At 39.4% G+C, this 57,671-nt stretch carries 54 protein-coding genes, 1 tRNA gene, 1 pseudogene and 1 CRISPR repeat array (2 of these 57 cut by a window edge); of the genes and pseudogenes, 47 read left to right on the top strand and 9 right to left on the bottom strand.

Annotated elements, in window-relative coordinates:
* Window positions 1-851, top strand: partial view of a hypothetical protein gene (locus tag QRD39_RS01740; RefSeq protein WP_285955442.1) — the 3' portion only. It extends 778 nt beyond the left edge of the window; 851 of the gene's 1,629 nt are visible here — the last part of the coding sequence; its start codon lies off the left edge, out of view; it ends in the stop codon at window positions 849-851.
* Between the two features lie 36 nt (window positions 852-887).
* Here the strand turns inward: QRD39_RS01740 and QRD39_RS01745 are convergent, their stop codons facing one another.
* Both QRD39_RS01745 and QRD39_RS01750 read right to left on the bottom strand, forming a co-directional pair.
* Complete coding sequence (locus tag QRD39_RS01745; RefSeq protein ID WP_285955443.1) at window positions 888-1,367, bottom strand: QueT transporter family protein; 480 nt, start codon at window positions 1,365-1,367, stop codon at window positions 888-890.
* A 73-nt stretch (window positions 1,368-1,440) separates the two neighbouring features.
* Window positions 1,441-2,268, bottom strand: a complete 828-nt coding sequence (locus tag QRD39_RS01750; protein ID WP_285955444.1) for an exodeoxyribonuclease III — start codon at window positions 2,266-2,268, stop codon at window positions 1,441-1,443.
* A gap of 560 nt (window positions 2,269-2,828) precedes the next feature.
* Here QRD39_RS01750 and QRD39_RS01755 point away from each other — a divergent pair.
* On the top strand, window positions 2,829-3,497 hold the full coding sequence (locus tag QRD39_RS01755) for a DUF4767 domain-containing protein (RefSeq protein WP_285955445.1): 669 nt from the start codon (window positions 2,829-2,831) through the stop codon (window positions 3,495-3,497).
* A 125-nt stretch (window positions 3,498-3,622) separates the two neighbouring features.
* Here the strand turns inward: QRD39_RS01755 and tehB are convergent, their stop codons facing one another.
* Complete coding sequence (gene tehB / locus QRD39_RS01760; RefSeq protein ID WP_285955446.1) at window positions 3,623-4,501, bottom strand: SAM-dependent methyltransferase TehB; 879 nt, start codon at window positions 4,499-4,501, stop codon at window positions 3,623-3,625.
* Between the two features lie 773 nt (window positions 4,502-5,274).
* Entirely contained in the window at window positions 5,275-6,543 is a 1,269-nt protein-coding gene (locus tag QRD39_RS01765) for a matrixin family metalloprotease (protein ID WP_285955447.1), read from the bottom strand.
* A 212-nt stretch (window positions 6,544-6,755) separates the two neighbouring features.
* Between QRD39_RS01765 and QRD39_RS01770 the strand changes: the two genes are divergently transcribed.
* From QRD39_RS01770 to folP, 9 genes are all read left to right on the top strand, one after another.
* A complete protein-coding gene (locus QRD39_RS01770) occupies window positions 6,756-7,493 on the top strand; it encodes a LytR/AlgR family response regulator transcription factor (protein ID WP_285955448.1) in 738 nt (245 codons plus the stop codon).
* 162 nt (window positions 7,494-7,655) lie between these two features.
* On the top strand, window positions 7,656-8,981 hold the full coding sequence (locus QRD39_RS01775) for a sensor histidine kinase (RefSeq protein WP_285955449.1): 1,326 nt from the start codon (window positions 7,656-7,658) through the stop codon (window positions 8,979-8,981).
* A gap of 112 nt (window positions 8,982-9,093) precedes the next feature.
* The gene (locus QRD39_RS01780) at window positions 9,094-10,488 is read left to right on the top strand and encodes a hypothetical protein (protein ID WP_285955450.1); all 1,395 of its coding nucleotides are present in this window, start codon (window positions 9,094-9,096) and stop codon (window positions 10,486-10,488) included.
* 162 nt (window positions 10,489-10,650) lie between these two features.
* Window positions 10,651-10,923 carry a 30S ribosomal protein S16 gene (gene rpsP, locus QRD39_RS01785; RefSeq protein WP_002887709.1) on the top strand — a complete coding sequence of 91 codons (273 nt, stop codon included), beginning with the start codon at window positions 10,651-10,653 and terminating at the stop codon, window positions 10,921-10,923.
* Window positions 10,924-10,934: 11 nt separating this feature from the next.
* Entirely contained in the window at window positions 10,935-11,183 is a 249-nt protein-coding gene (locus tag QRD39_RS01790) for a KH domain-containing protein (protein WP_285955451.1), read from the top strand.
* A gap of 168 nt (window positions 11,184-11,351) precedes the next feature.
* A complete protein-coding gene (locus tag QRD39_RS01795) occupies window positions 11,352-12,614 on the top strand; it encodes a bifunctional folylpolyglutamate synthase/dihydrofolate synthase (protein ID WP_285955452.1) in 1,263 nt (420 codons plus the stop codon).
* 63 nt (window positions 12,615-12,677) lie between these two features.
* The gene (locus QRD39_RS01800; RefSeq protein WP_285955453.1) at window positions 12,678-14,522 is read left to right on the top strand and encodes an APC family permease; all 1,845 of its coding nucleotides are present in this window, start codon (window positions 12,678-12,680) and stop codon (window positions 14,520-14,522) included.
* Between the two features lie 146 nt (window positions 14,523-14,668).
* Entirely contained in the window at window positions 14,669-15,232 is a 564-nt protein-coding gene (gene folE / locus QRD39_RS01805; protein WP_002884345.1) for a GTP cyclohydrolase I FolE, read from the top strand.
* Between the two features lie 8 nt (window positions 15,233-15,240).
* A complete protein-coding gene (folP, locus tag QRD39_RS01810) occupies window positions 15,241-16,041 on the top strand; it encodes a dihydropteroate synthase (RefSeq protein ID WP_285955454.1) in 801 nt (266 codons plus the stop codon).
* Window positions 16,042-16,073: 32 nt separating this feature from the next.
* On the opposite strand, the gene QRD39_RS01815 is transcribed toward folP, so the two are convergent.
* A complete protein-coding gene (locus QRD39_RS01815) occupies window positions 16,074-17,525 on the bottom strand; it encodes an alpha-amylase (RefSeq protein ID WP_285955455.1) in 1,452 nt (483 codons plus the stop codon).
* A gap of 221 nt (window positions 17,526-17,746) precedes the next feature.
* Between QRD39_RS01815 and folB the strand changes: the two genes are divergently transcribed.
* From folB to QRD39_RS01855, 8 genes are all read left to right on the top strand, one after another.
* Entirely contained in the window at window positions 17,747-18,106 is a 360-nt protein-coding gene (gene folB / locus QRD39_RS01820; protein WP_285955456.1) for a dihydroneopterin aldolase, read from the top strand.
* Window positions 18,103-18,594: a 2-amino-4-hydroxy-6-hydroxymethyldihydropteridine diphosphokinase gene (folK, locus tag QRD39_RS01825; protein WP_285955457.1), complete on the top strand. Its 492-nt coding sequence runs from the start codon at window positions 18,103-18,105 to the stop codon at window positions 18,592-18,594. The genes folB and folK overlap by 4 nt, the downstream gene beginning before the upstream one ends.
* 188 nt (window positions 18,595-18,782) lie before the next feature.
* Window positions 18,783-19,685: a UDP-N-acetylmuramate dehydrogenase gene (gene murB / locus QRD39_RS01830; protein WP_285955458.1), complete on the top strand. Its 903-nt coding sequence runs from the start codon at window positions 18,783-18,785 to the stop codon at window positions 19,683-19,685.
* Window positions 19,686-19,731: 46 nt separating this feature from the next.
* The gene (locus QRD39_RS01835) at window positions 19,732-20,886 is read left to right on the top strand and encodes an ABC transporter ATP-binding protein (protein ID WP_002887695.1); all 1,155 of its coding nucleotides are present in this window, start codon (window positions 19,732-19,734) and stop codon (window positions 20,884-20,886) included.
* The gene (locus tag QRD39_RS01840; RefSeq protein WP_021146283.1) at window positions 20,870-21,664 is read left to right on the top strand and encodes an ABC transporter permease; all 795 of its coding nucleotides are present in this window, start codon (window positions 20,870-20,872) and stop codon (window positions 21,662-21,664) included. The genes QRD39_RS01835 and QRD39_RS01840 overlap by 17 nt, the downstream gene beginning before the upstream one ends.
* Window positions 21,661-22,440 carry an ABC transporter permease gene (locus QRD39_RS01845; RefSeq protein WP_143567715.1) on the top strand — a complete coding sequence of 260 codons (780 nt, stop codon included), beginning with the start codon at window positions 21,661-21,663 and terminating at the stop codon, window positions 22,438-22,440. Before QRD39_RS01840 ends, QRD39_RS01845 begins: the two co-directional genes overlap by 4 nt.
* Window positions 22,433-23,500: an ABC transporter substrate-binding protein gene (locus tag QRD39_RS01850; protein WP_285955459.1), complete on the top strand. Its 1,068-nt coding sequence runs from the start codon at window positions 22,433-22,435 to the stop codon at window positions 23,498-23,500. Before QRD39_RS01845 ends, QRD39_RS01850 begins: the two co-directional genes overlap by 8 nt.
* 270 nt (window positions 23,501-23,770) lie before the next feature.
* Window positions 23,771-24,664: an SPFH domain-containing protein gene (locus QRD39_RS01855; RefSeq protein ID WP_285955460.1), complete on the top strand. Its 894-nt coding sequence runs from the start codon at window positions 23,771-23,773 to the stop codon at window positions 24,662-24,664.
* A 47-nt stretch (window positions 24,665-24,711) separates the two neighbouring features.
* Here the strand turns inward: QRD39_RS01855 and gloA are convergent, their stop codons facing one another.
* Complete coding sequence (gene gloA, locus QRD39_RS01860; protein ID WP_008535248.1) at window positions 24,712-25,107, bottom strand: lactoylglutathione lyase; 396 nt, start codon at window positions 25,105-25,107, stop codon at window positions 24,712-24,714.
* Between the two features lie 113 nt (window positions 25,108-25,220).
* On the opposite strand from gloA, the gene QRD39_RS01865 reads away from it, so the two are divergent.
* From QRD39_RS01865 to csn2, 17 genes and pseudogenes are all read left to right on the top strand, one after another.
* Window positions 25,221-26,114 carry an ROK family protein gene (locus QRD39_RS01865; RefSeq protein WP_021146278.1) on the top strand — a complete coding sequence of 298 codons (894 nt, stop codon included), beginning with the start codon at window positions 25,221-25,223 and terminating at the stop codon, window positions 26,112-26,114.
* A gap of 153 nt (window positions 26,115-26,267) precedes the next feature.
* Entirely contained in the window at window positions 26,268-27,362 is a 1,095-nt protein-coding gene (gene serC / locus QRD39_RS01870) for a 3-phosphoserine/phosphohydroxythreonine transaminase (RefSeq protein ID WP_002887682.1), read from the top strand.
* A 12-nt stretch (window positions 27,363-27,374) separates the two neighbouring features.
* A complete protein-coding gene (locus QRD39_RS01875; RefSeq protein ID WP_008535244.1) occupies window positions 27,375-27,932 on the top strand; it encodes a GNAT family acetyltransferase in 558 nt (185 codons plus the stop codon).
* Window positions 27,933-27,950: 18 nt separating this feature from the next.
* Entirely contained in the window at window positions 27,951-29,129 is a 1,179-nt protein-coding gene (locus tag QRD39_RS01880) for a 3-phosphoglycerate dehydrogenase family protein (RefSeq protein WP_002887785.1), read from the top strand.
* Between the two features lie 56 nt (window positions 29,130-29,185).
* On the top strand, window positions 29,186-29,680 hold the full coding sequence (locus QRD39_RS01885; protein WP_285955461.1) for a methylated-DNA--[protein]-cysteine S-methyltransferase: 495 nt from the start codon (window positions 29,186-29,188) through the stop codon (window positions 29,678-29,680).
* A gap of 33 nt (window positions 29,681-29,713) precedes the next feature.
* Window positions 29,714-30,067, top strand: coding sequence for an arsenate reductase family protein (locus QRD39_RS01890; protein WP_285955462.1), 354 nt, complete (start codon window positions 29,714-29,716; stop codon window positions 30,065-30,067).
* A gap of 57 nt (window positions 30,068-30,124) precedes the next feature.
* Window positions 30,125-30,195 (top strand) — tRNA-Thr (locus QRD39_RS01895).
* Between the two features lie 152 nt (window positions 30,196-30,347).
* Window positions 30,348-30,722, top strand: coding sequence for a CidA/LrgA family protein (locus QRD39_RS01900; RefSeq protein ID WP_285955463.1), 375 nt, complete (start codon window positions 30,348-30,350; stop codon window positions 30,720-30,722).
* Window positions 30,715-31,410: an LrgB family protein gene (locus QRD39_RS01905; RefSeq protein ID WP_021146273.1), complete on the top strand. Its 696-nt coding sequence runs from the start codon at window positions 30,715-30,717 to the stop codon at window positions 31,408-31,410. The genes QRD39_RS01900 and QRD39_RS01905 overlap by 8 nt, the downstream gene beginning before the upstream one ends.
* An 85-nt stretch (window positions 31,411-31,495) precedes the next feature.
* Complete coding sequence (locus tag QRD39_RS01910) at window positions 31,496-32,056, top strand: HAD-IA family hydrolase (RefSeq protein ID WP_285955464.1); 561 nt, start codon at window positions 31,496-31,498, stop codon at window positions 32,054-32,056.
* Window positions 32,057-34,009 carry a DNA topoisomerase (ATP-hydrolyzing) subunit B gene (gyrB, locus tag QRD39_RS01915; RefSeq protein ID WP_285955465.1) on the top strand — a complete coding sequence of 651 codons (1,953 nt, stop codon included), beginning with the start codon at window positions 32,057-32,059 and terminating at the stop codon, window positions 34,007-34,009.
* Window positions 34,010-34,105: 96 nt separating this feature from the next.
* Entirely contained in the window at window positions 34,106-35,830 is a 1,725-nt protein-coding gene (gene ezrA / locus QRD39_RS01920; RefSeq protein ID WP_143567706.1) for a septation ring formation regulator EzrA, read from the top strand.
* A gap of 110 nt (window positions 35,831-35,940) precedes the next feature.
* Window positions 35,941-36,588, top strand: coding sequence for a phosphoserine phosphatase SerB (gene serB, locus QRD39_RS01925; protein WP_285955466.1), 648 nt, complete (start codon window positions 35,941-35,943; stop codon window positions 36,586-36,588).
* 331 nt (window positions 36,589-36,919) lie between these two features.
* Window positions 36,920-41,012 (top strand): annotated as a pseudogene (gene cas9 / locus QRD39_RS01930) (type II CRISPR RNA-guided endonuclease Cas9).
* Window positions 41,012-41,881, top strand: a complete 870-nt coding sequence (gene cas1, locus QRD39_RS01935) for a type II CRISPR-associated endonuclease Cas1 (RefSeq protein WP_285955467.1) — start codon at window positions 41,012-41,014, stop codon at window positions 41,879-41,881. Before cas9 ends, cas1 begins: the two are co-directional and overlap by 1 nt.
* Window positions 41,878-42,222: a CRISPR-associated endonuclease Cas2 gene (gene cas2, locus QRD39_RS01940; protein WP_285955468.1), complete on the top strand. Its 345-nt coding sequence runs from the start codon at window positions 41,878-41,880 to the stop codon at window positions 42,220-42,222. Before cas1 ends, cas2 begins: the two co-directional genes overlap by 4 nt.
* Entirely contained in the window at window positions 42,212-42,871 is a 660-nt protein-coding gene (gene csn2 / locus QRD39_RS01945) for a type II-A CRISPR-associated protein Csn2 (RefSeq protein ID WP_285955556.1), read from the top strand. The genes cas2 and csn2 overlap by 11 nt, the downstream gene beginning before the upstream one ends.
* 312 nt (window positions 42,872-43,183) lie before the next feature.
* Window positions 43,184-45,266: direct repeats of the CRISPR family, unit length 36 nt; unit sequence GTTTTAGAGCTGTGTTGTTTCGAATGGTTCCAAAAC.
* Window positions 45,267-45,341: 75 nt separating this feature from the next.
* Here the strand turns inward: csn2 and QRD39_RS01950 are convergent.
* Window positions 45,342-45,707: a histidine kinase gene (locus tag QRD39_RS01950; protein WP_285955469.1), complete on the bottom strand. Its 366-nt coding sequence runs from the start codon at window positions 45,705-45,707 to the stop codon at window positions 45,342-45,344.
* A gap of 248 nt (window positions 45,708-45,955) precedes the next feature.
* Here QRD39_RS01950 and QRD39_RS01955 point away from each other — a divergent pair, with 248 nt between their 5' ends.
* The 7 genes from QRD39_RS01955 to QRD39_RS01985 all read left to right on the top strand — a co-directional run bounded on the left by QRD39_RS01955 (window position 45,956) and on the right by QRD39_RS01985 (window position 50,763).
* Entirely contained in the window at window positions 45,956-46,321 is a 366-nt protein-coding gene (locus QRD39_RS01955; RefSeq protein ID WP_285955470.1) for an OsmC family protein, read from the top strand.
* Between the two features lie 93 nt (window positions 46,322-46,414).
* The gene (locus tag QRD39_RS01960) at window positions 46,415-46,798 is read left to right on the top strand and encodes a PaaI family thioesterase (RefSeq protein WP_285955471.1); all 384 of its coding nucleotides are present in this window, start codon (window positions 46,415-46,417) and stop codon (window positions 46,796-46,798) included.
* Window positions 46,799-46,811: 13 nt separating this feature from the next.
* A complete protein-coding gene (locus tag QRD39_RS01965) occupies window positions 46,812-47,786 on the top strand; it encodes a GyrI-like domain-containing protein (RefSeq protein ID WP_285955472.1) in 975 nt (324 codons plus the stop codon).
* The gene (locus tag QRD39_RS01970; RefSeq protein WP_285955473.1) at window positions 47,787-48,518 is read left to right on the top strand and encodes a pseudouridine synthase; all 732 of its coding nucleotides are present in this window, start codon (window positions 47,787-47,789) and stop codon (window positions 48,516-48,518) included.
* An 80-nt stretch (window positions 48,519-48,598) separates the two neighbouring features.
* Entirely contained in the window at window positions 48,599-48,727 is a 129-nt protein-coding gene (locus tag QRD39_RS01975) for a DUF4044 domain-containing protein (RefSeq protein ID WP_021146256.1), read from the top strand.
* A 96-nt stretch (window positions 48,728-48,823) separates the two neighbouring features.
* Window positions 48,824-50,137, top strand: coding sequence for a GTPase ObgE (gene obgE / locus QRD39_RS01980; protein ID WP_285955474.1), 1,314 nt, complete (start codon window positions 48,824-48,826; stop codon window positions 50,135-50,137).
* A gap of 428 nt (window positions 50,138-50,565) precedes the next feature.
* On the top strand, window positions 50,566-50,763 hold the full coding sequence (locus QRD39_RS01985) for a GTPase (RefSeq protein WP_143568026.1): 198 nt from the start codon (window positions 50,566-50,568) through the stop codon (window positions 50,761-50,763).
* A 76-nt stretch (window positions 50,764-50,839) separates the two neighbouring features.
* Here QRD39_RS01985 and QRD39_RS01990 read toward each other — a convergent pair whose 3' ends face one another.
* Window positions 50,840-51,580 (bottom strand): amino acid ABC transporter ATP-binding protein, encoded by a 741-nt coding sequence (locus QRD39_RS01990; RefSeq protein WP_002889453.1) that lies wholly within the window; start codon window positions 51,578-51,580, stop codon window positions 50,840-50,842.
* The gene (locus tag QRD39_RS01995; protein WP_285955475.1) at window positions 51,580-53,775 is read right to left on the bottom strand and encodes an ABC transporter substrate-binding protein/permease; all 2,196 of its coding nucleotides are present in this window, start codon (window positions 53,773-53,775) and stop codon (window positions 51,580-51,582) included. The genes QRD39_RS01990 and QRD39_RS01995 overlap by 1 nt, the downstream gene beginning before the upstream one ends.
* 200 nt (window positions 53,776-53,975) lie before the next feature.
* Between QRD39_RS01995 and QRD39_RS02000 the strand changes: the two genes are divergently transcribed.
* The 4 genes from QRD39_RS02000 to QRD39_RS02015 form a co-directional block, all read left to right on the top strand.
* On the top strand, window positions 53,976-54,911 hold the full coding sequence (locus QRD39_RS02000; RefSeq protein ID WP_285955476.1) for a CPBP family intramembrane glutamic endopeptidase: 936 nt from the start codon (window positions 53,976-53,978) through the stop codon (window positions 54,909-54,911).
* Window positions 54,912-54,980: 69 nt separating this feature from the next.
* The gene (locus QRD39_RS02005) at window positions 54,981-55,607 is read left to right on the top strand and encodes a hypothetical protein (RefSeq protein ID WP_285955477.1); all 627 of its coding nucleotides are present in this window, start codon (window positions 54,981-54,983) and stop codon (window positions 55,605-55,607) included.
* Window positions 55,597-57,588, top strand: a complete 1,992-nt coding sequence (gene uvrB, locus QRD39_RS02010; RefSeq protein ID WP_285955478.1) for an excinuclease ABC subunit UvrB — start codon at window positions 55,597-55,599, stop codon at window positions 57,586-57,588. Before QRD39_RS02005 ends, uvrB begins: the two co-directional genes overlap by 11 nt.
* Window positions 57,589-57,651: 63 nt before the next feature.
* Window positions 57,652-57,671 carry the beginning of an 8-oxo-dGTP diphosphatase gene (locus tag QRD39_RS02015; protein WP_285955479.1) on the top strand. Its footprint extends 445 nt past the window's final position, so 20 of the gene's 465 nt are visible here — the first part of the coding sequence; its start codon is at window positions 57,652-57,654; its stop codon lies off the right edge, out of view.

The following is a 57,671-nucleotide window of genomic DNA, read 5'->3' on the forward strand; positions in this document are numbered from 1 at the left end:
TCTTTGTTCTCTTGACCATTGTCTTGTCTTTGATTTTCAAATCGGAGGAAGACAAGGAGGATGTTTTCTCTATCATCTACCACAAGATTCGTCCTATCCAACCTATTTTCTTCATTCTGCTCTTGATTGCTCACGCCCATAAGTTTAGCTACGGTGCTGCTTACGCTCTCTTGTTCTCAGCTGCTTATTTCTTCTGGGCAGTCAATAAGATTAATATGAAGACCCTCTTGACCTTTACGGTTGTCATTTATTTTTTCCCAGTCTTTGGTTACCTTTCTAACCCTTACCGACTCGGTGCTGAAAACCTTAAGATGGTGGGTGAATTGGTGACAGATCGTAATAAGTCCAATACCTTTTATGTTGGCTATTATTGGTCACTTCTAGGATTGCAGGATGATGGTGAGTATGAAGGTGTGCCTCTGTCTTGGCAGGCTGCTAAGTTTGTAAATACTGAGATTTTATCTGGTAATGAGAGTAAAACCTCAGGTTTTTTCTATGAAAATAATCATGGCGACTATATCTATGATTTACACCTAGCCAATAACAAGGGGACAATTAAGGTAACAACGGGTTCTGGAAAGGCTAAAAAAGAATTCCAATTCATGGACTTTGGCAGAACCTATTATAAGTATGAAAAATTGAAAAAATCGGATAACCAAAAGCGTTACAAAAATTTTTATGAGGTAGGCACTGTTACAACTGACTTGGGAACCTATAATCTTTATCTCGAAATGGACCAAGATTGGGTTGATGACTATCAAAAAGACCCAACTAATGTTAACTACCGTTTACTTATCTTTGGCGACAAACTCACACCAAAAGAAGCTTACGAAAGAGCATATCATTACTAAACAAAAATATCTCTGCACATTGCAGAGATATTTTTGTTAGTCTTTGTATCCACGTTTGGATAACTCTCTTACAAGGACAGCTCCCAAGATTGACGGTACTAATTGTCCTAGGAGGAGATTGAAAACGAGAGCAAGATAAGGAAGTTTGAGCAAGGCACTAAGCCAGATTGGCACCACTAAGGATGGAATGAGTAGGATTGGGAGAATGATAAACCAGCTAGACAGCTTAGCTTTACGGATGAGATAGATGCTACCAGTTGCTAGAAAGCTGGCAAAGAATCCCCCGACAACATCAATCAATCCTAGACCACCAAATGAGTTAGCAATAGCATTAGCGAGACTGAGGGGAACAACCAAAAATGGGAAAATATAGGTTAATCCATATAGAGCAGTGGCCAGACGCATTTGGACAGCACCAAAGGAAATGGCTTGTGACACAAAGAGAATAGCGATGTAAAGAGCCATGATAATAGCTGACAGAACGAGTTTTTGAGTGGTATTCAGTTTAGTTTTCATTAGTTCTCCTTAATTGGGCATAGTAAAAGAGTAGTAGTTCTACTCTTTTTAGGGATTTAGGTCTAGAGTTATTTTATAAGTCAATCTCTAAGACAATAGGTGTGTGGTCTTGGCGATCACCAGAGTCAATCATGTCTGATTTTGTGACCTTATTGGCAATACGGTTTGAAGTTAACCAGTAGTCGATTCTCCAGCCTGTATTGTTGATTTTAGATGTTTTGCTACGTTGGGCCCACCATGTATAGGCTCCTGTAACGTCGCCATTGAGGTGACGGTAGGTATCTGTGAAACCTTTGGCAAGGAGGTTGGTGAAGCCAGCACGTTCTTCATCTGTAAATCCTGGTGAACGACGATTACTTGAAGGATTGGCCAAGTCGATTTCCTTGTGGGCAACATTATAGTCGCCAGTCGCAAGGACTGGTTTCTGGGCGTCCAATTCAGCTAGGTAATCCGCATATTTTTCATCCCAGATTTGACGTTCAAGCAGACGTTTGAGGCCATCGCCAGCGTTTGGTGTGTAGACCTGTGTCACAAAGAAATTGTCAAATTCGAGAGTGATGATGCGCCCTTCACAGTCCATAGTTGAAGGCGCCCCAATTTCAGGATAAGTAATGACTGGTGTCAATTCTTTTTTATACAAGAACATGGTTCCAGCATAACCTTTACGGGCGGGTTCAACAGATGAACGCCAAGTATTGTCATAGTCAGGAAAGTAGTCTTCCAAGATTTGCAGATGCTTTTTGGTAGGACCTTTAGCAGATAATTTTGTCTCTTGAATAGCAATGATGTCTGCATTTTCAGCGACCAAGGTATCGATGACTGCGCGTGATAATTGAGCGCGTGCAGAATCACTAGTAAGAGCGGCATTTAGGGAATCAATATTCCAAGAAATTAATTTCATGTGTACAGTTTCCTTCTTTGGATTTTTCTTATCTATTGTAGCAGAAAATAAGATGTCAGGCGAGTTATGGGATTGTTAAGAACAACTTGGAGGAGTATAATTATCTTAGATTGAGAGGTGATAATCAATGAAAAAACAAACACGCATTTATGGTTTCTTTTGGGTTCTCTTTTTGTTACAAATCATTCTTACAATCATGATTTGGTGGTCACAGGGGCTAGTGCTTCCTCTGGTCGTTTTTCCGGGGCTGAGTTTCTGCTTCCTGCTTTATTTAAGGTACCTCTTAGGCTACAGCCTTAATCAGTCTCCTTCAGAACCCTTATTTGTCCTCCGTAGGATTGGCCTTGGGACCGGTTTAAATCCTAGGAATCCACTAGGCTATAAGATTAGTATCCTACTAGTCATGGGTGTTTTGATTTTCCTCTTTTGTCTGAATCTGTTCGCTCTTCTAAATCCTTAATCGTCTTGTTAACAGCAAGTTTCATATCCTTAACACTATTGTCATCAAAGGCATTCTATGATAGGATGAAAGGTGAAATGATAAAGAGAAGAGGAAAATCATGCGAAAGCTGTCAGAAGCAGAATGGATAAGCCGTTTTGAGCAAGTTCAGGGACGTAAGCCAAAACCTGATGAGATCCAATTAGCCTATCAATCTGGACTTATTGAAGTCTCGAAAAATTACAATTATATCTATATTCTTCTGGGCTCTCTATTAGCAATTGTCGTTGCCATAGGAATTAGTCTGATTTCAGGGACAACACATCAACAGTCTGAGGGACCTTCTACAATGGCTAGCACGCTTTTCGCATCAACGGGAATATCAAGTGACAATTCTAGTGCTTCGGCGAGTGAAAATCCACGTTGGACCAATGATAAAGGAAGTCGTCTTGCTAATTTAATGGTTTCTTGGGGTAACCAGATGAATCAACCTGGTTATCAGGAAATTACCAAAGAAGCCTCCACTATTCCTATCCATTGGGGGTCAGACCGTGATCAGGTTGTGGACGCAACCTATGCTGCAAATGGGAATAGCAGTTCTGAGTACACTATTGTTTCAGTATATGAGCGTTGGCAGGGGACGACCGTTCACCGTTATTTCTTCTCCATAAAAAGAGATGGAACACCAGTTGTTCTGTATTCATCAACTACTAATGGTAGCATTTACTACGTCAAAGAAACAGGAAATGAAAATCTCAAATCAGCATACGCCGATATTGTCAGCAACTAAAAAACTAGATTTCCAATTGGAAACCTAGTTTTTTAGTGTGAAGAAAGTCAAGATGAGAAAACTCTAAGTACCACCTGCCTAGTTAGAGTTACATATCTTTGATATTCACTTTTCTAAGTAGTGTGTTATTTAACCTTTTTAGCCAACATAGTCGCAAATTGAAGGGCAATTGGATTACCATATTCATCTAAGCGGTGAAGGTGACCAATATTTTCATTGTATTTGACAAGCTCCCAGTCGCTATAGTAGTTTTTCAATTCGCCTTCTTCAAAGGTAAATGGGAAAGGCATGGTACAAGGGTGCTCCTCAGTATTCATGGCACAGACAATCAAATTGTAACCGCCAAGAACAGTTCGCTCTTGCATGTTTTTGATGATAGCTGGAATTTGGTCAGGATCAAGGAACATGAAGACCACTGTTGAGAGAATAAAGTCAAAGGTTTCTGATTCTGGAAGAGCAGCGAGGTTGATATCGTAGTAACCAGCTCTAACATTGTAATTTTCCTCATCCGCAATCATCTGGATACGTTGGGTAGCTTCATTGTTAATGTCAACAGCAGTAACATCATGTCCAAGTGATGCTAAGTAAAGAGCGTTACGACCATGACCACAACCGAGGTCTAGAGTACGACCAGGTTTGATATAGCCAGATTGAACTGCCTCAAGAACCTCAGAGTGAGCCTTGCTGTCATACTTTTTAGCCATATAATCCTCAGGTTTGCAATAAAAAGACAGATAGCATTCTAAATCCTCTGAAGCAGCAGCGATGCGGTGCCAAGCCTGAGGTTCTACAAAAGGAATATCTGTTTCAGGTGTGAAGAGATGTTCCGCAGTAACCTGTCCTTCTTCATCTAATTCGTAAAAATGAAGAGCCCCAGACAGGATGGTCAGTTTAGCCCATGTTCCTACCTTTGTATTATGTTTTTGAGTCACCATTTCTGGAAGAGTAGTGGCTGTCCAGTTTGGGAGACGTTTATAGCAAAGAAGTTGCTGATCTATAGTCATTTTGTGAGTTCCTTTCAATAGGTATGATTCTATTATAGCAAAAGTTTGGAAAAGAAAAAAAGTCTAGCTGGGGGGCTAGACGCTTTTATTGTGAGAGAACTGATAATCTAGGAATGGGGGAAAAGTGTTTGGGGAAGATAGGTATAAATGTTAAGAAGGGTTCCTAGACTATCAAAAACGTTCATGAGAACAATAAGTTTCAAATGATAAAATATTTATCTTGAACTCATTCGTTCCCTCTTTACACTATCTATTCTACCAAAAAAATCAGCAAAATGCTTACATAATCTTTAAAAATGTAAAAAAATATCACGAACAGTCAATTAATGGTCTTGAACGGTATCTTTGTACAATCTATTTTGAGTGATTACTATTACAGTATCCTAAGAAATGTATTTATGGAAAGTAGATAAAAGAAAAAACGTCTAACTAAAGCAGCTAGACGTTAATTTAGGAGAGATCTGGAAATCTAGGAATGGGGGAAAAGTGTTTGGGGAAGATAGGTATAAATGTTAAGAAGGGTTCCTAGACTATATTTTATTCTGTTTATGAGAATAGTGAGTAAAAACTTATAAAAATAACTTTTTGCCTCATCCAGTCTCTCTTTACATTTTCTATTTTACCAGAAATATGGAATACAACTTTACATATTCTTAAAAAGTGTAAGAAAAAATCATGAACAGTCAATTAATAGTCTTGAATGGTCATCTCACTTTATTAAAAAAGCAGATCCCTCAGGTTCTGCTTGTAAATGATAGTAATGGTTTGATACCTTAAACAATCTTACCATAGAGCTTCTTAACATTGTTAATATCAATAGGTTGGATACTTGTTTTTCCACCCTTAGGTTCCATAACAGAGGCAACTGCACTATTATGGTCAAGTCCAATCGCATGTCCCAGTTCGTGTTGGGCAGTGTTAAGGAGTTTACCACCATTTTTTTGGTAGTAGTTGTTTTTAACATGGAAGCTATTCAGGTAAACGGTAGCATTGTTATATTGCTTGGTTGGGACATAATAAGTAGAGTAGGTAACTCCAAGAGGAGATGCTACATTTTCTTCATAACGTTCATCAGCAATAATGTTAGCTTTTAGTTTATCGTCGGTAAGTAGGAAGTTAAAGGCTCCAGTATTGTTCCAAGAGGTAATAGCTTCCTTGTAAGCAGTCACAATCTCTGGTGTTTTAGCTTTGATGAAGATGGTTGCTTCATTACTTGACCAATGAGGTGTGTTGTAATTTTCTTTGACGAGAACGTTGTTCTTTTGCCATACTTGCGCCACTCGGTCAACTGGTTTAGTAGCTTGGCCTGAAGCTGTGGGCTTATTTTCGGTAGTCACAGGCTTCTTAGGCTGAATAGTTGCAGTTGTTGAAGGCTTGTTTGCAACTGTAGCTGGTTTCTTGGGTTGGTTAGCCGTAGAACTTGATGTTTTAGGTTTAGAAGTTCCAGTAGTCGCTGGTTTTGTCGTGTCTGTTAATGGTTTTGGAAAATAGGTAGACAAAATTTTATGAACATTGCCATTGTCAATTGTCGTTGAAACCCATGTAGCACCATCTTTTGACCAGGTTTGTGCTTGTGCGACAGTTTCGGTCTTTGATGTTGCTTTATTTTCTTGAGATTGAGAATGACTTTCTGAACTTGTCGGAATCTTAGTCTCATAGGTTATGACTCCGGTCTGACGATTAACAGTGCTACTTGCTGTTTGACTATTTTGAGCTAATTCGTCAAAAGTTGGAGTAGTTGAGGTAGATTGATTAAAATCATTTTCATGTGTATGTTGGTCATCCACAGAGGTGTGTGAGATTGTGGTGACGGTAGCAGGTGCTTCAGAAGCAATAGCAGCCTGTGTTTGAGTGCTAGTACCAGGATTTGTACCTGTCTCAAGTTCAGCAAAAGTCAGTGCCTGAGTGGAATCTGAGACATAAGTCTGATCAGCAGAAGCTGTCTGAGAATGTCCCAAAAGAAAAACACTCATGATACCAACAGTTGCAAGGGTTAACAAGGTCCTTGAATGGAATCCTTGCCTTTCAGTAAAACGTAACATAACTTTCTCCTTTTTAATATAAAACAAAAACAGTTCTAATGATACCATCTGAAAATGAATATAAAGTGACAACAATATAACAATTGTTATATAAATAGAAACTTGGTCGTTAAAAAAGACTTTATACAGAAAAAAAGAATAATATCCGCTTAAATATGATAAAATGACAAGTAGGTATGCTAAAGTACATTAGAAAGAAAGAGGGAAATAAGATGCTTTCTATTATCATCCTGGAAGATGATGCCTTACAGCGTCACCGTGTTGGTCGCTTATTGGACGAAGCGGTTGAGGAGTCTAAGGCTGTTGTTAATGACATCACGTTCTTTGAGAATGGTCAGGAATTGTTAGATGCTGACAGAGGTTCAGGTAAATCCATGATTTACCTTCTGGATATTGACCTCAAAAATCAGACCAAGCAGGGACTAGATATTGGTTTGGAGATTCGAAAAGAAGACTTGAAGGCACAAATTGCTTTTGTAACAGCCTACTCGGAGTTTATGCCTTTGACTTTTCGTTATAAGATTCAAGCCCTTGATTTTGTGGATAAATCCATGGAAGATGTGGATCTCAAGAGAGCTTTGGTAGAGCTTTTGGATTTTGCCCAGTCGCAAGTTGAGCAAGAAACGAAGACACAGAGTCTCACTGTTAAAACGGATAAAAATGATGTCAGTATTCCTTATAATGACATTTTGTATATTGAGACAGCTCCTGTTCCACATAAGTTGATTGCCCATACCAAGACAAGCTTGGTTGAATTTTATGGGAAAATTGCAGAGGTGGCAAAACTGGATGATATCTTCTTCCAAACCCATCGCTCTTTTGTCGTTAATGTCAACAATGTGACAAGTGTGGATCGTACTGCCAATATGGTTTTCTTTGATGAAAATGAGTCTTGCCTCCTTTCGCGAACACGTAAAAAGGAACTTTTGGAACGATTGAAAAACCGTTAAAGTATCTAGCCTATCCTTCTTCTCTAATAGTTATTAAAAATTTTCTGAAATCCGAGACGATTATTCAGTTTTATCTCATCTATTGACGGAAATTGTGATAAAATAGTAGCGTGGCTTTTGCCGTTTACATATTATGACTAGAAGGAGGTGGCTAACTATCAGATGATGATTGATTTTCAAATTGCATTAGAATATCTTTTGCATTTTATCGTCATACAATGGATTTATGAACAGACCAGTTTAGTTAGGGTTCCCCGTCTGGTTCTCCCCTTGGCTTTCTTAGTAGAATTCCTAGGAGGATTACTCGGTTCTTCTTTTGGGGTCGGCTTGTCCTTTATGACGCCTTTCTATCTTCTTTTCTATGCCTATTTCTTTGGCAAGGAAAGAACGGCCAATATGTTGGCCTTCTACGCCTTCTATCCTCTAGTCATTTATCTGTTGATATTTAATGGTTATTCTTATTTCTTAATGCCAGCCTTTAATATCACTTCAGATTTTCTCAACAAGAGTTATCTTTATTTTATTTTCTTTGACCTTTTAATTGTTCCAACCTTTGTTGCTCTTTCCAAGCTTCTTAATATTGACTTTAAATCTTTAAGGGTCTTGGAGCGAGACCGTAAGTTTAGTCGAATTATGTTTTTCACTAACTTTATCTTGATTAGTTATGTGATTCTTAACTATGCTGTGGTTGTAGCTTCGCAATTCTTTTCACTCTACTATGCTGGTCCTATCGTAACCTTAGTTGGTTTTGCATCTATCCTTTTTGCTGTATATAGTGTCAATAAGTATGCAGATGAGTACTTTGAAAATCAGCGTCGAAAAGAAAATCGTCGTCACTTGGATGATTTAGAAAAGTATTCTGAGCAAGTTGAGAGCCTTTATGAAACACTACGTTGTTTTCGTCATGATTATACCAATGTTCTGATTTCGCTTAGTGAGGCGATACAGATGAGAGATATTGACCAGATTAAGATGATTTATGACACTGTCCTTAAAGATTCAGCATCAGATTTGAAGCAACAGAAATTTGATTTGGCGAAACTAACACATGTTACCAATATGCCACTCAAGAGCCTTTTGTCTTCTAAACTGGCTGAGGCGTTTGATAAAGGAATTCATTGCCATGTAGAGGTTGAAGAAGGTGTTTTCTTCACAGATATGCGTGCCTTGGATTTGATTACTATTACATCAATCCTCTGCGATAATGCTATTGAGGCAGCTGTTCTGTCAGAGACACCAAAGTTGTCTATTGCTATCTTCAAGATGGAGGGACAATCGGTGATTGCTGTTGAAAATTCAACTAAGGAAGATTCTATTGACATAACTCCTTTGAAGAAAAGAGGCTTTTCGACCAAGGGAACAGGTCGTGGTTTAGGTTTAGCAAATATCGAAGAAATTCTCTTCAGATATGACAATGTTTCCTTAGAAACGGAGTCAGCACAGCACCGTTTTGTGCAGTTATTATCCGTTACACCAAAACAAGATTAATTGGGGATTTAATAAGAGTTTTTAGAATTCTTGTTAGTCCCTATTTTTATGTTTTGAAATATGTTAAAATAGTAACGTTAATCATGTGTTTTTTAATTTAGGGGGATTTATTATGTTGAAAGACGAATGGTTAGAATACTTTGAGGCTGTCAATGGGCGAAAGCCGAGGCCTATTGATTTTAAAGAGGCTCTAGAAAGAGGAGAGTTTATCCTCTCTGAGGAGTCAGACTCAAGCCAAGTAACTAATCAAGTACCGTCTGATCAAGGACAAGCATCGCCTGATCAATCATTAGATGGAGAAACTGCAACCGCAAAAGCACTAGCCCAGTCTCAAAAAGAGCGTAACGACGCACAAGAGGCCCTAGCTAATGCTGCTCAAGAAAAGAGAAAAGCGCTATCCCAAGAAACTGTTTTCCAAGTGAAGACGCTTCAATCAGGTCGTGAAGCTGAGGTTCTTCAAAAGGAAGAAGAACAGCGTCAACGTGTCGCTGAAGCTAAAGAACGGTTGGCTAGTTATGCGCCAACACGTCCGGATTCAGTAAGCCATTCAGCAGGTGCTGCGAGTGCAACTATTCAGGATATTCCAGTGTTTAGCAATGAATCACAATATCATGACAGTTCTGAGGACTTGAAAAAAGCCAACCGAAAAGAAGAAAAAGAGGCCAAGAAAATTGCTCGTCAGGCTGCTCGTGATAAGAAAAAGGCCGAAAAGCTTGCTGATAAAGTCAAGTCCAAAGAAGATCAGACTGTAGACAAACTAGAAAAGAGATTGGAAAGTCAGATTCGTCTTCTAGAAAGTGTTCAGAACATTGATAAAAAATCACAGAAGGCAAAAAATTGGGGTAAAGGGGCCTTGATTTCTAGCCTTATTGCCGTTGTTTTGATGCTGTTGATTGGTGGTGTTTATGGCTTTTGGCGTAACGCTTCAGGTAACATTGAGGGGACTTGGGAATTAAAAACGTCAAAAGTCTTGGATGAGAATTCTGGCAAGTTAACCAACGCTCTTAAGGAGCATGAAAACAATAATGAAATTTATGTTTCTTTCCTTAAGGTTGACCATTCCAATAACCTACAGACACATTCTTACTTCTATACTAAGGGTAAGGAGGACCAGCCTACTTTTACGGCTTCAGATTATCTGAAGGAGTATCAAGTTGTTGATCAGTGGAATAAGTCTATTACCTATACCAAGGAAGTCTCAGAATTTAAGCGTGAGTTGACTCGGGTGGTCTCAGAACTTTATCCAAATGCCGATAAGAACTTAGTGGATTACTATATTTCGGATAATGTCGATAACTATAGACTTTATCGCAAAGGAAAACGAACCAAGTCGTATACTGTTAATAAGGATACCTTGGTTGTTTCTACATATAATGAAGATGGTAAACTGACTAGCCGTGATACTTATGAGAAGGTCTCAAAAGCGACAGCTAAAGGCTTAGAAGCTGAATATGCTGAAGCAAAAGTGGCTTACGAAAAAAATCATAAGACTACAAGCAAAAAATAGGTAAAAAGTGAGTTAGAGGTTGTCTCTAACTTTTTTTGTTGAAAATTTGAGTCTGTCAAGTTTTTTTCTTGACACATAAAAATGTTATGGTATACTAGATAAGGTCGAGAGGTAGTCAATGCCTCCACCATAATAAAAAACTAAAGAAAAGAGATATTAAAAATGGCAGTAAAAATCCGTTTGACTCGTATGGGTTCTAAGAAAAAACCTTTCTACCGTATTAACGTTGCAGACTCACGTGCTCCACGTGATGGACGTTTCATCGAAACAGTTGGTACTTACAACCCACTCGTTGAAGAAAACCAAGTATCAATCAAAGAAGATCGTATTCTTGAATGGTTGTCTAAAGGTGCACAACCTTCAGATACAGTTCGTAACATCCTTTCAAAAGAAGGCGTTATGAAGAAATTCCACGAATCAAAATTCTCAAAATAATTTTTTAGCCTATGGATACCATTGAAAATCTTATTATCGCTATCGTTAAACCTTTAATTGCTTCACCAGACCAGTTGACCATTAAAATTATTGATGGCGCTGAGTTTTTGGAGTACCATCTTGACCTCGACCCAACAGACATTGGGCGTGTTATCGGGAAAAAAGGACGTACTATTACGGCGATAAGAGCGATTGTCTATTCGGTACCTACTCAAGGTAAGAAGGTTCGTCTTGTTATTGACGAAAAAGAGAATGCTTAAGAGACGACCTTAGGGTTGTCTTTTTTGCATTTTTTGGTTAACCTTCTAAGTCTTTGATATAATATGAAGGTTAAAGAGGTATTACAATTTTTGTCTAAAAGCAACTATGATTGGGTAAAAACAAGTATATACCTCAATCAAAGAATAAATCTGAAAGAAGGAGTAAGGATGACTTATCAAGAAGCGTTAGAGTGGATTCACGGTCAGTTGAAGTTTGGCATTAAGCCAGGTTTGGAACGTATGGCCTGGATGCTTGAAGAACTAGGAAACCCACAAGACAATTTGAAGGCTGTGCATATCGTTGGGACTAATGGAAAAGGGTCTACGGTAAATGCCCTACAAACGATTTTTAGTCAAGCAGGTTATGAAGTTGGAACCTTTACCTCGCCCTACATTATTGATTTTAAGGAACGAATTTCTGTCAATGGTCAGATGATTTCAGAAGAGGATTTGCTCGGCTTGGTTGAACGTGTTAAGCCTGTAGTTGAGCGTCTACCAAAAGAGACAGAGCATGAAAATGCGACAGAGTTTGAGATTATCACAGTCTTGATGTTTCTCTACTTTGGACAAGTCCATCCTGTGGATATTGCATTTATAGAGGCTGGAATGGGCGGCTTGCATGATTCGACTAATCTATTTAGTCCTCTAGCGGTCATCTGTCCATCTATTGGTCTGGATCATCAGGCGGTTTTGGGAAATACTCATACTGAAATTGCGGCAGAAAAGGCTGGTGTTTTGAAAAATGGAGCTCCCTTTATTTTTGCGACTGAGCGAGATGATGTTCGAGCAGTCTTTGAAAAGAAAGCACATGAAGAAGGGGCTAAGACCTACGAGTTAGGAAAAGATTTCACAGCTAAAGGGACAAGTCATTCCTTTGATTTTGCTTACGAGGAACAAAAGCTAGAAAATATCTCATTGGCTATGGCTGGTCAGCATCAGGTGGCTAATGCTAGTTTGGCCATTATGGCTTCTTTGCTGCTTCAAAAAGATTATCCAGAAGTGACCCCTGACCTCATTAAGGCTGCCTTAGCTCATGCTAGTTGGCTAGGTCGAACAGAGTTTTTGATGCCTAATCTCATGATAGATGGTGCTCATAATAACGAGAGTGTTAAGGTCTTGATTGATTTGTTAAAATCAGAATATGCGGATAAGGATATTGAATTGCTTTTTGCAGCTATTGATACCAAGCCTATTGATAGTATGTTGGCTCAGTTAGAGTCGGTCGGTGATTTGACAGTAACCAGCTTTGAGTATCCAAATAGTGTCAAATTGGACAAGTATCCAGCTGCTTACAAAAAGGTCTCAGACTTCCAAACTTGGATCAAGAATCATGTATCAGCTGATAAGGACAAATTATATGTTATTACAGGATCTCTTTACTTTATTTCCCAAGTTCGAAAATGGCTTTTAGAGCGAAAAAATAACGTTTAGACTTGAAAGATAAGTCTTATGGGCGTATAATACCCCATATGTTTTAAATGTAAGGAGAAAAAAATGCTTCAACGTCTGAAAAACATTTTAATAGGTGAACCCTTGACCCAGGATAATAGCAGTGATGATCACTTATTATCTAAGGTTCAAGCATTAGCCATGTTGTCGAGTGATGCTCTATCATCTATCGCATACGGTCCTGAGCAGGTTGTATTGGTGTTGATGGCGGTATCAAGCGCTGCTATTTGGTGGTCTATCCCTATTGGGGTTTTGGTTTTAGTCCTTTTGGCTAGCCTTACTATTTCTTACAGACAGGTAATTAAGGCCTATCCACAGGGTGGTGGCGCCTACATGGTAACTTCGGAAAATCTGTCACCTAAGTTTGGTTTGATAGCTGGAGGTAGTCTCTTAGTCGACTATATGTTGACAGTAGCCGTTTCAGTTGCCTCAGGTGCGGATGCCATTACCTCAGCTATTCCTTTACTTCATCCCTATAATCTGGAAATCTCAATGATTTTGGTTCTTGTTTTGATGGTGATGAACCTCAGGGGAATGCGTGAATCGGCAAAATCTCTGATGATTCCTGTTTATCTCTTTATTGTCTCAACGATATTCTTATTAGGATTTGGTTTCTTACAGATCTTAACGGGGCATATGCCTTATGCGGCTACGGCCCATTTAGGTCAACCGATTACAGGTGTGTCAGTGATTCTTATTTTAAGGGCCTTTACATCAGGTTCGGCTTCATTGACAGGGGTGGAAGCTATTTCTAATGCAGTGCCTTTCTTTAAGAAACCTAAGCCTAAAAACGCTGCATCAACCCTCTTTATCATGTCAAGCATCTTGGGGATTATGTTTGCTGGAATTACCTTCCTAAACTGGTGGACTGGCATTACACCTCATTCAGGTGTGACAATTTTGGCACAGATGGCTAGAGAAATTCTTGGCTATTCATGGATTGGTAGTATCTTATTTTATATCTTCCAATTCTCAACTGCTATGATTCTTGCAGTAGCAGCAAATACTGGTTTTTCAGCCTTTCCGATGTTGTCCTTTAATATGGCTAAGAATAAATACATGCCTCATATGTATCTTGAAAAAGGTGCACGTATGGGATACTCTAACGGTATCTTGACGCTGGCTATTGGGGCCATTACTCTCTTATTCATTTTCCGAGGAAATACGGAACGTTTGATTCCGCTTTATACAATAGGGGTGTTCATTCCGTTTGCACTTTCTCAAACAGGTATGGTTGTCCATTGGATTCGTGAATACGGCAAGGGCTTCTGGAAACACTCTTTAGCTAATATTTTAGGTGCCCTAATTTGTTATGCTATCGTCCTCATTCTCTTCCTTTTCCGTCTAGGAGATATTTGGCCATTCTTCCCAATTATTGCTATTTTGATGTGGATGTTCCTTAAGATTAAGAAACATTACAATGGGGTTGCTCAACAATTGCGTATTGATGGTCAAGTCAAAGAACATCATTATCAAGGCAATATCGTCCTTATCTTGGTGGGGAATGTTACAAAGGCTAATATTGGTGCTATTTCTTATGCACGTTCTATTGGTGATAAGGTTATCGCTATGCATGTGTCTACTAAAGATACAGAGAACAAGGATAAGGAAACCGAACAAGAGTTTAAAAAATATTTCCCAGAAATCGAGATGGTTCATATCCAATCACCTTACAGTTCAATTACGCAGTCAACTATTCAATATGTAGACGAAGTAGCTACTCAGGCTGAAAAGGAGAATGCGACTCTGACTGTTATGATTCCACAGTTTGTTCCGAAAAAATCATGGCAAACCATGCTTCACAACCAGATGAGTTTACGATTGAAATATTATCTCAAATGGCGTGAGAATATTGTCATTTCATCATATTCTTACCACTTAAAAGATTAAATAAAGACAAGCGAAGATAGTCCCCATGTGACGGGGAGTCTTCGCTTTTTTTAGTTAGAATTCAGCTAGGCAATTTTATTTTTTGCTAGAAAAATCGAGCAAAATGAGTTATAATAGATAGTACTATAACGTTTCAAGAGGAAATTATGGCAAATCAAGAAAAAGTAGAACAAGCAGTCTATCAATTATTGGAAGCTTTGGGTGAGAATCCTGAGCGTGAAGGTCTTTTGGATACGCCAAAACGTGTGGCTAAGATGTATGCTGAGATGTTTTCAGGTTTAAATGAAGACCCTAAAGATCAGTTTACAGCAGTCTTCTCAGAGGTACATGACGAAGTTGTCCTTGTCAAGGATATTCCTTTTTACTCTATGTGTGAGCATCACTTGGTTCCCTTCTATGGAAAGGCTCATGTAGCTTATCTGCCAAGTGGGGATAAGGTGACTGGACTCTCAAAATTGGCACGTGCTGTTGAAGTCGCGGCCCGTCGTCCACAATTGCAAGAACGTCTGACAGATCAAGTCGCTACAGCGCTTGAAGAAGCTCTTAATCCTCGAGGTGTTTTTGTCATGGTGGAAGCAGAACACATGTGTATGACCATGCGTGGTATTAAGAAACCAGGAAGTAAGACCATCACAACAGTTGCTAAAGGCCTCTATAAAGAAGACCGTGAAGAACGTAAGGAAATTCTTTCTTTGATGCGTGATTTTTAGGAGTTAAAATGTTTATTGGTAAACATGAAATTGCAGGTAAGGCCTGCATTATGGGAATCTTGAATGTCACCCCAGATTCTTTTTCAGACGGTGGTGATTTTGACACAATAGAAGATGCACTAGCTCAGGTTGAGCGTATGATTGCTCAAGGGGCTAGTATTATTGATGTGGGTGGTGAATCTACAGGACCCGGAGCAGAATTTGTTACCGAGGAAGAAGAGATTGCTCGTATTGTGCCAATTATACAAGCTATTAAGGCAAATTATGACGTTCTCGTCAGTATTGATACCTACAAGACAGCTACTGCTAGAGTTGCTCTTGAAGCAGGTGCGGATATTCTTAATGATGTTTGGGCAGGGCTTTATGATGGTCAGATGTTAGCTTTAGCTGCTGAGAAAGACGTGCCAATCATCCTAATGCACAATCAAAAAGAAGAGGTTTACAATGATATCACTGAAGATGTCTGTGCCTTTCTCAATCAACGTGCGCAAGCTGCTCTTAAAGCAGGTGTGGCCAAGGAAAATATTTGGATTGATCCTGGCTTTGGTTTTGCTAAAAATGTCCAACACAATATAGATCTGCTTAAAGGCTTGGACAAGGTTGTTGGACTTGGGTATCCTGTTCTTTTTGGGATTTCTCGGAAGCGTGTTATGGATTATCTCCTAGGTGGAAATATTCCTGCCAAGGATCGTGATCAAGGGACAGCTGCTCTATCTGGTTATGCTGTTAGCAAGGGATGTCAAATTGTTCGTGTCCATAATGTTGAAGTCAATCGTGATATAGTCAAAACTATCGCAGGAATTTTATGAAACGAAAAAAAGCTCAAATCGAGCTTTTTTTCTTAGTCTTGAATTGTCCAAACGCTGACAGATTTTTCAGAAACTGGGAAGTCCCCCCATCCGTCTTCATCAATGGTTACAGTATCAGAGCAGTTTCCAAGGATGTCATGGAAGGTTTGTCCAGCCCAATCACTGCCAATTTCCATAGTTTTGCTGTTAGCAACATCATTAGAAATGGTTACGGCTAATGGAGTACCGCCTTCGTTGCCAGAGCGTGTCCATCCGATACAGTTAGGGTCGTCAAAGTAGTCTGTTTGCTCTCCGTAAGCTAATTCTTTACGAGCGTAAAGTAGGGTGTCTAAGACCTCTTGGAAACTTTCCTGAGCAAACTCCCCTTTGATACCATAGTAGTCCCCATAAAACAGGCAAGGAAGACCATCTTCACGAAGTAGAATAAGAGCGTAAGCAGCTGGCTTAAACCATTCTTCAACAGTTGATTCTAGAGCCTGTCCACGTTGGGTATCGTGGTTCTCTACGAAGGTTACCGCATGCTCTGGGTGATTTTTGACCAAGGTTTGATCGAAAATAGTCGTCAAATCGTAATCGGATCCTTCCAGGCTGGCATCGTATAAATTGTTATGAAGGCGAACATCCACAAGGTCAAAGCGGTTTTCAGTTTTCTCGAGATAGGTATTATTATCTTCTTCCTTGGCATTCCAAAACTCACCAAAGACATAGAAGTCCTGCCCCTGTTTTTCTTTGACATCACGGATGAAGTTACGCATAAAGAAAGAATCAATGTGCTTGATGGCATCCATTCGGAAACCTTGGACCCCAGTTGTTTGAACGAACCAGTCAGCCCATTCGTAAATATTTTTGATAACCTCAGGATGTTTATAGTCTAGGTTGGCATACATAAGGTAGTCAAAGTTACCATTTTCATTGTCAACTAAGTCGTTGTTTGCCCAGCCTTTGTTGTCACCTTGGATGAGATAGATACCACTTTTATTTCGTTTGGCATCGAAGTCAGTCCCATTAAAGTGGTACCAGTGCCATTCAAAATCGTTGTAGGCCTTTTGACGACCATCAAATGTGAAATGTGTCCACCCTTCAATTTCAAAAGGCTTGCTGATTTCTTTTGTACGATCCTCTGGGTCAACTTCGACCACTTCGAAGGTCTCGAGTTTATCCGCTGCTGCCTTGTGATTAAGGACGACGTCAGCCATGGGTACAATACCAACGTCTTTGAGGCGATTAATAGCATTGAGATATTCATCTTTGAAACCGTACTTAGTGCGAATAGTACCCTTTTGATCGAATTCGCCTAGGTCAAAGAGGTCATAGACTCCGTAACCGACATCATCCTTATTAGTGCCTTTAAAAGCAGGTGGCATCCAAACATGGCTAATACCAAGGTCTGAGAGATGTTGGGCATCTTCAGCCAAGTGATTCCAATGTTGTCCATCGCTTGGAAGATACCATTCAAAATATTGCATTACAGTTTGATTTGTCATAGTTAATTCCTTGTTCATTGAGAAAGTCTATATGTTATAGCAGGAAGTTTTTCAACCTCTGCCCCTTTATTGTACCAAATAAGAATAATTGTGCAAGCGTTTGCATTAAATAAAGTGACAAAAGTCTCTGTTTTGTCTAAAAAATCATACGAATTAGAGCGTAACTTTTTAGCTGTTTTATGCTAGAATAAGGGTAAGTTTAGTCGTCTAAAGGAGAGTAAATGGATAAAATAGTTTTGAATGGTTGCCGTTTCTATGGCTATCATGGTGCTTTTGCTGAAGAACAAACCCTAGGACAGATTTTTGTGGTGGATTTGGAATTGGCAGTTGATTTGGTCAAGGCCTCACGAAGTGATGAACTAGCAGATACGGTTCATTATGGCTTGGTTTTTGAGGCTATGAAGAGACAGGTGGAAGAAGTAAAGTATAGCTTAATTGAGCGTTTAGCTGGTGCTATTTGCGAAGATTTATTTGCTCAATTTGACCCTATCCAAGCCATTAAGATTCGTATTTCTAAGGAGAATCCACCTATTAACGGACATTACAAGAGTGTGGGAATTGAGTTGGAGCGTAGCCGATGACAAAAGTTTATTTGAGTTTGGGGTCTAACATGGGTGACCGCCAAGGCTATCTCCAAAGAGCTGTGGAAGCCTTGAAGCAGTTGACTGATACTGAGGTTGAAGCCGTGTCCTCTTATTACGAGACAGCCGCTTGGGGGCTAACAGATCAGGCTGATTTTTTAAACCTCACCTTGGCATTAGAAACGCAGTTGCCAGCTGAAAGCCTACTCAGTGCTTGTCAGGCCATTGAGAAGGACTTGGATCGCGTTCGCCATGAGCATTGGGGACCCCGGACCGTGGATATTGATATTCTTCTCTATGGACAGGAAATTTGGGAGACTGAGCATCTGATAGTACCACATCCTTTCATGACTCAGAGAGCCTTTGTTTTGGTTCCTCTGCTAGAAATTGCAAAGGACTTAGTTGAGCCTCAAACTGGTCAAACCTACGAAAATTATTTGAGTCAATTAGACACTAATGATGTTCACAAATTCGTGACTTCGGACTAGTTTTTACTAAAATTCCTTGTCGTCAAGATGGGGATTTTTTGCTATAATTAATCTTGGCTTTTGCTGTATTTTTCCTCGATGTTCGAGGGGAAAATAGTAACACATTTGTAGGTTCTGCCTTTAATGATAGGGAAGCCTATCACAATGCCTACGAAGAAATAAAAAGAATAGAAAAGTATGGAAAAAATATGATTGATGAATTAAAAAAAGATTTAGTGGGAATTGATATTCGTTTCAATGAACCCTTAAAACGTTACACCTATACCAAGGTTGGTGGACCAGCAGATTATTTGGCCTTTCCACGTAATCGTTATGAGCTTTCTCGTATTGTCAAATTTGCTAATAAGCAAGGGATTCCCTGGATGGTTCTTGGAAATGCTAGTAATTTGATTGTCCGTGATGGCGGTATCCGAGGTTTTGTGATTATGTTTGACAAGCTTAACGGTATTGCAGTTAACGGTTATCAAATTGAAGCAGAAGCGGGTGCTAATTTGATTGCGACAACAAAGGTGGCTCGTTTCCAAAGCTTGACTGGTTTTGAATTTGCAGCAGGCATCCCAGGTAGTGTTGGTGGTGCTGTATTCATGAATGCTGGGGCCTATGGCGGAGAGATTGCTCATATCTTGGTTTCTGCTCAGGTTTTGACAAAAGACGGTGATATTCGTACCATTGCGGCACGTGACATGCGTTTTGGTTACCGTCGCTCGGTTCTTCAGGAGACTGGTGAAGTTGTTATTTCAGCTAAGTTTAATCTCCATCCAGGTGACTATCATCAAATTAAGAATGAAATGAATCGCCTCAATCACTTACGTGAACTTAAGCAACCTCTCGAATACCCTTCATGTGGTTCTGTTTTTAAACGCCCACCAGGCCACTTTGCTGGTCAGCTTATTACGGAAGCTAATCTTAAAGGCCATCGTATCGGTGGTGTTGAGGTTTCAACCAAGCATGCTGGTTTCATGGTCAATGTGGATCAAGGAACAGCTAAAGATTATGAGGATCTTATCGCCGATGTCATTGCCAAGGTTAGGAAAAATTCTGGAGTTACCTTAGAACCTGAAGTTCGTATCATTGGTGATAAGCTTAACTAAATCAACCCCTATCTTATATTTAATTTTTATGGAGGACTTATGACAATTGACTAATCCGATTATTGCCTTTCAAAACGTCTCAAAAGTGTTTGAAGACAGTGGCACACAAGTTTTAAAAGACATCAACTTTGAACTAGAAGAAGGAAAATTCTATACTCTGCTTGGAGCTTCTGGTTCTGGGAAATCGACCATTTTGAATATCATTGCCGGTCTCTTGGATGCGACCAGTGGTGACGTCCTTTTAGATGGAAAACGTATCAATGATATTCCTATCAATAAAAGGGATGTCCACACCGTTTTCCAATCTTATGCCCTCTTCCCACATATGAATGTCTTTGACAATGTGGCCTTTGCGCTTAAGTTAAAAAAGGTCCCTAAAAAGGAGATTGAAGAGCGTGTAGAAGAAGCCTTGAAAATGGTTCAACTAGATGGTTATCAAAAGCGCTCAATTCAAAAATTATCTGGTGGACAACGTCAACGGGTGGCCATTGCCCGTGCGATTATCAACCAACCACGAGTGGTCCTTTTAGATGAGCCTCTGTCAGCACTGGATTTGAAGCTACGTACTGAAATGCAATACGAGTTGCGTGAATTGCAGCAGCGACTTGGGATTACCTTTGTCTTTGTTACCCACGACCAAGAAGAAGCCCTGGCTATGTCGGATTGGATTTTTGTTATGAATGATGGGGAAATTGTTCAGTCAGGAACCCCTGTTGATATCTATGATGAGCCTATCAACCACTTTGTAGCTACCTTTATTGGAGAATCCAACATTCTTCCTGGCGTGATGATTGAGGATTATCTGGTTGAGTTCAATGGAAAACGCTTCGAATCTGTTGATGGAGGAATGCGTCCTAACGAACCTGTTGAAGTGGTTATCCGTCCTGAAGATTTACAAATTACGCTTCCTGAAGAAGGAAAGCTACAAGTTCGAGTGGAAACGCAACTCTTCCGTGGGGTTCACTATGAAATTATTGCTCATGATAATCTTGGCAATGAATGGATGATCCACTCGACCCGTAAGGCTATTGAGGGTGAGATTATCGGTCTTGATTTTACGCCTGAAGATATTCACATCATGCGTCTCAATGAGACAGAAGAAGAATTTGATGCCCGTATTGAAGAATATGTGGAAATGGAAGAGCATGAAGATGGCTTGATTAATGCCATTGAGGAGGAACGCCATGAAGAAAACAGCTAGCCTCTTTTCGGTACCCTACCTGCTTTGGCTTCTGCTTTTTGTGGTTGCTCCAGTGCTCATGCTCTTGTATCAGTCTTTCTTTGATATCAGTGGCAACTTTACTTTAGATAATTACGGGACCTTCTTTTCCAGTTGGACCTACTTGAGGATGAGCTTCAACTCGGTTCTTTATGCGGCTATTATTACTATAGTCACTCTCCTCATTTCCTATCCTACGGCTTATCTTTTGACGAGACTCAAGCATAAACAGCTTTGGTTAATGCTTGTCATTTTGCCAACCTGGGTCAATCTCCTTCTTAAAGCTTATGCCTTTATGGGGATTTTTGGTCAACAAGGTGGGATTAACGCCTTTCTTGGTTTCTTTGGTATTGCACCTATGCAAATCCTTTTTACGGATTTCTCCTTTATTTTTGTAGCCAGCTACATCGAAATACCGTTTATGATTCTGCCGATTTATAATGCCCTAGATGATTTGGATGAAAATATCGTTAATGCGAGCAAGGATTTGGGTGCTAATGATTGGCAGACCTTTACTAAGGTTATCTTTCCTTTGTCGCTTAACGGGGTTCGTTCAGGTGTGCAATCAGTCTTCATCCCTAGTCTCAGTCTCTTTATGTTGACACGCTTGATTGGTGGTAACCGAGTGATTACCCTAGGAACGGCTATTGAACAGCACTTCCTCACAACGCAAAATTGGGGGATGGGGGCAACCATTGGGGTTGTTCTCATTGCTGCTATGATTGCGACTATGTGGTTAACGAAGGAGAGACGTCAATGAAAAAATTTGCAAATCTCTATCTCGTTTTTGTCTTTGTTATCCTCTATTTGCCTATCTTTTATTTAATCGCCTATTCTTTCAATAGTGGTGGCGATATGAATCATTTCAAAGGCTTTACGCTGGATAATTATCAGAGCATGTTTTCAGATAGTCGACTCATGTTGATTTTGGCTCAAACCTTCTTCTTAGCCTTTCTTAGTGCTCTCTTGGCGACACTCATTGGTACCTTCGGGTCTATCTTTATCTATGAGAGCAAACAGAGGCAGCAAACGGGGATTTTATCTCTAAATAACGTGCTCATGGTTGCACCTGACGTTATGATTGGTGCCAGTTTCTTAATTCTATTTACCTTAATTGGCTTTCAGCTTGGTTTCGTCTCTGTTTTGCTAAGCCACATCGCCTTTTCAATTCCAATTGTGGTTCTCATGGTTTTACCACGTCTCAAGGAAATGAATCGTGATATGGTAAATGCGGCCTATGACTTGGGTGCGACCCAGTGGCAGATGTTGCGAGAGGTAATGCTACCATACTTGACACCTGGAATTATCGCTGGTTATTTTATGGCCTTTACTTATTCTTTGGATGACTTTGCCGTGACCTTCTTCGTTACAGGTAATGGTTTTTCAACACTTGCTGTGGAGATTTACTCACGTGCTCGTAAGGGAATTTCTTTGGAAATCAATGCCCTCTCAACCGTTGTTTTCCTATTCTCTATCCTTTTGGTTATTGGCTATTACTTGATTACCAAGGAGAAAAAGGAGGAGCAAGATGCGTAGACTCTATGAATTTTTACTAGGGATTGTAGCCATTATACTTGTCCTTTGGGGAATTTCTGCCTATATGCAAAGTCACACAGGAAGTGCCTCTGATAAATTAGTGATTTATAACTGGGGGGACTATATTGATCCTGATCTCTTGACCAAGTTCACCAAGGAAACAGGCATCAAGGTTCAGTATGAAACTTTTGATTCCAATGAGGCCATGTATACCAAGATTAAGCAGGGGGGGACTACCTACGACATTGCTGTACCGTCAGACTATACCATTGATAAAATGGTTAAGGAAAACCTGTTGGTGAAATTGGATAAATCTAAAATCCATGGCTTTGATCAAATTGGCTCAAGCTTCAAGGGACTTAGTTTCGACCCTCGCAATGATTATTCCATTCCTTATTTCTGGGGGACTGTCGGCATTGTCTATAATACAAAATTGGTAAAAAAAGCTCCTCAGCATTGGAATGATCTCTGGTCGCCTGATTACAAAGACCAAATTATGCTAGTTGATGGGGCACGTGAAGTCATTGGCTTTTCACTTAATAGCTTGGGATACAGTCTGAACACCAAGAACATGACGGAATTGCGTTTGGCGGAGACCAAGCTCAATAGTTTAACTCCTAATATCAAAGCTATTGTAGGCGATGAAATGAAGGGATACATGATTCAAGGTGATGCTGCTATTGGAGTAACCTTCTCAGGGGAAGCTAGTGAGATGCTTGATAAAAACAAGGATCTTCGCTATGTTGTTCCTTCTGAGGGTTCAAATCTTTGGTTTGATAATCTGGTTATCCCGAAGACAGTTAAGCACAAAAAAGAGGCTTATGCCTTTATCAATTTCATGCTTAAGCCGGAAAATGCAGCTCAAAATGCCGAATACATCGGTTATGCAACACCTAACGATGCAGCCAAAGCCTTGCTTCCAAAGCGGATTACTGATGATAAAGCCTTCTATCCATCAGAATCAACGATCAAAAACCTAGAAGTCTATGATAATCTAGGCCAAAAATGGTTAGGCATCTATAACGATATTTACCTTCAAGTTAAGATGTATCGTAAATAAGCCTTCTAAGTTTAAGTGCTAGATTCAAAGTAAAACAATTCTTCAAATATTTTTATTTTCAAAAATGAGAGACTGAAACGTCATAGTTTCAGTCTCTTTACTAATGCTGACAAATCTTGCTTATTAATCCTTACCCTTATAAGAGTCATAGTGCCTTTAGCTGATTTCTATGGAAGGAGCAAAAAGAAGATTTGTTTTTTCTTGAATAATTGTATTACTGTGCTATAATAAAACAAAGGAATTTATAATGTTTATTTTGGAGGACTTAACATGCAAGCAGCACTTCTCTTTTTACTGATTTCCTTCCTAATTATCATGGGAATTCTTATCAGTATGCTTTATGTCGTTCGTCAGCAGTCAGTGGCTATTGTTGAACGATTTGGACGCTATCAAAAAATTGCAACGAGTGGTATCCATATACGTTTACCATTTGGTATCGATAAAATTGCGGCACGTATTCAATTACGCTTGCTTCAAAGCGAGATTGTAGTGGAAACCAAGACAAAGGACAATGTTTTTGTCATGATGAATGTCGCTACGCAGTATCGTGTTAATGAGCAAAATGTGACCGATGCATATTATAAACTCATGCGTCCAGAGGCTCAAATTAAGTCATATATTGAGGATGCCCTTCGTTCATCAGTTCCTAAATTGACGCTTGATGAGCTTTTTGAGAAGAAAGATGAAATTGCCCTTGAAGTTCAACACCAAGTGGCAGAAGAAATGACAACCTACGGTTATATTATTGTGAAAACATTGATTACTAAGGTTGAGCCAGATGCTGAAGTTAAACAATCTATGAACGAAATCAATGCTGCTCAACGTAAACGCGTAGCAGCCCAAGAATTGGCAGAAGCGGACAAAATCAAGATTGTCACAGCAGCCGAAGCTGAAGCTGAAAAAGACCGTCTTCACGGGGTAGGTATTGCCCAGCAACGTAAGGCCATCGTTGATGGTTTGGCTGAATCTATTGCTGAATTGAAAGAAGCTAATGTGGGTATGTCTGAAGAGCAGATTATGTCTATTCTCTTGACCAACCAATATTTAGATACCCTTAATACCTTTGCTGTTAAAGGTAATCAAACCTTATTCTTACCGAATAATCCAAATGGAGTAGATGATATTCGTACCCAAATTCTGTCAGCCTTGAAGACAGATAAATAGTAAGCAAACAAAGAAGCCAGATTTGAGATAATCTGACTTTTTTTTGTTTATTTTTCTAAGAACTGAGCCAAGCGGATAACTTCAATCTTATAGCCATCTGGATCAGTGATAAAGTAGTACATTTTTGGTTTACCAGGAAGACCTGAGAGATCAGTGACAGTGTAGCCAGCTTCTTTGTGGGCTTGGTGTGTAGCTTCTAGGTCATCAACACCAACAGCGATGTGTCCATAGCCATTTCCAAGGTCGTAAGCTTCATGATCGTAATTGTATGTTAATTCCAACTCGTAATCAGGATCGTCTTCGAGTTGCATGTAGACAAGCGTGAATTTATATTCTGGAAAATCATTACGACGGACTTCTTTGAAACCAAGAGCGTCTTGGTAAAAGTTTAGTGAAGCTTCTAGGTCCTTAACACGAACACAAGTGTGTAGGAATTTAGTCATGTGAGAGACTCCTTTTATCTAATTTTGTATTCTCATAATAGCATTTTGGGACCATCTTTTCTAGTCTTAGCTACATGTGATATAATGGCGAAAAAGAATCTGAGGAGGTATCTATGACGATTTTAGCGATTGATTTTGGCGGAACTCAGGTCAAGTCTGCCCTTGTTTCGGAGGAGTTTGCCCTTGAAAAGAGTCTACCAACGCAATCATCTCCACAAACCTTGAATCAAACCCTTGATGTGATTGACTATTTGGTAACGTCGGTTAAAGTAGCCTTAACGGGCATTGCTATCAGTGTTCCTGGGACAGTAGATACTGATGAGGGTGTTATTTATCACGGAGGCTTGTTGCGATTCTTCCACGGTTTTCGTATCAAAGACATCCTTGAAGCCAAGTATCATTTACCAGTCACGGCTCTTAATGATGGGAAAGCAGCAGCTTTAGGCGAGCTGGCGATGGGGCATTTACAGGGAGTGACCAACGGTGCAGCCCTTGTTTTGGGTTCAGGTCTAGGTGGTGGTCTTATTATTAATGGTAAACTTTTTCAAGGAAGTCACTTTCAAGCGGCTGAGTTAACATTTCTTCTTCCAGTTCAAATGGAAAAAGTTAATCCTTCACAAATGCGAGGAACAACTCTTTCAGCTGTTGGTTTCATTACTAGGGTTAATGAAGTGCTGGGTAATGCTGATTTAAAAGATGGTCGTGAAGCTTTTAAGGCAATCAATGCTAGAAATGAAGCTGTTTATCCAATTTTTGAGGCCTATTGTCGAAGCTTAGCTATTACTATTCTAAATCTTCAATCCATCTTTGATATGGAAATCTTTGTTCTTGGAGGTGGTATTTCAGCTCAGCCGGTTCTGATTGAGGAGGTCAACCGCCAGTTTGATAAGGTTCGCCATGAGATAGACTTTATCGGAAAAATTATTAAACGACCTAAAATTGTCGCCTGCCATCACCATAATGGTGCTAATTTGATTGGTGCGGCTTATTTCCTTAAACAGAGATAACGGATACTAAAATCAAATGGCGCCAAAAATATACATAAAATACCTAACTTTTTTGTGACGAGCGGGCAATTCCGTTCGTTTTTTGCTCTTAGGACTTTACAATATTCAGAAAATTCGCTATAATGGGACCATTAAAATTTTGGAGGTGTCTTTATGACAATTTATAATTTCTCAGCAGGACCTGCTACATTACCAAAACCAGTGCTTGAAAAGGCACAAGCTGAATTGCTTAACTACCAAGATTCCGGTATGTCCGTGCTAGAAATGTCCCACCGTTCTCCAGAATTTGACAAAATCGTTAAAGATGCGGAAGCGACACTTCGTGAGTTAATGGCTATTCCTGATAACTATAAGGTTATTTTCTTGCAAGGTGGTGGCTCTACACAATTCTCAATGTTACCACTGAACCTCGCTCAAGGTAAGAAAGCTTACTACCTTGTAGGTGGTTCATGGGGTAAAAAAGCTTATACAGAAGCTGTTAAACTTTCAAAAACCATTCCTTTTGAACCAATTCTTTTGGCGTCATCTGAGGATACTGTTTACGATCATATTCCAAGTTTTGATCCTTCAACGATTGATCCAGAAGCTGCCTATGTTCACTTGACTACTAACAATACCATTGAAGGAACAGCTATCTATGATTTGCCTGATACCAATGGTGTGCCAATTGTAGCTGATATGTCTTCAAATATTTTGGCTGCTCGCTATAACGTTGAAGATTTTGCCCTTATCTATGCTGGTGCTCAGAAAAATATTGGACCTGCTGGTGTGACAGTGGTTATCGTCCGTGAAGACTTCCTTAACGACCAACCACAATTGTCTGCTATGTTGGACTACCGTATTCAAGCTGAAGCAGGATCACTTTACAATACACCACCATGTTTCAGTATTTATATTTCAAAACTCGTCTTTGACTGGGTTAAAAATGAAATTGGTGGCGTAGATAAGATGGCGGAAATTCAACGTGAAAAATCAGGTCTTCTTTATGATTATATCGAGTCATCTGATTTTTACACCAATCCTGTTAAAGATGCCAAGGATCGTTCTGTCTGCAACATTCCATTTGTCACGCCAAGTAAAGACTTGGATGCTAAATTTGTAGCAGAAGCAGATGCTCTTGGCTTCAAGAATATCAAGGGTCACCGTTCAGTTGGTGGTATGCGTGCCAGTGTTTATAACGCCTTTCCACGCCAAGGTGTCCTTGATTTGATCGACTTTATGAAGAAATTTGAAGCTGAAAATAAGTAATTAGGTAAAGAGATGGAAATTAGACAAGCCTTTCCAAATGAAATTAAGCCCATCATGACGGTTATTGAGAGTGCCAGAGCTGCTCTAGCAGAAGCTGGCAGTTCCCAATGGCAAGGGGCTGATGGTTACCCTACTGAAGAAACCATCTTTGATGATGTCCTCAAAGGACAAGCCTATGTCGGTATCATTGACGGTCAAATTGTTTCTTATGCTGCGGTGGTTACTGATGGAGACCCTGCTTACGACAAAATCTATGACGGTGATTGGAAGCATCACAATAAGCGATACATTACTTTTCATAGGATTGCCGTTTTGACTGAGGTTACAGGTCAAAGGGTCGCTCAAACCTTTATTCAAGGTCTTATCGAGGGAACTGACGCTCATGATTTTCGTTGCGACACGCATGAAAAGAACCTTGTCATGCAGCATATTTTGGAGAAACTAGGTTATGTCTATTGTGGCAAGGTTCCTATTGACGGGGAACGATTTGCCTATCAGAAAATCAAAACCAAGAGGGAAAAGGCCTTCTATCAAGAAGTTGATGAGGCAACCCATCATGGTATACATTGATTTAAGAGGAATAAAATTATGGTATTTAGTGTAAAAACGTATAACAATATTAACCAGATTGGTTTGAAGGAACTTGGAAATCATTTTCAAATCGATGGTGATTTAGCGAAAAATCCGGATGCTTACATCATTCGTAGTCAAAATCTCCATGATACAGTTTTCCCTGAAAATTTGAAAGCCATTGCTCGTGCCGGTGCCGGTACTAACAATATCCCAGTTGCTGAAGCCACTCAAAAAGGAATTGTTGTCTTCAATACTCCAGGAGCTAATGCTAATGCAGTTAAAGAAGCTGTTTTGGCTTCTATCTTGCTCTCAGCACGTGACTATATTGCGGCCAATGCTTGGGTTAATACGCTTAGTGGTGACGATGTGCCTAAACAAATCGAAGCAGGTAAGAAACAGTTTGCAGGTAGTGAGATTGCTGGTAAAACACTTGGTGTTATCGGACTTGGTGCCATTGGTGCCCGTATTGCCAATGATGCTTACCGTTTGGGAATGAAGGTCTATGGCTACGACCCATATGTTTCTATTGAAGCAGCTTGGAATATTTCTCACCATGTTAGACGTGTCTCTGATTTAAAACAAATCTTTGAAAACTGTGACTATATCACTGTTCACGTTCCATTAACACCTGATACGAAAGGTACTTTCAATGCAGATGCCTTTAACCTCATGCAAAAAGGAACAACAATCATCAACTTTGCCCGTGCAGAATTGGTAGAGAATGATGCGCTCTTTGATGCTTTGGAAACAGGTGTCGTAAAACGTTATATCACGGATTTTGGGACAGAAGAACTGCTTAACAAGCCTAATGTGACAGTCTTCCCGCATGTCGGTGGTTCAACAGGTGAAGCAGAACTCAACTGTGCGATTATGGCTGGTCAAACCATCCGTCGCTTCATGGAAACAGGTGAAATTGTCAATTCTGTTAACTTCCCACGTGTACAACAAGCTTTGAGCGCTCCATATCGTATCACCTTGATTAATAAAAACGTGCCTAACATTGTGGCTCGTATCTCAACAGCGGTCTCTGATTTTAATATCAATATTGATAATATCATCAACCGTTCAAAGGGAGAGTATGCTTATACCCTTCTTGACCTTGATGAAACAGACAAGTCTAAGATTGATGAATTGGTCGCTAAGTTTGAAGCTAGTGACAATATCGTACGAGTACGTTTGATTAAAGGTAAATAATTCAAAAATAAGCTGACAGGGACATGTGTTTCCTGTCTTTTTGTTATAATGAACCTATGTTTTATCGTCAGTATTATGTATCTCCCCTTGGTCGCCTGTCCTTGGTGGCTAGTGAGGAAGCCCTCTATGGTATATGGTTAGAAGGACAAAATCATTTTCAAGCAGGTCTTGAGGAAGAAAAGTTAGTAGACACCTCAAATCCTATTTTAGAAGTGACAAAGAAGTGGTTGCAGGCCTATTTTGAAGGTGAAAATCCAAGCCCAAATATCCTTCCATTAGCTGAACGAGGAACAGACTTCCAACAAAAAGTTTGGTCGGCTTTAAGAGCGATTCCGTATGGACAAAGCAGATCATATGGTCAGATTGGCAAGCAGCTTTCTTGTCACTCAGCTCAGGCTGTTGGAACCGCTATTGGTAAGAATCCTTGGTTGATACTTATTCCTTGTCACCGTGTCCTACCTAACACCGGTCATATAGGAAATTATGCTGCTGGAGAGGCTGCCAAGCGTTTCTTACTCCATTTGGAAGGGCTTAGGTTTGACAAGATGTAGAAACATGCTTATGCTATAGAAAAGGAGAAAAACATGTATACTTTTTATGAATATCCAAAATGCAGCACTTGTCGTAAGGCTAAAGCTGAACTCAATCAATTAGGTATTGAGGTTGAGTCCATCAACATTAAGGAAAATCCACCTTCAGCTCAATTTTTAAAAGAGCTTCTAGAGGGGTCAGATTTAGAGCTCAAGAAATTCTTTAATACGAGTGGACAATCCTACCGTTCTTTAGGATTGAAGGACAAACTTCCAACCTTATCGGTAGATGAAGCCGTAAATCTCTTAGCTTCAGATGGTATGCTGATTAAACGTCCTATCTTGCTTAAGGATGGTAAGGTATTACAAATTGGCTACCGTACGCCTTACCAAGACTTAAATTTATAAAAAATAAGCAAAATGTCTTGCCACGGTAAACAGTGATATGGTAAGATAGAAACAGTTGCCGCTATAGTTAAATGGTATAATAGAGCAATGGTAATGCTCCGTTCCGAGTTCAATTCTCGGTGGTGGCATCTGTGATTTACTCCAGCTTAGAGCTGGAGTTTTTTTTTGTTCAAAGGGAGTCCGTGGACGGTAGGGATTTTTCAAAAGAATTTACTGAAAACTCTTGAAATCCAAGAAAAAAGGAGTAGACTATTAGGTGATTAAACCTAGGAGGCAACTCGTGAAATACTACGTTCAATTCATGTTGATTTGCTTATTTGCCGTTATTGGTGAAGCCATTTCAACTTTTTTTAAACTACCCATACCTGGAAGTATTATTGGTCTATTCTTGCTTTTGATTGCTCTGCAGCTCAAGTGGATTCGTTTGCGTCATATTCATGCAGTCGCAGAATTTTTAATAGCCAATATGACCATTCTATTTTTGCCAGCAGGTGTCGGTATTATGGAACGATGGGATGCTATTTCTGATAACATTGTCCCTATTATTTTGATTATTATGGGTGCCTTGGTTCTTAATATTATAGTGATTGCAGTAGTTGTTGGTTTTATCAAGAAACACTTCGAAGGTGACTACAAGGAGGTTAAACGTGGCTAATTTTTATAACACACCCTTGTTTGGCTTAACCCTTTCTGTGTTGGCCTATACAATCGGGCTTTTGATTTACCGTCGTTTTCCTAATCCATTGACAACACCTCTTCTTGTATCTACTGCCTTGATTATCTTGATTTTGCACTATACAGGAATTTCATATAAGGATTACTATGTAGGCGGTTCATATCTTAATAGCTTGATTATTCCGTCAACGGTTGCCCTAGCTGTTCCTTTTTATAAGAATCTCCACCTCATGCGTCACCATTATAAGAGTATCTTGATTGGTTCGACTTTGGCCTGTGTTCTCAATACAAGTTACACGGCCTTGATTGCTAAGCTTTTTGGGATGGATTATTTCCTAGCGATTTCCCTCTTTCCGAAGTCTGTAACAACGGCCATGGCTGTGGGAATCTCTGAGAAAATGCAAGGGATTACGACCGTTACCCTAGTAGTCGTTGTCATTACGGGGATTCTAACCTCTGTCCTAGGTCCTGTTTTTCTAAAAATAATGGGAATCAAGGACCCGGTAGCTATTGGGCTTGCTCTCGGAGGAACTGGACATGCCGTAGGTACTGGAGCTGCCTTTAGATATGGACAAGTAGCAGGTGCCATGGGTGGATTATCTATAGCTGTGACAGGGATTTTATACGTCTTTATCAGCCCTATTGTGGCTAGTTTGATTTTAAGCTAAAAAATTAAGGTTTGGACTGGTTTTCCAAGCCTTTTTAGCTGTGAAAAACAAGCAAAATCTGACCTTTTATGTTATAATTAAGGTTATGAATTATGGAGATTATATCTGGGATTTGGGTGGTACCTTACTAGATAATTATCAGGTGTCAACCCAAGCCTTTCAAGCAACTTTGAAACAATTTAACCGTACGGCGGAATTTCAAGCAGTCTATGATGCTCTTAAGGTGTCAACCAGTACTGCTATTGGAATGTTTGCACCTGATATAGCTGATTTCCGCACCCTATATAAGCAGGAAGAGGCTAAGCATTTGCAAGAACCTGTGCTTTTTGAAGGAGCTAAGGCGATTCTGGCGAAGATTGTAACTGAAGGTGGGCGTAACTTTTTGGTTAGCCACCGTAACCATCTAGTGCTAGACATCCTGGATAAAGCAGAGATTACTCCTTACTTTACAGAGATTGTAACTTCGGAAAATGGTTTTGCGAGAAAGCCTAGTCCTGAGAGTTTCCTTTATTTAATAAAAAAATACGATATTAAACACGGCTTGGTCATTGGTGACCGCCAGATAGATATTGAGGCTGGAAAAGCGGCAGGTATGGACACCTTACTTGTTGATGGCCATAAATCATTATTGGAGATAGTGACATAGATGACTGATGAATTAAAAAATTTCGAAGAAAAAGCACAAGAATATGATGCTAGTCAGATTCAAGTTCTAGAAGGACTTGAAGCGGTGCGTATGCGCCCAGGGATGTATATTGGCTCAACCTCTAAAGAGGGCTTGCATCATTTGGTATGGGAAATAGTTGATAACTCTATTGATGAGGCGCTGGCTGGTTTTGCCACTCATATTCAAGTTTTTATTGAGCCTGACAATTCCATTACGGTTGTCGATGACGGTCGTGGTATCCCCGTAGGCATCCAAGAGAAAACAGGCCGTCCAGCGGTTGAAACAGTCTTTACGGTCCTTCACGCTGGTGGTAAATTTGGCGGTGGCGGCTACAAGGTCTCTGGTGGTTTGCACGGAGTTGGTTCTTCGGTCGTCAATGCCCTCTCAACCCAACTGGATGTTAAGGTCTATAAAAATGGCCATATTCACTACCAAGAGTATAAACGTGGTGTTGTGGTAGACGATTTAGCGATTATTGGTGATACAGAGAAACACGGAACAACCGTTCACTTTACTCCGGATCCAGAAATTTTCCAAGAAACAACGGAGTTTGACTTTGGAAAATTAGCCAAACGTATCCAAGAATTGGCCTTTTTGAACAAGGGGCTACGCATTTCGATCACTGATAAACGTGAGGGTCTTGAGCAAGAGAAACATTATCACTATGAGGGTGGTATCACCTCTTATGTCAAATACATCAATGAAAACAAGGATGTTATCTTTGATGAGCCTATTTACACGGATGGTGAAATGGATGGTATTTCAGTCGAAGTTGCTATGCAGTATACGACTGGCTACCATGAAACTGTCATGAGTTTTGCCAACAACATCCACACCCATGAAGGTGGTACTCACGAGCAAGGTTTCCGTACGGCTTTAACACGTGTCATTAATGATTATGCACGTCAAAATAAGATTCTTAAGGATAAAGATGATAATTTGACTGGGGACGATGTTCGTGAAGGTCTTACAGCCATTATCTCTGTTAAGCATCCCAACCCGCAATTTGAAGGTCAAACCAAGACCAAGCTAGGAAACTCCGAAGTGGTTAAGATTACTAACCGTCTTTTCAGCGAAGCCCTTAGTCGTTTCCTTTTGGAAAATCCAGCTATCGCTAAAAAGATTGTTGAAAAAGGAATTTTGGCTTCTAAGGCTCGTATTGCAGCCAAGCGTGCGCGTGAAGTGACCCGTAAGAAGTCAGGCCTTGAAATCTCTAACCTTCCAGGTAAGTTGGCAGATTGTTCGTCAAACAATGCCGAAATGAATGAGCTCTTCATTGTCGAAGGAGACTCAGCTGGTGGTTCTGCCAAGTCAGGTCGTAACCGTGAATTCCAAGCCATCCTACCTATTCGTGGTAAGATTTTGAATGTTGAAAAGGCAAGCATGGATAAGATTCTGGCTAATGAAGAAATTCGTTCCCTGTTCACAGCTATGGGTACTGGATTTGGTGCAGAGTTTGATGTCAGCAAGGCTCGTTACCACAAATTGGTTATCATGACCGATGCCGATGTTGATGGAGCTCACATTCGTACTTTGCTCTTGACTTTGATTTATCGCTTTATGCGTCCAATCTTAGAAGCGGGTTATGTTTACATTGCTCAACCTCCAATATATGGGGTTAAGGTTGGCTCTGAAATCAAAGAGTACATCCAACCAGGTGTAAATCAGGAAGAAAAATTACGTGCTGCTCTTGAAAATTACAGTGTGGGACGTTCAAAACCTACAGTACAACGTTACAAAGGTTTAGGTGAAATGGATGATCACCAACTTTGGGAAACAACCATGGATCCTGCAAATCGTTTGATGGCACGAGTTTCTGTGGATGATGCTGCAGAAGCAGATAAGATTTTTGATATGTTGATGGGGGACAAGGTTGAACCTCGCCGCGAATTTATCGAAGAAAATGCCGTTTACAGTACTCTAGATATCTAATATTCTTTTAGAAAAGGGTGCAATGCTAGGATAACTATGATATAATCGTAATGTTATTCTACATTTATGAACATAATAGACGATTAAGGAGAAACTATGTCTAGCGGAATTGTTTTACTGATTGTAGTGGTAGTTATACTTGTAATTGTCGCTTACTTAGTCGGTATTCTTATTAGAAAACGAAATGATTCGCGGATTGCAAATCTTGAAGAACGCAAGCAAGGCTTGTTTGACTTGCCGATAAATGAAGAAATTGAAGAAGTCAAAAAGCTTCACTTGATTGGGCAAAGTCAGACAACCTTCCGTGAATGGAATCAGAAATGGGTAGATATCTCGACAAATTCATTTGCAGATATTGAAAATCATATTTTCGAAGCTGAAAATATGAACGATACCTTCCATTTTTTCAAGGCTAGTGGTGAAATTAATAATATCGAGAGTCAGTTAGATCTTGTGGAAGAAGACATTAAGTCTATCCGTGAGGCTCTCTCAACCTTGAAAGAACAAGAAGAAAAGAACAGTGCTCGTGTGAAGCATGCTCTTGACTTGTATGAAGAGTTGCAAAACTCTATTGAAGAAAATTCTGATAACTTTGGCTCTACCATGAGTGAAATCAATAAACAGCTTAAAAATATTGAAGCTGAGTTTTCAGAATTCGTGACTCTCAACTCATCAGGTGACCCTGTTGAAGCATCAAGTATTTTGGATCGTGCAGAAGAGCACACTATTGCTTTGGGTCAAATTTCAGAGAAGATTCCAGCCATTGTCGCTAAGTTGGAAGACGACTTCCCAGATCAGTTGGATGATTTGGAATCTGGCTATCGTAAGCTAATCGAGCAAAATTATCACTTCCCTGAAAAAAATATCGAACGTCGTTTCCAAGAGATTCGTGAAGCTATCCGTTCAAATTCAAGTGAGTTGGTTTCTCTTGACTTGGATCGTGCGGAAGAAGAAAATGTTGAGATTCAAGATAAGATTAACAACTTGTATAGCATTTTTGAACGTGAAATTGCGTCTTACAAAGTTGTTATGCGTCACAAGAAAGTCTTGCCAGACTACCTCAAGCATGCTAAGAATAATAATAAGCAACTTCAAGAAGAGCTTGAACGTCTCATGTTAACCTACATTTTTGATGAAACTTATGCTGCGGATGTTCGTAGCTTTGCTTCTGATATTTCAGGTGTGGAAACAGCTGTTCTTCCAACTCTTGAAAATTTTGATACTCAGGTTAAACCTTTCTCAGAGCTTGAGAAAACATTTGAAAAGAGTCTCAACACCCTGTCTGCTGTTGAAAATGGACAGGTAGAGGTCTTTGGAAACCTTCAGGCTATTGAGAAAAATGAAGCTAAGGCACGTGAAGCACTTGATGTGTATGTTAATAAATTGCATGTTATCAAGCGTTTCATGGAAAAACGTAACCTTCCAGGAATTCCTCAGTCCTTCTTGAGTGTTTTCTTCTCAACAAGCGCTCAAATTGAGGCTCTCATGGATGAGCTTAGCCGTGGACGTATTAATATTGATGCGGTAATGCGTTTGACTGAGACATCTAAAAATGCCATTGATCATTTGGAAGAGACAGCTTACTTGGTTGTTCAAAATGCAACCTTGACAGAACAGTTATTGCAGTATTCAAACCGTTACCGTTCTTTCGAACCTGCTGTTCAAAGTAGCTTTGAACACGCCCTAAAATTGTTCGAAGTTGACCACGATTATGATGCATCTTTAGAAGAAATTTCTTACGCCTTGGAAACAGTAGAACCTGGTGTAACAGAGCGTTTTGTTTCATCTTACGAGAAAACACGAGAACTTATTCGTATGTAAGTAAAAGATTCTGGACCTTGGTCCAGGATTTTTTGTAAGAAGCATTTATTATTTTACAGTTAAGTGCTAACCTAGTTAAAAATAAAATAGGTATTAAAAAAGAGGTAATTATGTCACAAGTTAAAGGGTTATTAGTCATGGACGTAGACTCAACTCTCGTCCAAGAAGAAGTCATTGATTTACTGGGAGAAGAGGCAGGTGTCGGCCAACAAGTCGCTGAAATCACAGAGCGTGCCATGCGTGGTGAACTGGATTTTAGACAGGCTCTCAATGAGCGTGTAGCAACCCTAAAAGGATTACCAGAAAGTATCTTTGACAAGGTCTATGCTCGCATTCATTTCAACAAGGGAGCTAAGGAACTTGTGGATGAACTTCATGCACGTGGCTACAAGGTAGGATTGGTTTCTGGAGGCTTCCACGAGACGGTTGACAGACTAGCCTCGGAGGCAGGTATTGACTATGTTATGGCTAACCACTTAGAGGTGGTAGATGGTGTTTTGACGGGTAAGGTTTATGGTGAAATCGTCACCAAAGACGTCAAGGTTGCCAAACTCAAGGATTGGGCAGCAGAAAATGGCCTCGACCTCTCGCAAACTATTGCTATGGGTGACGGTGCCAATGATTTGCCGATGATTCAGACAGCTGGCATCGGTATCGCCTTTTGTGCCAAACCAATCGTCCGTAAACAAGCTCCATACCAAATCACAGAACCAGATTTGTATAAGGTCATTGAGATCTTGGATGAGGTTGGAAAATAGTAAAGATAAAAAGAGTCCTTTGGATGATTTCAAGGGACTCTTTGTGCATAAAAAAAGCACCGAATCGGTGCCACTTTTTCAAGTTGAATACGGACTAAGCCTTATTTTAACTTTGCTGTATTGTTTCGAATGGTTTCAAACCACTCTTATTATATAGCTTTGTAACCAATATGTCAATTTACTACAGGGTAAAGTATAAAATATTTTATTCTTGATTACAAGATTTTAACGTCATACTATTTAATCAGTAATTCTATCAGATGTTGAAATGTTATTTAATAAGTGTATAATATTTTCTATAAATTTAGATTTTTCAAATAAGGAGAAATGTATGACTAAGCCATACTCAATTGGACTTGATATTGGAACGAATAGTGTTGGATGGGCTGTAATAACTGATGATTACAAGGTTCCATCTAAAAAAGTGAAAGTTTTAGGAAATACCAGTAAAAAATATGTTAAAAAGAACCTGTTGGGTGCGTTGCTCTTTGAATCCGGAATCACAGCAGAAGGAAGAAGATTGAAGCGTACTGCAAGAAGACGTTATACTAGACGTCGTAATCGTATCCTTTATTTGCAGGAAATTTTTAGCAGAGAGATGGCTAAGATAGATGAATCTTTCTTTCAAAGACTGGATGACTCATTTTTAGTTCCTGATGAAAAGCGTGACAGTAAGTATCCGATTTTTGGAAACCTAGTAAAAGAAAAAACCTATCATGATGAATTTCCAACTATCTATCATTTAAGGAAATATTTAGCAGATAGTTCTAAAAAAGCAGATTTACGTCTAGTTTATCTTGCATTGGCTCATATGATTAAGTATAGAGGTCACTTCTTAATTGAAGGAGATTTTAATTCTAGAAATAATGATATAAAGAAGAATTTTCAAGATTTTTTGGACAGTTATAATGCTATTTTTGAATCGGATTTATCACTTGAGAATAGTAAACAGCTTGAGGAAATTGTTAAAGATAAAATTAGCAAATCAGCTAAGAAAGATCGTTTATTAAAACTATTTCCTGGGGAAAAGAATTCAGGGATTTTTTCAGAGTTTCTGAAGTTGATTGTAGGAAATCAAGCTGACTTTAGGAAATATTTTAATTTAGACGAAAAAACTTCCTTACATTTTTCTAAAGAAAGCTATGACGAAGATTTAGAGACGTTGTTAGGTCACATTGGAGATGATTACAGTGATGTCTTTCTCAAAGCCAAAAAACTTTATGACGCAATTCTTTTATCAGGTATTCTGACTGTAACTGATAACGAGATAGAAGCACCTCTTTCTTCTGCCATGATAATGCGATATAAGGAACACGAAGAAGATTTGGCTTTACTAAAGGCATATATAAGAAATATTTCGCTAGAAACCTATAACGAAGTATTTAAAGACGACACTAAGAATGGTTATGCTGGTTATATTGATGGAAAAACAAATCAGGAAGATTTCTATGTTTATCTAAAAAAAACTATTGACGGGTCTTGAAGGTGCGGACTATTTTCTTGAAAAAATTAATCGAGAAGACCTTTTAAGAAAGCAACGTACATTTGATAACGGTTCGATACCATATCAGATTCATCTTCAAGAAATGAGAGCTATTATTGATAAGCAAGCTAAATTTTATCCTTTCTTGGCTAAAAATAAAGAAAAAATCGAGAAGATTTTAACTTTCCGAATTCCTTATTATGTAGGTCCACTTGCGAGAGGGAATAGTGACTTCGCTTGGTCAATAAGAAAGCGACATGAAAAAATTACACCTTGGAATTTTGAGGACGTTATTGATAAAGAATCTTCGGCAGAGGCTTTTATTAATCGAATGACTAGTTTTGATTTGTATTTGCCAGAAGAGAAGGTACTTCCAAAGCATAGTCTCTTATACGAAACTTTTACAGTATATAATGAATTAACAAAAGTTAGATTTATCGCTGAAGGTATGAGAGATTATCAATTTTTAGATAGTAAGCAGAAGAAAGATATTGTTCGACTTTATTTTAAAGGTAAAAGGAAAGTTACTGATAAGGATATTATTGATTATTTACATGCAATTGATGGATATGATGGAATCGAATTAAAAGGCATAGAGAAACAGTTTAATTCTAGTTTATCTACTTATCATGATCTTTTAAATATTATTAATGAAAAAGAGTTTTTGGATGATAGTTCAAACGAAGCGATTATCGAAGAAATTATCCATACTTTGACAATTTTTGAAGATAGAGAGATGATAAAACAACGTCTTTCAAAATTTGATAATATTTTTGATAAATCCGTTTTGAAAAAGTTATCTCGTAGACATTATACTGGCTGGGGTAAGTTATCTGCTAAACTAATTAATGGTATTCGAGATGAAAAATCTGGTAAAACTATTCTTGATTACTTAATTGATGATGGTATTTCTAACCGTAATTTCATGCAACTTATTCACGATGATACTCTTTCTTTTAAAAAGAAGATACAGAAAGCACAAATTATTGGTGACCAAGATAATATTAAACAGGTCGTTCAGTCTTTGCCTGGAAGTCCCGCGATTAAAAAAGGTATTTTACAAAGCATAAAAATTGTAGATGAATTGGTTAAAGTTATGGGAAGAAATCCCGAGTCAATTGTTGTTGAGATGGCTCGTGAAAACCAATATACCAACCAAGGTAAATCTAATTCTCAACAACGCTTAAAACGTTTAGAAGAATCTCTCAAAGAGTTAGGTAGTAAGATACTTAAGGAAAATGTTCCTGCAAAACTTTTTAAAATAGACAATAACGCACTTCAAAATGAACGCCTCTATCTGTATTACCTTCAAAATGGAAAAGATATGTATACCGGAGATGATTTAGATATTGATAGATTAAGTAATTATGATATTGATCATATTATTCCTCAGGCTTTTTTGAAAGATAATTCTATTGACAATAAAGTACTTGTTTCATCTGCTAGTAATCGAGGTAAATCAGATGATGTTCCAAGTTTAGAAGTTGTCAAAAAAAGAAAGACATTTTGGCACCAATTGTTGAAATCCAAATTAATTTCTCAACGAAAATTTGATAATTTGACAAAAGCTGAACGAGGAGGTTTGTCACCTGAGGATAAAGCTGGTTTTATTCAACGCCAGTTGGTTGAAACACGTCAAATAACAAAACATGTAGCTCGTTTACTTGATGAGAGATTTAATAATAAAAAAGATGAAGATAATAAAACGTTACGAACAGTAAAAATTATTACCTTGAAATCTAGCTTGGTTTCTCAATTTCGTAAGGATTTTGAACTTTATAAAGTTCGTGAAATAAATGATTTTCATCATGCTCATGATGCCTACTTGAATGCTGTTGTGGCAAGTGCCTTGCTGAAGAAATACCCTAAACTAGAGCCAGAATTTGTGTACGGTGACTACCCAAAATACAATAGTTTTAGAGAAAGAAAGTCCGCTACAGAAAAGGTATATTTCTATTCAAATATCATGAATACCTTTAAAAAATCTATTACCTTAGCTGATGGTACAGTTATTGACAGACCACTTATTGAGGTAAATGAGGAGACAGGTGAATCTGTTTGGAATAAAGAATCTGATTTAGCGACTGTAAGGAGAGTACTTTCTTATCCGCAAGTAAATGTTGTGAAAAAAGTTGAAGTACAGTCAGGAGGTTTTTCTAAAGAGTTGGTACAGCCGCATGGTAATTCTGACAAGTTGATTCCTAGAAAGACCAAGAAAATGCTTTGGGATACAAAAAAATATGGTGGATTTGATAGTCCTGTTGTTGCTTATTCTGTATTGGTTATGGCCGAAAGAGAGAAAGGAAAGTCTAAAAAATTAAAGCCAGTTAAGGAGTTAATTGGTATAACTATTATGGAAAAAGAGTCTTTTGAAAAGAACACAGTGGATTTTCTTGAAAGAAGAGGACTCCGAAATATCCAAGTTGAAAACATCATACAGTTACCTAAGTTCAGTCTATTTGAATTAGAGAATGGAAGACGTAGATTATTAGCAAGTGCTAAAGAGTTACAAAAGGGAAATGAGTTTATTCTGCCTGACAAATTGGTCAAACTACTTTATCATGCTAAAAATATCCATAATACTCTAGAACCAGAACATCTAGAATATGTAGAAACTCATCGGACAGATTTTGGAAAAATCCTTGATACTGTATCAGTTTTTTCTGAAAAATATATTTTGGCAGAAGCAAATTTAGAAAAGATGAAAGAAATCTATCGTAAAAATGTGGATACTGAAATTGATGAGTTGGTTACTTCCTTTATCAATTTGTTGACTTTTACTTCGATTGGAGCGCCAGCCACTTTTAAATTCTTTGGACGTAGTATTGAGAGAAGACGATATTCATCTATCGCTGAGATTCTAAATGCCACACTTATTCACCAATCTGTTACAGGCCTCTATGAAACACGAATAGATCTTGGCAAACTAGGAGAGGATTAATGGCGGGTTGGAGAACAGTAGTCGTAAACACACATTCTAAACTGTCATATAAGAATAATCACCTTATTTTTAGAAACTCATATAAAACTGAGATGATTCATCTTTCTGAGATTGATATACTTTTATTAGAAACTACTGACATTGTACTGACTACTATGTTAGTGAAGAGATTAGTTGATGAAAATGTTCTTGTTATTTTCTGTGATGATAAACGATTACCGACTGCTTTCCTTACGTCGTATTATGCACGTCATGATTCTAGTCTACAAATAGCTAGACAAATTGCGTGGAAAGAAGATATTAAATGTGAAGTATGGACTGCTATTATTGCACAAAAGATATTGAATCAGTCCTACTATTTGGGGGAATGTTCCTTCTTTGAGAAATCTCAGTCAATTATGGAGTTATATCATGGATTAGAACAGTTTGATCCTAGTAATCGTGAGGGTCATTCTGCCAGAATTTATTTTAATACGCTTTTCGGTAATGATTTTACTAGGGAAAGTGATAACGATATCAATGCAGCATTGGATTATGGATATACCTTATTATTGAGTATGTTTGCACGTGAGGTTGTCATCTGTGGTTGTATGACACAAATTGGTTTAAAGCATGCTAATCAGTTTAATCAATTTAACCTTGCTAGTGATATTATGGAGCCATTTAGACCAATTATAGATAGAATTGTTTATCAAAATCGTCATAATAATTTCGTCAAAATCAAAAAAGAACTCTTTTCGATTTTTTCAGAAACCTATCCCTATAATGGAAAAGAGATGTATTTATCAAATATTGTTAGTGATTATACAAAAAAAGTTATAAAAGCGTTAAATCAGTTAGATGAGGAAATTCCTGAATTTAGAATATGAGTTATAGATATATGCGAATGATATTAATGTTTGATATGCCAACAGATACTGCTGAAGATAGGAAAGCGTATCGTAAGTTTAGAAAGTTTCTTTTAAGTGAAGGTTTCATCATGCACCAGTTTTCGGTATATAGTAAACTTTTATTAAATAATACCGCCAATACAGCAATGGTTGGACGACTTAAAGCTAATAATCCTAAAAAAGGAAATATAACAATACTAACAGTTACCGAAAAGCAATTTGCCCGTATGATTTATTTGTACGGAGATAAAAACACTAGTATTGCCAATTCAGACGAAAGGTTAGTGTTCTTAGGAGAAAATTATTGTGATGAAGATTAATTTTTCGCTTTTGGATGAGCCTATGGAGGTTAACCAGGGGACAGTTCTCGTAATTGAGGATGTGAGTGTGTTTGCTCAATTAGTCAAGGAATTCTATCAGTATGATGAACAATCGAATTTAACAATATTTGATAGTAAAATAAGGAGTATAAGGTCCTCTGAATTACTTTTAATAACAGATATTTTAGGTTACGATATTAATACTTCTCAGGTATTAAAGTTGCTTCACACAGATATTGTAAACCAGTTGAATGATAAACCTGAAGTTAGATCAGAAATAGATTCTTTGGTATCATTAATTACTGATATTATAATGGCAGAGTGTTTAGAAAATGAACTAGATATAGAGTATGATGAGATTACACTTTTAGAACTAGTTAAAGTATTAGGTATCAGAATCGAAACTAAGTCTTGTACGGTTTTTGAAAAAATATTTGAGATCTTACAGATTTTCAAATATTTAGTTAAAAAGAAAATTTTAGTATTCGTCAATAGCTTGTCGTATTTTTCTAAAGATGAAATTTATCAAATCTTGGAATATATAAAGTTATTACAAGCTAATGTATTATTTTTGGAACCTAAACAGATTAAAGAGATTCAACAATTTATTTTAGACAAGGATTATATTTTGATGCCCTATAATAACTAGTAATTTGGTAATAAGTATAGATAGTCTTGGGTTATTTCAAGACTATCTTTTAGTATTTAGTAGTTTCTGTATGAAGTTGAATGGAATAATTATTTTGTTAGAGAGTAGATTATAAGGTTTTGATAGAGGAGGAGTTAAGTTGCTTTACATATGATTATTAAGAAATAATCAAAGTCACATATTGTCTAAAACATTGATATATAAGGCTTTTTAAGGTATAATGAATATAAAAATGGAATCATTTTGAAGCTGAAGTCATGCTGAGATGAATAGCGCGATTACGAAATCTGGTAGAGAAAAACGATATACGAGGTTTTAGAGCTGTGTTGTTTCGAATGGTTCCAAAACCTACAGGTGCTAATCCAACTGCATTGGCTGGGTTTTAGAGCTGTGTTGTTTCGAATGGTTCCAAAACAAATGTTGGTACTGTACATGATAACCAAACGTTTTAGAGCTGTGTTGTTTCGAATGGTTCCAAAACAAACGCAATCAGTGGAGTTGTGGACACAATGTTTTAGAGCTGTGTTGTTTCGAATGGTTCCAAAACGTTAATTAAAAAAATTAAGAAGTGGTGGGAGTTTTAGAGCTGTGTTGTTTCGAATGGTTCCAAAACTAGCCGATGTAACGGAATGGACGGTCTGACGTTTTAGAGCTGTGTTGTTTCGAATGGTTCCAAAACCTGATATCCATAGGGTTTGAGTTCCCGTATGTTTTAGAGCTGTGTTGTTTCGAATGGTTCCAAAACGATGAAGTAATCACCCTTGTTAAGTCCACCGTTTTAGAGCTGTGTTGTTTCGAATGGTTCCAAAACTGGGAAAGTAGCCTTGTATGATCCAGAGCGGTTTTAGAGCTGTGTTGTTTCGAATGGTTCCAAAACTGAAGAATTTAGCAATATTGGTCAATGCGTGTTTTAGAGCTGTGTTGTTTCGAATGGTTCCAAAACAATATGCCTGCTTTAGCGACTCAATCATCTGTTTTAGAGCTGTGTTGTTTCGAATGGTTCCAAAACGAATATCTTTAGCTTCTGATCCTAATCCAGGTTTTAGAGCTGTGTTGTTTCGAATGGTTCCAAAACTTGAATCAGTTGATACCAAAGCTAAAGAATGTTTTAGAGCTGTGTTGTTTCGAATGGTTCCAAAACTTGGCGTCTGTGAACTTTATATCAGGAAGTGTTTTAGAGCTGTGTTGTTTCGAATGGTTCCAAAACTCATCGAGAACGCCAACCGAGCCTACAGGAGTTTTAGAGCTGTGTTGTTTCGAATGGTTCCAAAACGAGGATTTATACGATTCGTTTGGTTGAAAGGTTTTAGAGCTGTGTTGTTTCGAATGGTTCCAAAACTCAAGCACAAATTAACAACCGAAAGGGATAGTTTTAGAGCTGTGTTGTTTCGAATGGTTCCAAAACTGGTTGTTTTGAAGAATGGTATAGAAGTTTGTTTTAGAGCTGTGTTGTTTCGAATGGTTCCAAAACAACTTAACGCTGATAAGCTCCATATCCTTGGTTTTAGAGCTGTGTTGTTTCGAATGGTTCCAAAACAAGCGGTGTTTCGCAAATTATCGGTTCTATGTTTTAGAGCTGTGTTGTTTCGAATGGTTCCAAAACGTCTGATTCAACTATTTCGAAGTGGGAAAGGTTTTAGAGCTGTGTTGTTTCGAATGGTTCCAAAACTTGTATTGGTTACTACCACTTTGCTCGCTTGTTTTAGAGCTGTGTTGTTTCGAATGGTTCCAAAACGCCACTTAAGAAAATTATTTTCGGGATCGCGTTTTAGAGCTGTGTTGTTTCGAATGGTTCCAAAACCTTGCCGGTAATCTTTCCGTGCAGTGTCTTGTTTTAGAGCTGTGTTGTTTCGAATGGTTCCAAAACTTTTGACTTCCCACATAAACTCGTCATAAGGTTTTAGAGCTGTGTTGTTTCGAATGGTTCCAAAACTTGACAATCACTCAAATAGCTCAAGACTACGTTTTAGAGCTGTGTTGTTTCGAATGGTTCCAAAACTCGAATGGGCTATACTTTCCGTTACCATTTGTTTTAGAGCTGTGTTGTTTCGAATGGTTCCAAAACTAAAAAAGCGACTGTTGTTTCTATACACCTGTTTTAGAGCTGTGTTGTTTCGAATGGTTCCAAAACACTATTTGTGATAAAGACCACAATGTGTATGTTTTAGAGCTGTGTTGTTTCGAATGGTTCCAAAACCCTCGTAGCCAGATTGGTGCATGTTGACCAGTTTTAGAGCTGTGTTGTTTCGAATGGTTCCAAAACTTGGCAATCCACATATATTTATCCTCTGTTGTTTTAGAGCTGTGTTGTTTCGAATGGTTCCAAAACTCAAGATTGGGTAAGGTCGTTGGTATCTAAGTTTTAGAGCTGTGTTGTTTCGAATGGTTTCAAAATCTATAGGTTTATTCTATTCCTTCAAGTCTTGACTGATAAAAAAACTCTCGGAAATTATTTTCTGAGAGTTTTAGTTTAGTTCCCAATTGAAACGGTTCCGTCTGAACCGACTTTGACATTTGTTCCGTCTTGGCTATTGACCTCAACTGAACCATCCTGGCTCACTGTTCCATTATTGCCATTGTTGTCTTTGGCTTCGACAGTGTTATTTCCGTTTGTTTTTGCTGAGTTACCGTTTCCGTCACTCACTTCAGTTGAACCGTCTTTGTTGACTTTTACTGAAGCACTTGAGCTGCTTGAAGAAGATTTTTTGGTCACCTTGCTAGATGATGCTGATGAAGATGACGAGTCAGTTTTGTCTTTAGAGTTGCCACATGCTGCTAAGGTCAACAAGGCAAGAACTGAGACAGAGGCTAAAGTAAGTTTAGAAAATGTTTTCATAATAGTCTCCCTTTTTCTTAATACATCCATTGTAAATGAAAAAAGGGGGATTCGAAAGCGCTCTCAGGCGATTTTATCTAACTGTAATCCTTCAGTAATAGTGGTGTTGTGTTAGGCTAATCTATTGGAAAATAAGAGGTTAGCTCCTTAACGCTTTCCATCATAATGACAGACAGTTCAAGTCGTTAAGCTCGGTAGGTCAGCTTCTCTTTGTTATAATAAGAGTAAAACGTAATGAGGTGACTAAGATGTATCAAACAACTATCAAGGGTGACAAACGTTATCATTCCCTTTCAGAGGGTTACGGGGCACCTGTGGAACTTTTTGGCTACACTGAGGACGGGGAAACACCCATGAGTTTGGTGAATATTGCTTTGGCTTCTTGTGTAACCATGTGTTTGCAGAGTTATTTTGCCAAGTTTCAGGGAAAGGAGGAGCTTGCTATTCAGGTTGATTCTAGTTATGAAGAGGGTCATTTCAAGCTGAAGATACATTTGCCTGAGGACTTGGTTATCGAAAATGAGGATAAATTGCTGGCCTTTGTGGATGAGTTTTGTCGTGTCAAGAAGCTCTTTCGCGAAGATATAGTGGTTGATATCAGCTTAGCTCCATAAGCTGATTATCCTTTACCAAGTTCGTGTTATACTAGTAAGTAAAGATAAGCTATTTGTTTTAAAGTGGAATAGAAAATGATAGGAGGGCTTGCTATGCAAGACAAACTACATGAAATTCGTGTATTTGAGAATTTTCAAGAAGAACTATTTGAAACTGGCCATGTCATCGTGACGACAAAGGTGGTTGAGAAGTCTCTAAATTATTTTGGCAACGCACATGGTGGTTATTTATTCACGCTTTGTGATCAGGTGGCTGGACTGGTGGCCATCTCAACAGGTGATTATGCAGTGACACTTCAGTCTAATATCAATTATTTAAAGGCTGGACATCTGTCTGATGACCTTAAGATTGAAGGGCTTTGTGTTCATAATGGTAAGTCTACCAAGGTGGTGGATGTCCTCGTCACTAACCAGGAGGAGAAAATCTTGACCAGGGCAACATTTACCATGTATGTGACAGGTGTAGTAGAAGATTAGAGAGGAAGAGCTTATGTCAGATTTTCAAACCATGGACGATTTTGCGGTCTTTGTCAATGACTACCTGACACCGGAACAAGTGATTGTCCAAGCTTATTCTTATGCTGCTGATCAGCAAGAACTGTCTCTTCTCGTGACTATTGATGACTATGAGATGATGTGTCGTTGGCATGTTGTTTGGACCTTCTCTGGCTTACACCAGGCCTTCTTTCAGTCTATGATGGATTCTGATAACGGTTTTTTTATTGATGCGAATAGCTTGGCGATGAAGGTACGTCTCAAGGATCAGGAGCTCTTGTTCCAAGCAAGTGCACTGGAAATGGTGGTTGTCGATTACCCAGATCCCCTCTATCGTTTGGCTGAAGTATCTTTTAACCAAGGCGGTCAGCGTTACACTTATCTTTGTGAAGATAAAAGTGTGGAGGTAGAGGATTGGGTGCTTGTTCCTATAGGTTCTGGTGATAAGGAAAAGCAAGCCTTTGTGGAAAAAATCTCCTATGCCTTAGCTGATGAGACACCGATTCAGCCAACAGAGAGGAAACAGGTTATTCAAAAACTTCATCTGGTGACTGTTCGTTATGATGTGGAAATTGTTAAAAAAGGCTTTTTGACGTTTTCAGGTCTGACTTTTGAGGGTGGAGAAATTGGCAAGCCGACAGAGCCTCTCTGGATTCCTTTTCTTGCAGAGCGAGATGATTTGGCCCTTACTACTTATGGGATTCGCATCACTGACGGAAGTCGAAAAACTTATGTCACTGCCTTGGCTGGTGAGGACGATGCCTTGGAGATGATTGCCCTTGCACCGGCGAATTATGCAGTTTTTAAACTTAAGGGGCCGGCGACAGCAGCGGTCTGGGAGAGTTTTCAGCACGCCAAGAAACATTTTGACATTATTAACCAGCCCATGGTAGAGGTCTATCCACCAGGTAATCGTCAGGCTGAAGATTATGAGATGGAAGTTTGGATTCCGATAAAGGAGGATGTGTAGATGCGTCTGGACAAGTTTTTGGTTGACTGTGGTCTTGGCAGTCGTAGTCAAGTCAAGACCTATCTTAAGAAAAAGCAGGTGACCGTCAATGGTCAGGTGGAAACATCTCCTAAGACTCAGATTGATGAGAAGAAGGACCAGATTGCTTATCAAGGTCAGGAACTAACACATGAGACCTTTGTTTACTATCTCTTGAATAAGCCAAAAGGCGTGATTTCGGCAACAGAAGATGCTCGTCATAAGACGGTTTTAGATTTACTGGATGAGACAGCTCGCCACAAGCAGGTTTTTCCGGTTGGTCGGTTGGATATTGATACTCATGGCCTGCTTCTATTGACCAACAATGGTGATTTGGCTCACGCTATGTTATCACCTAGAAAACATGTGGACAAGATTTATCAAGCTAAGGTAGCAGGTGTCATGGACGAAGCAGATATGCAAGCTTTTGAAAAGGGAATTGAGCTAAAAGACCACACTTGCCAACCAGCTAAATTGGAGATTTTGTCAGTAGATCAGGCAGCTAGAACGAGTACAGTTCAGATTACCATTGCCGAAGGTAAATTCCACCAAGTCAAGCGCATGGTAGCTGCTTGTGGTAAGGAAGTGACAGACTTGCAACGTTTGAGTATGGGATCTTTAGTTTTGCCAGATGATTTAGAAATTGGCACTTGGCGTCGATTGACTCAAGAGGAGTTAGACGGATTAAGCGTTTTTGGAATTCCTTTGGCTTAAGCTTAACAAACAGTTGCGAAATAGGTAGATTTTTGTTACCATTAAAATGATATACTAGAAGAAAAAAGAGGTAAATTCAAGTGGCATTTGGAGATAACGGACCACGTAAGAAATCATTCTTTGAACGTCTGACAATAGTTGTCGTTTTAATTATGTTATTAGTAACAGTTGGGGCATTGATTTTCCAAGCAGTCGCAGCTGTCCTTTAAGACGCTATTAAGCGTTTTTTTGTGTATGTCGGAAACTCATTGCTTTAAGATGAAATGAGGGCATGCAACATGTGTCAGAAAGAGAGAAAATAATAGATGAGTATGTTTTTAGATACGGCCAAGATTAGCGTCAAAGCTGGTCGTGGTGGCGATGGGATGGTTGCCTTCCGTCGTGAAAAATATGTGCCGAATGGCGGTCCTTGGGGCGGTGACGGCGGAAAGGGTGGCTCAGTCATTTTCAAGGTTGACGAAGGCTTGCGTACCCTTATGGATTTCCGTTATAACCGTAAGTTCAAGGCCAAGAACGGCGAAAAAGGGATGACAAAGGGAATGCACGGACGAGGTGCTGAAGACCTGATTGTGAGTATTCCACCAGGTACGACAGTGCGTGATGCTGAAACGGGCAAGGTTATTACTGACCTGGTCGAAGAAGGTCAAGAGTTTGTCATTGCTCATGGTGGTCGTGGCGGTCGTGGAAATATCCGTTTTGCGACGCCTCGTAACCCTGCACCTGAAATCGCTGAGAATGGTGAACCAGGTGAAGAACGTGAACTTCAGTTGGAACTGAAGATTTTGGCTGATGTTGGTTTGGTTGGTTTTCCATCTGTTGGTAAATCAACAATTCTTAGTGTGGTAACGGCAGCCAAGCCAAAGATTGGTGCCTACCACTTTACGACGATTGTTCCTAACTTGGGAATGGTTCGTACTAAGTCAGGTGAGAGCTTTGCCCTGGCTGACCTTCCGGGCTTGATTGAAGGGGCTAGTCAGGGTGTTGGATTGGGGACACAGTTCCTTCGCCACATTGAGCGTACACGTGTTATCCTTCATGTGATTGATATGTCGGGAAGCGAGGGGCGTGATCCTTACGAAGATTACCTTCAAATTAACAAGGAATTGGAAACTTACAACCTGCGTTTGATGGAACGTCCGCAAATTATTGTTGCTAATAAGATGGACATGCCTGAGGCTGAGGAAAACTTGAAAGAGTTTAAGGAAAAATTGGCTGCTAATTACGATGAATTCGAAGAGTTACCACAAATTTTCCCAATTTCAAGTTTGGCTCATCAAGGTCTAGAGAATCTTTTGGAAGCGACCGCAGAACTTCTTGATCAAACAGATGAATTCTTACTTTATAGTGAAGAAGATATGGAACAAGAAGAAGTATATTATGGCTTTAACGAGGATGAACGTCCATTTGAAATTAGCCGTGATGACGATGCTTCATGGGTACTTTCTGGTGAAAAACTTGAAAAACTCTTTATCATGACAAACATGGAACGTGACGAATCAATTATGAAATTTGCACGTCAATTGCGTGGAATGGGAGTTGACGAAGCACTCCGTGAACGTGGGGCTAAGGATGGCGACATTGTTCGTATTGGTAACTTCGAATTTGAGTTTGTGGATTGACGTTGAAAGACTCTCTAAGTGCTAAAGCACTTGATAGTCTACGGCAGTCGCTATGGCGAACTGCCTATCAACCTCACTAACTACGTTAAGTCGGTAAAATCGACCGACTAACCTTCGTGTCGTGACCGTGCAAGACTCTCTAAGTGCCAAGCACTTGATAGTCTACGGCAGTCGCTATGGCGAACTGCCTATCAACCTCACTAACTACGTCAAGTCGGTAAAATCGACCGACTAACCTTCGTGTCGTGACGCTTCAAGTCGCTCTAAGTGCTAAAGCACTTGATAGTCTACGGCAGTCGCTATGGCGAACTGCCTATCAACCTCACTAACTGAGTTAAGTCGGTAAAAATCGAATGGTTTTTTGAGGTGTGGTCAATACGAAGGAAATGTTGCTGAAAACAAAAAACTATTGAAAAAAGAGATTTACAATGGGAGATAAACCGATATCATTCAGGGACAAAGATGGAAACTTCGTTTCTGCGGCCGATGTATGGAATCCAAAGAAGCTTGAAGAGCTCTTCACTCGCTTAAATCCAAACCGTAAGTTCCGTCTTGAACGTGAGCGTCTGGCAAAAGAAGAAGCAGCGAAACACCCTGAATTAAATGAAGAAACAGAGCAAGTCTAGTACCTGCTCTGTTTTTATCTTCTCAAATTGTGGCAATCAAAAACAGCTACTCTAGTAAGAGTAACTGTTGTGATGATTAGGCGTTTAGAACCTTGTCCAAGAATTCTTTCAAACGTGGATGTTGAGGGTTATCGAAGATTTGATCTGGTGTGCCATCTTCGAGGAACTCACCATCCGCAGTAAAGATTACTCGGTTAGCAACTTGACGGGCAAATCCCATTTCGTGAGTAACGATAAGCATGGTCATTCCTTGTTGTGCTAACTCTTTCATAACGTCAAGAACGTCTCCGACCATTTCAGGGTCAAGAGCAGAAGTCGGTTCGTCAAAAAGCATGATGTCGGGATTCATGGCCAAACCACGTGCAATTGCCACACGTTGTTTTTGTCCACCTGACAAGCTATCTGGTGTCGCTTCAGCCTTGTCTTCAAGACCAACACGCTTCAACAAATCCATCGCTAATTTATCAGCTTCTTCCTTAGTCATGCGTCCAAGTTCAACAGGTGCGAATGTCACGTTTTCAAGTACTGACATGTGTGGGAAGAGGTTGAAGTGTTGGAAGACCATCCCGATGTTTTCACGGGCTTTGTCAACATTTGTCTTAGGATCTGATAATTCAAAACCATCCACGATTACTTTACCTGATGTAATTGTTTCAAGTAGATTTAGGGTACGAAGGAAGGTTGATTTACCAGAACCTGAAGGTCCGATGATACAAACAACATCGCCCTCGTAGAATTTGGCGTCAATGCCTTTAAGGACTTCATTGTCGCCATATGATTTGTGCAAGTCCTGCACATCGATTTTCAATTCAGCCATTATTTAAGTCTCTTTTCTAGTCGTTTAGCCAATTTCGTTAAGAATGTGATGATGACCAAGTAAAGGATGGCCAAGATAGCATACATACGGAATGATTGGTAGTTACGAGCAATAATGATTTTACCAGTTTGGAAGAGTTCGACCAAACCGATAGCTGATACGATAGTCGTATCCTTCAATGAGATAACAAATTGGTTGATGAAGTTTGGCAACATCAAGCGGACAGCCTGTGGCAAAATAACCTTACGCATGGTTGTATTGTAAGGAACACCCAAGCTTCGGCTGGCTTCCATTTGACCAATTGGCACAGCTTCAATACCACCACGCACAATTTCAGCAATGTAAGCACCACCATTAAGTGAGAGGGCGATAGTCGCTGCCACAAAGTCATTGATTGGTGATTGGTGACCAGTGATATTTTCAATCAAGTTTGGAATACCCCAATAGATGAAGGCTGCAACGATCATCAATGGGATACCACGGACAACGTCAACGAAGACTTGTGAAATCACACGAAGGGTCTTGTTTGGTGCAACTGCCATCATACCGAAGATGACACCGATAATCATGGCAATCGCAAATGAAAGAAGGGTCAATCCAATAGTGATACCAAGACCTTGAAGAAGTTGATGGTAGTTGTTTTTAATTAAGCCAACAATTGTTGTTTCATCAACAGCTTTGGTTGAGCTCTTTTCTTTAGATTTGTTATTGTCAAGGTATTTGTTGATAATCTTATCGTAAGTACCGTCTTTAACAATAGCAGCTAAACCATTGTTGAACATTGTAATCAATTCAGGGTTAGTCCCTTTTTTAACAGCAAACCCAACTTCACCAGTAGAGATTCCCTTAATAGGTGTTTCAAAGTTACGTCCTTGTTGGATAGCGTAAAGAAGAACAGCTTCGTCATCCATAAGGGCATCGATTGAACCAGAGTTCAAGCTGTCATACATAGTAGAAGCTTCATCGTATGCACGAAGCGTGAAGCCATACTTATCGGCATTTTCTTCTAACCAAGAGTAAGAAGATGTTCCGTTTTTGGCACCAATAGTCTTACCTTTGAGGTCTTCGTATTTCTTAACGTTAGAGCCTTTTTTCACAGCCAAACGAATGTTTGAAGTGTAGTAAGGATCTGAGAAATCAAAGATTTGTTTACGGGCATCCGTGATGGTCATACCAGCCAATACCGCATCGGCTTGGCTAGATTGAACGGCATTAAGGGATGCATCGAAACCAGGGTTGGTTAATTTGACATTGAAACCTTGGTTTTTAGCAATAGCATTGATGATGTCAACGTCGATACCAACATACTTACCAGAACCATTTTGATATTCAAATGGTGCAAATGATGAGTCCATTGAGATGGTGTAAGTTTCCTTGGCAGGAGTTGCTTTTGCATTAGCATCACCAGTCAATTTAAGATCTGCTGAAGGTTTTGAAGAAGATTTTGATGAGTCACCCAACCATTTTTTCATGATTTTGTCGTAGGTACCATCTTTCTTCATAGCTTTAAGAGCTTCGTTGAATTCCTTGATGAGGTATTCGTATTTGCCCCCTTTTTTCACAGCGAAGGCAAAGCTACCGATAGATTCAGGCTTAATATTGATGGCATAGTCTTTACCTTGACCAATAGCGTATTGAACAACAGGTGTGTCGTCCATGGCTGCATCAACGGAACCAGAATCCAAACTATTGTTCATCAAATCACTGGTGTCAAACGTTTTAACAGTGAAGCCATACTTGCTTGCGTTTTTATCAAGCCATGATTGGGCAGCAGTACCGTTTTTAACACCAACTGTTTTACCCTTCAATTGTTTGTAGTCACTGATTTTATCACTACTACGTGTGTAGATAACAATGGATGTGTCGTAATAAGTGTCTGAGAAAGTGAAGACCTTCTTACGGGCATCGGTAACAGTCGTACCAGCCATAAGAGCATCGGCCTGTCCTGCTTGTACCGCATTAACGGCTGCATCAAAACCAGGATAGGTTTGGTTAACATCCCATTTTTCACGTTTGGCAACTTCGTTGATAATATCAACGTCGATACCCTTGTAGGTCTGATCAGAGTCTTTGAATTCAAATGGGGCATAGGCTGTATCTGAAACAACTGAAATCGTGCTAGCAGATGCTTTAGCTCCGAAAACAAAGAAAACTGACATGGCACTCAAAAAGAGTGTCAGAAGTTTTTTCTTCATTATAAAAAGTTCTCCTTTATAAAATACCTTCCTATTTTATCAAAAAAAGCCTTTGTTATCAAACTTTGAGAAGTTTGATGTTAGAAAATATAACAAGATTCGTCAATTATGAGAGCTATTTAAGAAGAAGTTGACAAGCCTATGTCAATTCGTTACACTGGAATCTAACACAAGTAAGGTTTGTAACAGGAGTTATTTAAATGAAAAAACGTATGCTTGAGAAATATACTAGACTATATGATAAAGTCCCAAGTTGGCTGATGATTATGCTCTCTTGCCTTATTGCTACTGGTTTTGTCCTTATAGGTGGACTGTTAGCAGGTTTTGTTGTAGGAATTCCGGTAGCCCTTGTCCTCTTTGTCATGATGCTAAATGGTAGTGTGCAACCGCAGGATATTAATGCAATCGCCTTTAAGTTATTCTCATCTGAGTATTTTGAACTGGGTGTTTTTGCCTTTACTGCTCTGATCGTCTTTTTCTGGGTCAAAGTTGTTGAAAAGCGCTCCATTCGTTCCCTTGGATTCTTTAGAGGCTCTATTTGGTGCCATATGCTCAAGGGCTGGGGATTTGGGACTCTACTCTTGTTAGTGAGTTTCCTCGGGACTTATTTACTTGGTGGTTTAGAATTTGTAAGAGTAGATTTTTCTCAGAGAACCCTCCTATATATACTATCCCTAATACCTTTCTGGTTTATCCAAGGTGGAACCGAGGAGCTGGTGACTCGTGGTTGGTTGCTTCAGACAGTTACTAATAAATTGAACCTTTCTTGGGGAATTGCTATTTCAAGTTCTCTCTTTTCAATGCTACACATGGGAAATCAAGGGGTTACCGCCTTGTCTCTTATCAGTATTGTTTTAGTAGGGGTTCTCATGGCCCTTTACATGCTCAAGACAGATAATATCTGGGGTGTCGCTGCCCTTCACGGTGCTTGGAACTTTGCGCAAGGAAATCTAGTTGGTGTGGCAGTTAGTGGACGGGATGTAGGCGGTAGCTTATTGCACTTTCAGGCCAGGTCAGGCGTTCCTGATTGGTTGTCAGGTGGAGCCTTTGGTCTAGAAGGAAATATCGTTACCTGTCTCGTTCTTCTGGTAGGTATCGTCATCCTCCGATTACAATTGAAAAAAGAAAATTTTTAAGGCTGAGTTCTAAAGACTCGGTCTTTTTACTTCTATGTTAAAATAGAAGAAACACTTGGAGGGGACAATATGATAGTTAAGCTTGATAGGGTCATGTTGAAATTGAAAATAGTGGTTGGCCTTATATTTTCCGTCTTGTCTTTATGGATTCTTTATCCTGAGCTCATTAGAGGTTCTCTTCGTGAAAATCCAGTCAAGTTATTCGTGGGTCTCATTGTTTTATTTTGGCTCTTATTATCCATTGTTATCCTCATAGACGGTATCGTAAATCTCAAAGGTCATGGTAACCTCTTGGAACTTGATGACAATTTCTTGACCTACTACGGCCAAGCATTTGGACGGAAAACCTTTGACATTCCCTTATCCGAGATTGAGTTTGTCAAGAAAGCTTGGACAACACGGATGGAGGATATTGAACGATCTTCGACGGTGAGATATTCTTTGAAACGCATTGAGCATGTCTTCGACTATGATGCCGAAGTTGATGATAAAAAGAGGTACCAGGTTTTGCTTGTCTTCTTCAAAAATGGTGAGACAGCTGTTACCTATGACAAAAAACTTGGTCATCAATCACGGAAGAAACGTGCCTATGTCGCTAAAATGCGAATGATTCAAATTCCGCTTACAAGTGGGGAAATTTTCTCCGACCAAGAGATGAATGATTACATAAATGAAAGGAAAAACCATGATAGATAGAAAAGAAGACAACCAATTCCATTTGGTTTCTAAATACGAACCTTCTGGGGACCAACCTCAGGCCATCGAAACCTTGGTTGATAATATTGAAGGTGGTGAGAAGGCTCAAATCCTAAAGGGAGCAACAGGGACAGGTAAGACCTATACCATGAGTCAGGTCATCCAGCGCGTGAATAAACCAACCTTGGTTATCGCCCACAATAAAACTTTGGCAGGTCAGCTTTATGGTGAGTTCAAAGAATTTTTCCCAGACAATGCTGTGGAATACTTCGTTTCCTACTACGATTTCTATCAGCCAGAGGCATATGTGCCATCATCAGATACCTATATTGAAAAAGATAGCTCTGTAAACGATGAAATTGATAAGCTCCGTCACTCAGCAACATCAGCCCTATTGGAACGCAATGATGTGATCGTTGTGGCTTCTGTTTCTTGTATTTACGGTTTGGGTTCGCCCAAAGAATATGCGGATTCAGCGGTCAGCCTTCGTCCAGGTCAAGAGATTTCTCGAGACAAGTTGCTCAATGACTTGGTTGATATTCAATTTGAGCGAAACGACATTGATTTTCAACGTGGGAAATTCCGTGTACGTGGCGATGTTGTCGAAATTTTTCCTGCCAGCCGTGACGAACATGCTTTTCGAGTGGAATTTTTCGGTGATGAGATTGACCGCATCTGTGAGATTGAGAGCCTGACCGGACGCAATCTCGGTGAAGTTGAGCACCTTGTTCTTTTCCCGGCTACTCACTTTATGACCAATGAAGAGCATATGGAAGAAGCAATTCACAATATTATGGAAGAGATGGAGGCTCAGGTTAAGCAATTTGAGGCCGAAGGTAAACTCATCGAGGCTCAACGTATTCGTCAAAGGACAGAATACGATGTTGAAATGCTTCGTGAGATGGGCTACACCAATGGTGTTGAAAACTACTCACGACACATGGATGGTCGTAAAGAGGGAGAGCCACCATTTACTTTGCTTGACTTCTTCCCAGAAGATTTCCTCATTATGATTGATGAAAGCCACATGACCATGGGACAGATTAAAGGAATGTATAACGGAGACCAAGCCCGTAAGAAGATGTTGGTTGATTACGGTTTCCGTTTGCCATCGGCTCTTGATAACCGTCCCCTTCGACGTGAAGAATTCGAGAGTCATGTGCATCAGATTGTCTATGTTTCTGCTACCCCGGGTGACTATGAGATGGAGCAGACCGAGACTGTGGTTGAGCAAATCATCCGTCCGACAGGGCTTCTTGATCCAGAAGTCGAAGTTCGTCCAACTATGGGTCAAATGGATGACCTCCTTGGTGAAATTAATGCCCGTACTGAAAAAGGCGAGCGTGTCTTTGTAACAACTTTGACTAAGAAGATGGCTGAAGACTTGACCGATTACCTCAAGGAAATGGGTGTCAAGGTCAAATACATGCACTCTGACATTAAGACCCTAGAGCGTACGGAGATTATTCGTGACTTGCGTCTAGGTGTCTTTGATGTCCTTATCGGGATTAACCTTCTCCGTGAGGGGATTGACGTTCCTGAAGTTAGTCTGGTTGCTATTTTGGATGCGGATAAGGAAGGCTTCCTTCGTAACGAACGTGGACTTATCCAAACGATTGGACGTGCTGCCCGAAATAGCGAAGGACACGTAATCATGTATGCGGATAAGATTACGGAGTCTATGCAGAAAGCCATGGATGAAACGGCTCGTCGTCGTGAAATCCAAATGGCCTATAATAAGGAGCATGGCATAGTTCCACAAACCATCAAGAAGGAAATCCGAGATCTTATTTCTATCACTAAGGCTAATGAAGCAGAAGTGGCTGAGGATACGGTGGACTACAGTGCCATGAACAAGAAAGAGCGCCAAGAAGCCATCAAGAAACTTCAAAAGCAAATGCACGAAGCAGCAGAATTGCTTGACTTTGAATTGGCGGCTCAAATCCGTGATATGGTGCTAGAGCTGAAGAGTATGGATTAATTGACACATTCCTGCCTCAGCCTTTATTCAAGCAATCTATTGTATATGAAAGAAAGGAAATATATGTCACGTTCACAAGCAAC

The organism is Streptococcus raffinosi (assembly GCF_030284685.1).
Classification (GTDB): domain Bacteria; phylum Bacillota; class Bacilli; order Lactobacillales; family Streptococcaceae; genus Streptococcus; species Streptococcus raffinosi.

Excerpts from the sequence above, each read along its gene's own strand:
- QRD39_RS01955 (WP_285955470.1), top strand. The coding sequence starts at position 45,956 with ATGTATCAAACAACTATCAAGGGTGACAAACGTTATCATTCCCTTTCA.
- QRD39_RS01960 (WP_285955471.1), top strand. The coding sequence starts at position 46,415 with ATGCAAGACAAACTACATGAAATTCGTGTATTTGAGAATTTTCAAGAA.
- QRD39_RS01765 (WP_285955447.1), bottom strand. The coding sequence starts at position 6,543 with ATGTTACGTTTTACTGAAAGGCAAGGATTCCATTCAAGGACCTTGTTA.
- murB (WP_285955458.1), top strand. The coding sequence starts at position 18,783 with ATGATTGATGAATTAAAAAAAGATTTAGTGGGAATTGATATTCGTTTC.
- QRD39_RS01910 (WP_285955464.1), top strand. The coding sequence starts at position 31,496 with ATGAATTATGGAGATTATATCTGGGATTTGGGTGGTACCTTACTAGAT.
- QRD39_RS01840 (WP_021146283.1), top strand. The coding sequence starts at position 20,870 with ATGAAGAAAACAGCTAGCCTCTTTTCGGTACCCTACCTGCTTTGGCTT.
- tehB (WP_285955446.1), bottom strand. The coding sequence starts at position 4,501 with ATGACTATAGATCAGCAACTTCTTTGCTATAAACGTCTCCCAAACTGG.
- QRD39_RS01815 (WP_285955455.1), bottom strand. The coding sequence starts at position 17,525 with ATGACAAATCAAACTGTAATGCAATATTTTGAATGGTATCTTCCAAGC.
- uvrB (WP_285955478.1), top strand. The coding sequence starts at position 55,597 with ATGATAGATAGAAAAGAAGACAACCAATTCCATTTGGTTTCTAAATAC.
- QRD39_RS01890 (WP_285955462.1), top strand. The coding sequence starts at position 29,714 with ATGTATACTTTTTATGAATATCCAAAATGCAGCACTTGTCGTAAGGCT.
- folB (WP_285955456.1), top strand. The coding sequence starts at position 17,747 with ATGGATAAAATAGTTTTGAATGGTTGCCGTTTCTATGGCTATCATGGT.
- QRD39_RS01880 (WP_002887785.1), top strand. The coding sequence starts at position 27,951 with ATGGTATTTAGTGTAAAAACGTATAACAATATTAACCAGATTGGTTTG.
- QRD39_RS01965 (WP_285955472.1), top strand. The coding sequence starts at position 46,812 with ATGTCAGATTTTCAAACCATGGACGATTTTGCGGTCTTTGTCAATGAC.
- QRD39_RS02005 (WP_285955477.1), top strand. The coding sequence starts at position 54,981 with ATGATAGTTAAGCTTGATAGGGTCATGTTGAAATTGAAAATAGTGGTT.
- QRD39_RS01950 (WP_285955469.1), bottom strand. The coding sequence starts at position 45,707 with ATGAAAACATTTTCTAAACTTACTTTAGCCTCTGTCTCAGTTCTTGCC.
- QRD39_RS01845 (WP_143567715.1), top strand. The coding sequence starts at position 21,661 with ATGAAAAAATTTGCAAATCTCTATCTCGTTTTTGTCTTTGTTATCCTC.
- QRD39_RS01985 (WP_143568026.1), top strand. The coding sequence starts at position 50,566 with ATGGGAGATAAACCGATATCATTCAGGGACAAAGATGGAAACTTCGTT.
- serB (WP_285955466.1), top strand. The coding sequence starts at position 35,941 with ATGTCACAAGTTAAAGGGTTATTAGTCATGGACGTAGACTCAACTCTC.
- QRD39_RS01780 (WP_285955450.1), top strand. The coding sequence starts at position 9,094 with ATGTTGAAAGACGAATGGTTAGAATACTTTGAGGCTGTCAATGGGCGA.
- QRD39_RS01855 (WP_285955460.1), top strand. The coding sequence starts at position 23,771 with ATGCAAGCAGCACTTCTCTTTTTACTGATTTCCTTCCTAATTATCATG.
- QRD39_RS01795 (WP_285955452.1), top strand. The coding sequence starts at position 11,352 with ATGACTTATCAAGAAGCGTTAGAGTGGATTCACGGTCAGTTGAAGTTT.
- QRD39_RS01750 (WP_285955444.1), bottom strand. The coding sequence starts at position 2,268 with ATGAAATTAATTTCTTGGAATATTGATTCCCTAAATGCCGCTCTTACT.
- QRD39_RS01790 (WP_285955451.1), top strand. The coding sequence starts at position 10,935 with ATGGATACCATTGAAAATCTTATTATCGCTATCGTTAAACCTTTAATT.
- QRD39_RS01885 (WP_285955461.1), top strand. The coding sequence starts at position 29,186 with ATGTTTTATCGTCAGTATTATGTATCTCCCCTTGGTCGCCTGTCCTTG.
- folE (WP_002884345.1), top strand. The coding sequence starts at position 14,669 with ATGGCAAATCAAGAAAAAGTAGAACAAGCAGTCTATCAATTATTGGAA.
- csn2 (WP_285955556.1), top strand. The coding sequence starts at position 42,212 with ATGAAGATTAATTTTTCGCTTTTGGATGAGCCTATGGAGGTTAACCAG.
- QRD39_RS01755 (WP_285955445.1), top strand. The coding sequence starts at position 2,829 with ATGCGAAAGCTGTCAGAAGCAGAATGGATAAGCCGTTTTGAGCAAGTT.
- gloA (WP_008535248.1), bottom strand. The coding sequence starts at position 25,107 with ATGACTAAATTCCTACACACTTGTGTTCGTGTTAAGGACCTAGAAGCT.
- gyrB (WP_285955465.1), top strand. The coding sequence starts at position 32,057 with ATGACTGATGAATTAAAAAATTTCGAAGAAAAAGCACAAGAATATGAT.
- QRD39_RS01850 (WP_285955459.1), top strand. The coding sequence starts at position 22,433 with ATGCGTAGACTCTATGAATTTTTACTAGGGATTGTAGCCATTATACTT.
- QRD39_RS01995 (WP_285955475.1), bottom strand. The coding sequence starts at position 53,775 with ATGAAGAAAAAACTTCTGACACTCTTTTTGAGTGCCATGTCAGTTTTC.
- cas1 (WP_285955467.1), top strand. The coding sequence starts at position 41,012 with ATGGCGGGTTGGAGAACAGTAGTCGTAAACACACATTCTAAACTGTCA.
- QRD39_RS02000 (WP_285955476.1), top strand. The coding sequence starts at position 53,976 with ATGAAAAAACGTATGCTTGAGAAATATACTAGACTATATGATAAAGTC.
- QRD39_RS01745 (WP_285955443.1), bottom strand. The coding sequence starts at position 1,367 with ATGAAAACTAAACTGAATACCACTCAAAAACTCGTTCTGTCAGCTATT.
- serC (WP_002887682.1), top strand. The coding sequence starts at position 26,268 with ATGACAATTTATAATTTCTCAGCAGGACCTGCTACATTACCAAAACCA.
- folP (WP_285955454.1), top strand. The coding sequence starts at position 15,241 with ATGTTTATTGGTAAACATGAAATTGCAGGTAAGGCCTGCATTATGGGA.
- QRD39_RS01800 (WP_285955453.1), top strand. The coding sequence starts at position 12,678 with ATGCTTCAACGTCTGAAAAACATTTTAATAGGTGAACCCTTGACCCAG.
- cas2 (WP_285955468.1), top strand. The coding sequence starts at position 41,878 with ATGAGTTATAGATATATGCGAATGATATTAATGTTTGATATGCCAACA.
- QRD39_RS01775 (WP_285955449.1), top strand. The coding sequence starts at position 7,656 with ATGATGATTGATTTTCAAATTGCATTAGAATATCTTTTGCATTTTATC.
- QRD39_RS01865 (WP_021146278.1), top strand. The coding sequence starts at position 25,221 with ATGACGATTTTAGCGATTGATTTTGGCGGAACTCAGGTCAAGTCTGCC.
- rpsP (WP_002887709.1), top strand. The coding sequence starts at position 10,651 with ATGGCAGTAAAAATCCGTTTGACTCGTATGGGTTCTAAGAAAAAACCT.
- QRD39_RS01970 (WP_285955473.1), top strand. The coding sequence starts at position 47,787 with ATGCGTCTGGACAAGTTTTTGGTTGACTGTGGTCTTGGCAGTCGTAGT.
- folK (WP_285955457.1), top strand. The coding sequence starts at position 18,103 with ATGACAAAAGTTTATTTGAGTTTGGGGTCTAACATGGGTGACCGCCAA.
- QRD39_RS01990 (WP_002889453.1), bottom strand. The coding sequence starts at position 51,580 with ATGGCTGAATTGAAAATCGATGTGCAGGACTTGCACAAATCATATGGC.
- obgE (WP_285955474.1), top strand. The coding sequence starts at position 48,824 with ATGAGTATGTTTTTAGATACGGCCAAGATTAGCGTCAAAGCTGGTCGT.
- QRD39_RS01875 (WP_008535244.1), top strand. The coding sequence starts at position 27,375 with ATGGAAATTAGACAAGCCTTTCCAAATGAAATTAAGCCCATCATGACG.
- QRD39_RS01770 (WP_285955448.1), top strand. The coding sequence starts at position 6,756 with ATGCTTTCTATTATCATCCTGGAAGATGATGCCTTACAGCGTCACCGT.
- ezrA (WP_143567706.1), top strand. The coding sequence starts at position 34,106 with ATGTCTAGCGGAATTGTTTTACTGATTGTAGTGGTAGTTATACTTGTA.